33 protein-coding genes and 1 pseudogene are annotated in these 42,286 nt (G+C 73.2%); 13 read left to right on the top strand and 21 right to left on the bottom strand.

The features are described 5' to 3' along the window. The 3 genes from GD970_RS22325 to GD970_RS16855 all read left to right on the top strand — a co-directional run. Positions 1-186, top strand: a 186-nt coding sequence (locus GD970_RS22325; protein WP_226925414.1) for a hypothetical protein, incomplete at its 5' end; no start/stop codon positions are given. A gap of 1,797 nt (positions 187-1,983) precedes the next feature. Continuing rightward, entirely contained in the window at positions 1,984-5,412 is a 3,429-nt protein-coding gene (gene mobF / locus GD970_RS16860) for a MobF family relaxase (protein ID WP_226925413.1), read from the top strand. Positions 5,413-5,511: 99 nt separating this feature from the next. After that, on the top strand, positions 5,512-6,624 hold the full coding sequence (locus tag GD970_RS16855; RefSeq protein WP_152204069.1) for a hypothetical protein: 1,113 nt from the start codon (positions 5,512-5,514) through the stop codon (positions 6,622-6,624). 80 nt (positions 6,625-6,704) lie between these two features. On the opposite strand, the gene GD970_RS16850 is transcribed toward GD970_RS16855, so the two are convergent. The 3 genes from GD970_RS16850 to GD970_RS16840 form a co-directional block, all read right to left on the bottom strand. After that, a complete protein-coding gene (locus GD970_RS16850; RefSeq protein WP_152204068.1) occupies positions 6,705-7,226 on the bottom strand; it encodes a DUF3592 domain-containing protein in 522 nt (173 codons plus the stop codon). Positions 7,227-8,048: 822 nt separating this feature from the next. After that, positions 8,049-8,462, bottom strand: a complete 414-nt coding sequence (locus GD970_RS16845) for a GntR family transcriptional regulator (protein WP_152204067.1) — start codon at positions 8,460-8,462, stop codon at positions 8,049-8,051. Then, the gene (locus GD970_RS16840) at positions 8,459-9,220 is read right to left on the bottom strand and encodes a G protein-coupled receptor family protein (RefSeq protein WP_152204066.1); all 762 of its coding nucleotides are present in this window, start codon (positions 9,218-9,220) and stop codon (positions 8,459-8,461) included. The genes GD970_RS16845 and GD970_RS16840 overlap by 4 nt, the downstream gene beginning before the upstream one ends. Positions 9,221-9,450: 230 nt before the next feature. Here GD970_RS16840 and GD970_RS16835 point away from each other — a divergent pair, with 230 nt between their 5' ends. From GD970_RS16835 to GD970_RS16825, 3 genes are all read left to right on the top strand, one after another. Continuing rightward, positions 9,451-9,765: a hypothetical protein gene (locus GD970_RS16835; RefSeq protein ID WP_152204065.1), complete on the top strand. Its 315-nt coding sequence runs from the start codon at positions 9,451-9,453 to the stop codon at positions 9,763-9,765. 699 nt (positions 9,766-10,464) lie between these two features. Next, positions 10,465-11,274: an ABC transporter ATP-binding protein gene (locus GD970_RS16830; RefSeq protein ID WP_405002591.1), complete on the top strand. Its 810-nt coding sequence runs from the start codon at positions 10,465-10,467 to the stop codon at positions 11,272-11,274. Beyond that, on the top strand, positions 11,274-13,874 hold the full coding sequence (locus tag GD970_RS16825) for an ABC transporter permease (RefSeq protein WP_152204063.1): 2,601 nt from the start codon (positions 11,274-11,276) through the stop codon (positions 13,872-13,874). Before GD970_RS16830 ends, GD970_RS16825 begins: the two co-directional genes overlap by 1 nt. A gap of 60 nt (positions 13,875-13,934) precedes the next feature. On the opposite strand, the gene GD970_RS16820 is transcribed toward GD970_RS16825, so the two are convergent. Next, complete coding sequence (locus GD970_RS16820; protein WP_152204062.1) at positions 13,935-16,445, bottom strand: ExeM/NucH family extracellular endonuclease; 2,511 nt, start codon at positions 16,443-16,445, stop codon at positions 13,935-13,937. A 403-nt stretch (positions 16,446-16,848) separates the two neighbouring features. On the opposite strand from GD970_RS16820, the gene GD970_RS16815 reads away from it, so the two are divergent. Together GD970_RS16815 and GD970_RS16810 are read left to right on the top strand one after the other, a co-directional pair. Then, on the top strand, positions 16,849-17,292 hold the full coding sequence (locus tag GD970_RS16815; protein WP_226925412.1) for a phage holin family protein: 444 nt from the start codon (positions 16,849-16,851) through the stop codon (positions 17,290-17,292). Continuing rightward, positions 17,289-17,558 carry a DUF3618 domain-containing protein gene (locus tag GD970_RS16810; RefSeq protein WP_152204061.1) on the top strand — a complete coding sequence of 90 codons (270 nt, stop codon included), beginning with the start codon at positions 17,289-17,291 and terminating at the stop codon, positions 17,556-17,558. The genes GD970_RS16815 and GD970_RS16810 overlap by 4 nt, the downstream gene beginning before the upstream one ends. A gap of 115 nt (positions 17,559-17,673) precedes the next feature. On the opposite strand, the gene GD970_RS16805 is transcribed toward GD970_RS16810, so the two are convergent. Then, a complete protein-coding gene (locus GD970_RS16805) occupies positions 17,674-17,892 on the bottom strand; it encodes a BldC family transcriptional regulator (protein ID WP_152204060.1) in 219 nt (72 codons plus the stop codon). Between the two features lie 370 nt (positions 17,893-18,262). Between GD970_RS16805 and GD970_RS16800 the strand changes: the two genes are divergently transcribed. Beyond that, positions 18,263-18,466 (top strand): DUF3073 domain-containing protein, encoded by a 204-nt coding sequence (locus GD970_RS16800; protein ID WP_152204073.1) that lies wholly within the window; start codon positions 18,263-18,265, stop codon positions 18,464-18,466. Between the two features lie 231 nt (positions 18,467-18,697). On the opposite strand, the gene purM is transcribed toward GD970_RS16800, so the two are convergent. From purM to GD970_RS16740, 12 genes are all read right to left on the bottom strand, one after another. Beyond that, positions 18,698-19,819 carry a phosphoribosylformylglycinamidine cyclo-ligase gene (purM, locus tag GD970_RS16795; RefSeq protein WP_152204059.1) on the bottom strand — a complete coding sequence of 374 codons (1,122 nt, stop codon included), beginning with the start codon at positions 19,817-19,819 and terminating at the stop codon, positions 18,698-18,700. Continuing rightward, on the bottom strand, positions 19,816-21,384 hold the full coding sequence (purF, locus tag GD970_RS16790) for an amidophosphoribosyltransferase (RefSeq protein ID WP_152204058.1): 1,569 nt from the start codon (positions 21,382-21,384) through the stop codon (positions 19,816-19,818). Before purF ends, purM begins: the two co-directional genes overlap by 4 nt. Positions 21,385-21,444: 60 nt before the next feature. After that, entirely contained in the window at positions 21,445-22,248 is an 804-nt protein-coding gene (locus GD970_RS16785; RefSeq protein ID WP_211489770.1) for an MIP/aquaporin family protein, read from the bottom strand. Then, entirely contained in the window at positions 22,245-22,574 is a 330-nt protein-coding gene (locus tag GD970_RS16780) for a PRC-barrel domain-containing protein (RefSeq protein ID WP_152204057.1), read from the bottom strand. The genes GD970_RS16785 and GD970_RS16780 overlap by 4 nt, the downstream gene beginning before the upstream one ends. Beyond that, on the bottom strand, positions 22,561-22,971 hold the full coding sequence (locus tag GD970_RS16775) for a hypothetical protein (RefSeq protein WP_152204056.1): 411 nt from the start codon (positions 22,969-22,971) through the stop codon (positions 22,561-22,563). Before GD970_RS16775 ends, GD970_RS16780 begins: the two co-directional genes overlap by 14 nt. Then, positions 22,968-24,194, bottom strand: coding sequence for an Nramp family divalent metal transporter (locus GD970_RS16770; RefSeq protein ID WP_152204055.1), 1,227 nt, complete (start codon positions 24,192-24,194; stop codon positions 22,968-22,970). Before GD970_RS16770 ends, GD970_RS16775 begins: the two co-directional genes overlap by 4 nt. Beyond that, positions 24,191-24,730, bottom strand: coding sequence for a hypothetical protein (locus GD970_RS16765; protein ID WP_152204054.1), 540 nt, complete (start codon positions 24,728-24,730; stop codon positions 24,191-24,193). The genes GD970_RS16770 and GD970_RS16765 overlap by 4 nt, the downstream gene beginning before the upstream one ends. 64 nt (positions 24,731-24,794) lie before the next feature. Next, a complete protein-coding gene (locus tag GD970_RS16760) occupies positions 24,795-26,267 on the bottom strand; it encodes an RNB domain-containing ribonuclease (RefSeq protein ID WP_152204053.1) in 1,473 nt (490 codons plus the stop codon). A gap of 9 nt (positions 26,268-26,276) precedes the next feature. Continuing rightward, positions 26,277-27,011, bottom strand: coding sequence for a hypothetical protein (locus GD970_RS16755; protein WP_152204052.1), 735 nt, complete (start codon positions 27,009-27,011; stop codon positions 26,277-26,279). Then, entirely contained in the window at positions 27,008-27,409 is a 402-nt protein-coding gene (locus tag GD970_RS16750) for a sterol carrier family protein (RefSeq protein ID WP_152204051.1), read from the bottom strand. The genes GD970_RS16755 and GD970_RS16750 overlap by 4 nt, the downstream gene beginning before the upstream one ends. A gap of 66 nt (positions 27,410-27,475) precedes the next feature. Beyond that, positions 27,476-29,215 carry a bifunctional metallophosphatase/5'-nucleotidase gene (locus GD970_RS16745; protein WP_152204050.1) on the bottom strand — a complete coding sequence of 580 codons (1,740 nt, stop codon included), beginning with the start codon at positions 29,213-29,215 and terminating at the stop codon, positions 27,476-27,478. Between the two features lie 140 nt (positions 29,216-29,355). Then, positions 29,356-31,302 (bottom strand): bifunctional metallophosphatase/5'-nucleotidase, encoded by a 1,947-nt coding sequence (locus tag GD970_RS16740; RefSeq protein WP_152204049.1) that lies wholly within the window; start codon positions 31,300-31,302, stop codon positions 29,356-29,358. Between the two features lie 201 nt (positions 31,303-31,503). On the opposite strand from GD970_RS16740, the gene GD970_RS16735 reads away from it, so the two are divergent. Next, positions 31,504-32,979 carry an MFS transporter gene (locus GD970_RS16735; RefSeq protein ID WP_211489771.1) on the top strand — a complete coding sequence of 492 codons (1,476 nt, stop codon included), beginning with the start codon at positions 31,504-31,506 and terminating at the stop codon, positions 32,977-32,979. A gap of 3 nt (positions 32,980-32,982) precedes the next feature. Here the strand turns inward: GD970_RS16735 and GD970_RS16730 are convergent, their stop codons facing one another. The 3 genes from GD970_RS16730 to purL all read right to left on the bottom strand — a co-directional run bounded on the left by GD970_RS16730 (position 32,983) and on the right by purL (position 37,277). After that, complete coding sequence (locus GD970_RS16730; protein WP_152204048.1) at positions 32,983-33,285, bottom strand: thiamine-binding protein; 303 nt, start codon at positions 33,283-33,285, stop codon at positions 32,983-32,985. Positions 33,286-33,370: 85 nt separating this feature from the next. Next, complete coding sequence (gene gdhA, locus GD970_RS16725; protein WP_152204047.1) at positions 33,371-34,708, bottom strand: NADP-specific glutamate dehydrogenase; 1,338 nt, start codon at positions 34,706-34,708, stop codon at positions 33,371-33,373. 265 nt (positions 34,709-34,973) lie between these two features. Next, positions 34,974-37,277, bottom strand: coding sequence for a phosphoribosylformylglycinamidine synthase subunit PurL (purL, locus tag GD970_RS16720; protein ID WP_152204046.1), 2,304 nt, complete (start codon positions 37,275-37,277; stop codon positions 34,974-34,976). A 237-nt stretch (positions 37,278-37,514) separates the two neighbouring features. Here purL and GD970_RS16715 point away from each other — a divergent pair, with 237 nt between their 5' ends. Further along, positions 37,515-38,912 (top strand): glycosyltransferase, encoded by a 1,398-nt coding sequence (locus GD970_RS16715; protein ID WP_152204045.1) that lies wholly within the window; start codon positions 37,515-37,517, stop codon positions 38,910-38,912. A gap of 166 nt (positions 38,913-39,078) precedes the next feature. Beyond that, positions 39,079-39,411, top strand: a complete 333-nt coding sequence (locus GD970_RS16710; RefSeq protein ID WP_152204044.1) for a YnfA family protein — start codon at positions 39,079-39,081, stop codon at positions 39,409-39,411. Positions 39,412-39,514: 103 nt separating this feature from the next. Here the strand turns inward: GD970_RS16710 and GD970_RS16705 are convergent, their stop codons facing one another. After that, the gene (locus GD970_RS16705) at positions 39,515-41,176 is read right to left on the bottom strand and encodes a PTS sugar transporter (RefSeq protein WP_193314974.1); all 1,662 of its coding nucleotides are present in this window, start codon (positions 41,174-41,176) and stop codon (positions 39,515-39,517) included. A gap of 231 nt (positions 41,177-41,407) precedes the next feature. On the opposite strand from GD970_RS16705, the pseudogene GD970_RS16700 reads away from it, so the two are divergent. Next, positions 41,408-42,238, top strand: a pseudogene (locus tag GD970_RS16700) (IS481 family transposase); the annotation flags it as partial. Positions 42,239-42,286: the final 48 nt, after the last annotated feature.

Here is a 42,286-nt window from a genome sequence, read left to right as displayed (position 1 = left end):
CAGGTGCCCGACTTCTACGAACTCGTCGCACTACAACACGGCAAGCTCTCCGGCCAGGGTGACGACAATCCGTCAGCGACGATGGCGCAAGTCAATGGCGTCGCCCTCAGCACCGCACAGGGCTGGGTCGCGAAGGCCCGCAGCCGTGGGTTGCTCCCTCCGGGACGCCGCGGTCGCGCTGGGTAGCGCAGGGGCGTTGAACTGCTCGCCAGCCCCGCGCGGGCGGGATCACGAATCGGCGTTTTGCCGCGCAAACACTGGGGAATGGCCGGGTCGATCGCTGGATGACAACATCGTGATTCACCGATCTACAGGGCCGGTAACACACGAGTTAGCAAAAGGAGATGGCCGTCCCCCCGGATGGCCCCGTCCACGACTTCGCCCGGCCGGTGCTTTGCCCAAGCGGTCGGAGCAGTACCCGACCCGGCTCCCCCACGGCGAGGGCTCATGTCGCGCAGAAGTGCACTGGGGCAGCCGCCGCCGAGCCGGGCTCGGCGTAACCGGCTGGGCCGGGGGCGCCGCAAGCTCCCTCGTCACCGCTCTAACAGTCGCTGTGGTCGCGGTCGCCAAGGAGCTCACCGTCCATCCACCACTTCCTACCGTAGACGATCTAGTAGCACCGCAAATAGCGAAGAGATTAGAAAAAGCGACATGAATACGATTTCCCAAATACCTGCATCCTCCAGTCGCATCGTGACGAGCATCGCCAGTCCGGACGCAACCGATGTAGCACCAGCCGCCACTGCCCCAAACAACAATCTTCTGCCGCGCCGAGCGGAAGGAGAGTTATCTCGGTGCCGAGATGCCATGCAACCTCCGTCAATAGAGCCTGAACATTGGGGGCCCAAACGTCCGGGGTTCGGATCCACAACAAGCATTGGTTATTGCTGTCAATTTGTTCACAAGAACACCGGACGGAGCAGGGGGGTTAGACTCATCAGGAGCCATTGATACGCGAGCGCGCCTGCCACAGAGCTAGGGAATGCCGTATACCACCATTTCCGCAGCGACCTGCGTGGCCTTGCGTGTAGTGAGCTTGCCCCACCGCCCTCCAACCAGCGCTCGAACCGGTTGACGGCCGCGGCGGTCGCCCTACTTGGAAAGATGATCTGCAGGATCGAGTCACCGTAGGCGGTGATGGCATGCTCGCGGTTGTCACTGTCGATCACTGTAAGGCCGTTTCGGAACCCGAAGGCCGAGACGGCTGATCGAGGAACGTGCACATCAACAAAGACATTGTGGATGCGCAGGCAATCGAGGTCCGATGTGACACGCGCCGTCGCCGCAGCTCCGAGAAGCGCGGATACACATCCCAGCAATAGGCCAAACTCGAGATACTGGCTCCGTGACGATACTGGGACGACCGTACATACAAAAAGAACGATGAGCTCGGAACACACGCACAACGTAACGCTCGAAAGGCGGGGTCTCCCGAGTACCTGTTTCATGGTTCCTACCGCCGGATGTACCGCTTGTGTACTGTCGCTCTTGCCGCTGGCACCGTCAACGGCGCACACCGCCCAGGCACCCGAACCGATTCGTCACCGACCGGTCACCCGCCACCTGCGCGACGCACCGCTGATGAGCGTCCACCCCAGTTCCCCCAAAACTCGTACCCCGACACCAGCGTTGGGACCACCAAAGCCGGGACCTCCCAACGGGAACCCGGCCCTAGTCAGTTCGCGAGGACTCGTGCTTGTGCGTGGTGAAACTAGAACCTACACGTACGGCGGCGTCGGTTGACGGAACCAGACTAGGAGTTTTAGAAGTCACGCGTGGGAGCTCGGGCCTTCCTAGGCCTCGGCACGGTCGTCTCTGCAGCGGTATCGGGTTGCCGCTGCTCGCCCCTTGCCTACCCCCTCCCGACTTTCCTTCTCGGCCTCTCGTCACACCCGCCCCTCTCGTAGTGGGCGAATGAATGGACGTATGCTACCTTCGGTAGTTGCAAGTACACGCGACATGGGGGTCGGTGTGCGCGGTGGAGTGATCCTGTTCCGGGGGACGGGTACTGCCGCGCGTCGTTACCTCGAGGCGGACCGCTCGCGGGCTGACGAGTACTACCTGGAGGCCGGCACAGCGCGGGCGGAGTTCTCCGTGGTCGACGGCGCCGGGTGGGCGATGACCAATCGACGGCTGACATCCGTCGAGTACGCGGGCTGGGTCGACTGGGTCGACCCGGTCAGCGGGGAGGCGATGGGCAGGGCCCGCCAGGCCGGCGGCGGCCGACAAGGCTCCCCGCGGTTCGCGGAGATGGTGGTCAACACGCCGAAGTCCCTGTCGATCGCCGCGGCGCTGCATCCCGACGTCTCGGCGGCGCTGGATGCCGCGCAGCGCGACGCCGTCGTCGCAATCCGCTCGTGGCTCGGGCAGCACTCCGTCACCCGCGTCGGCCCGCGCGGGCGGCAGGAGGTCGTGCCGGTCGAGCGGCTGCACACGGTAGCCATCTCGCACCGGACCTCTCGCGCCGGTGACCCGCACCGGCACATCCACCTGCAGATCGGCACCCGGGTCTGGGCCCGGGGGGCGTGGCGCGGCCTGGACACCGCGGCCCTGTTCCGCCAGCAAGGCGCGATCCGCGCGCTGGGCACCGCGGTGCTGGCGGCCCACCCCCAGCTGGCCGCGGTGCTCGACGCCCACGACCTGACCCTCGATCCCGTCTCCGGCGAGGTGGCGGAGCTGGAGCCGTTCAACGCGGTGATGAGCAAGCGCGCCGGCCAGGTCGCGCGCAACCTCGCGGCGTTCACGGCCCAGTGGGAGGCCGCCCACCCCGGCCAGGAGCCCGGCCCGGGGGTCAGCGCCCGGCTGCAGGCGATGGCCTGGGACCACCAGCGACCGGCCAAGAAGCCGGCACGGCTCGGCAGCGAGGCCGGCTGGCGCCGGGAGCTGGACGCGGCCGGGTACACCCCGGACCTCCCGCGCGTGCCGTGCCGCCCGCCGCGGGAACTCGATGAGCTGCGAGTGCAGCAGGTCGCCAACCGCGCACTGGACCGGTGCGCGGCGGCGGCGTCGACGTGGACGCGGCACACGGTCCAGGGGCACGTCACCCGGCTCATCACCGAGGCCGGAGTGCGCGCGACCCCGGCGGCGCTGTCCGAGCTGATCACGATCACCACCCGGCTCGCCGTTCAGGATTGCCTGTCGGTGCTGCCGCCCGGCGCCGCGGCGCCGGACCATGTCGCGCACCTGACGAGCCTGCGGGTGGTCGCCGCCGAGGTGCGCCTGCGCGACCTGCTGGCCGCCCGCGCAGCCGCCGACCCGCACCAGGCGTCGGACCTGGCGAAGGTGGCGAACGAGCACGGGCTGGACGCGGAGCAGGCCCGCGCGGCCGCCGCGGTCGCCTCCGACGCTGCCCTGGTGGTCGTGGAGGGCGCCGCCGGCGCGGGCAAGACCACCATGCTCGGTGCCGCGATCCGCGCCGCCGCCGGCCAGGGCCGTCCTACCAGGATCGTGACGCCGACGAAGAAGGCCGCCCAGGTCGCCGCGCAGGAGCTCGGCGTCCCGGCCGACAGCGTGGCCAAGCTCGTACACGCCAACGGGTGGCGGTGGAACGCCGACGGCGTCTGGACCCGCCTCGGCGTCGGCGAGGTCGACCCCGAGACCGGTGGCGTCTACGGCGGCCCGCCACCGGCGGCGCGGCTGCGTAGGGGGGAGCGGATCGTGGTCGACGAGGCCGGGATGCTCGACCAGGACACCGCCCTGGCCCTGCTGACCGTCGCCCACGAGGCCGGCGCGAGGCTCGCCCTGGTCGGTGACCGCGCCCAGCTGCCCGCCGTCGGCCGCGGCGGCGTCCTCGACCTGGCCGCCCAGCTCGCCGGCACGCCCTACGACATGGCCACCGTGCACCGGTTCACCGACCCTGCCTACGCCGACCTCACGGTGCGCATGCGCGCCGACGAGCACCCCGCGGAGCTGTTCGACCGGTTGCATGCGCTCGGCCTCGTCCAGCTGCACGAGAGCACCGACGCCGTGCACGAGACCATCGCCGCCACGGCACAAGACGGCGCGGCGATCACGACCGCGACGAACGAGGAGGCACGCGAGCTCAACACGCACATCCGCGAGCTGCGCGTGCGCCAGGGCCTGGTGGATGACGCGCGCACCACGGTCGGGTCCGACGGGCTGCCGATCGGCAAGGGAGACGTGATCCAGACCCGCCGCAACGACAGCGTCCTGAGGGTCGCCAACCGACAGACCTGGACCGTCACCCAAGTCGAAAGCGACGGCGCGGCCTGGGTGACCGAGCGCGTGAGCGGGAGCGGGCACCGGCACTCGCGCGCCGTGCGGCTTCCGGCGGAGTATGTGGCCGAGCACGCCCACCTGGCCTACGCCGCCACCGCCTACGGCGTCCAGGGCGCGACCGTGGACACGTCGCACACGGTCCTGTCCGACGCCCTCGACGCCGCCGGGGTCTACGTCGGCATGACCCGCGCACGCACCCAGAACCTGCTCCACGTCGTCGCAGCGGACCTTAACGACGCTCGGCAGCAGTTCGCCGCCGCCCTCGAGCGCGACCGCGCCGACCGCGGCCTCACCGAGGCGACCCGGGCCGCGCAGGCCGCCGTCAACGGCCTGATCTCGGACGGCAAGCTCGCGTGGGTGAACACCGAAAAGACCCGCCTGCGCGAGTGGATCGAGACCGCCGACCGTCAGACGGCCCGGTGGGAACGCGTCGCGGCCGCCCTCGCCCGCCAGGCCGCCGCCCACCACACCGAGTACGCCCGGCTAAACCAGCTCGTCGCCACCGCCGACGCCCACGCCTCCGAGGTCTGGTACGAGGTAGCTACACCACTGATCGCCCAGGCCACCGCCGACGCCATCCACTACCAGACCACCCAACAGCGCATGTGGCATGCGAACCGCGCCCTGCAAGGCTCCGTTCGGTTCGGGCGGCGGGTCGCCGCCCGCACCGCACGGGCGGCCAACCAAGCACATGAAGCCGCCGAGGACGTCATGCGGCGACGCTGGGGGGCGGTGCCGCCCGCGATGGTCGACACCCGCTCCTGCGCCGAGGCCATCGCCGGGCGGCGAGCCGACGCCCACCCCCGAGTTATCCAAGCGCGCCAGGACGCCGCCCACGCACACCGACAGCTCCAGGACCTCACCGCCCGCCACGCGGCCGCACGGACGGCACTCTGGCGCAGCATCGGCGACGCCCAGCCGCCAAGCACGGTCGACGCCCGTGCACTCCAGTGGCGCCACCGCGCGGACGAAACACGCCGCCTACTTGCCGCGGCCGACGCCCTGCCCGTCACCGAGGCCGCGCACCTCCTCCTCCAGAACGCCAGAGCCTTCGCTTCCGAGCGGATGCCCGGGGCCACGCTGAAAGCACGAGCGCTCGAAGCCCACGTCCCGACATCGCCGCCTCCCACGCGGCGGCGCGGCCCCCGCCCCGACCTCGGGCCGCGCCTGTAGACAGCTCAGGGCGATCGTGCCGGACTGGATACTGAGGCCGTGTCCGTCCCGGTGGGTCAAGTCCGTGCGCACGGTGGTCGTGCTCTTAGGGTGAGGACGGTGAAGGTCGATCCGAGGGTGTTGTTGGTCGGACCACGGGGCCGCCGCTTGTGCCTTGACATCGCTGGGTCGGCGATCGAGGGCGATAGCTCGCACGCTGCCGAGGAGTACCGCCTCGCCGTCGGGTATGCCGCCTACGACCTCGATCCCGGGCGCGGTACCTCCCGGGTGATGTTTAGTTTCGGCGGCGGCGAGCTGGTCACGCCACACCCTTCGCCGGCAGACGTGGCGCGCCTGCTCGACCTCCTCCCGTTGGTCGAGCCGGACGAAGGCACGTTGCTACGAGGGTTGATGGCCGCCGTCGATTTCGCCCGCTACTGGCAGGAGCCGGACGGCGAAGACGTGCTCGCCGCGGCACCCGAGATGCGCGAAGCCCTCGCACGTGTTGCCGCCAGTGTCGCCCAGTGCCCCGTCGCGTCGTGGTGGACGACGCCGCTCGACCTGGCCGCGCAGTGGGCTGTGACATTGATGGAAGGGCCCTCGCCCCCAACGGCGGTCACAGGGACCACTCGCGAGCTTCTGGCGCACTGGCACTCGGCGACGGTGGAGGACGAGGCCAGGGCCCGCCGGGAACGACCTCGCGATCCACGGGCCTCGTTGAGCGGTACCTGGTGGTCGACACCGCCGGCCGAGCTGACTCGGACCACACGCAGCCTCGGCGAGCTCGGGCCGGTCGGACTTTGGCTGGTCGAGGATGCCTTCAACTGGGACCGGGCGACGGCGAGGCACGTCTCGGCCCCCCACGACGTCACCGTGTACGAGGTAGAGGGCCCCGAAGCCTGGGCCGAGCTGTGCCGGCGCTACCCGCTCGAGGTCACTGCATCACGCCGGCATGATTGGTACCGCACGACAGGAATTGACGCCAGGTGGGTCATCCCCGACTGGTCCCGAGTCGCGGAAGACTTCGACGCCGTACATGTCACGGCGCTCGGCTACCTGACGACGGCCGGACGCGCGGTCGCGGTCGCGGCCGCCGAGGACATGTACACCGTGCTCGCGGGCTGGAACCCAGATCAGACCTACTGGCTAACCGACAGCACCGCGCCCGCCTCGGTCGAACAGACCTGGCGCCGCAACGACCGCGATAGCGCCTGGAGCCAGTCGGCGTCTTAGTGCGTGTCTCCCAAATGCTCGAAAGTGCGTCGGGGCGCGTGGTCGGCCGCCCACGATGGGCGGTGCTGGGAGTCGAGACACTAATAGGTTGCGTTTCCTCGCCTCCGGCGTTCACGGACGAGGTCGAGGATGAAGAACTCGTACACCGCGAAGCCAGTTCCAACCACGGAGCCAACGCCGAGAATCAGCAGGAGCACGCCCCATAGCCAGTCGGTGGAGCCGTCAACGAGATAGACCTGGCCGGTGGTTTGCCCCTCGTAGAGGGTTGTGACACGGTCCCCGACTTGCCCTGGCGGGTCATTTGCGGCGAGGAATGCATCCTCCAGAATGACGGCCTGGTCACGACTTACGAAGCGCCCCCGCCAAACGCAGGTGTCGGGCGCGCGAAAGTTGTCCGCGCAGTCTCTCCGAGCCGCCGTGAACGTCCCGGGCACGCCTTCGCCGCGAGCCGCGGCGATGGTCTCGGGCAGATCACTGATCGCAACTACAAGAATGTAAAGCCCCACCAGGCCGAAGACGATCAACCCGGCGGTGGCGGTCAGCAGTGAACGTGTTCGCCGATGCAGCCGATCACCAGGTACCCGTCGATGGTCAGGGGGCATCCGCCAGCACCAACCCTTCGAGAAACCGGGCACCTGCAGATCTGCCGCGCCGCACTACCGACAACACACTACGGGTGTCGCCTGCTGTGACCATGGACAACGCCCAACCTAGATCCGGAAGCCCCCCGGTACAAAGGCATCGTTCGTGTCCGAGAACGTTCGTACTTGGGGGGCGGCTCCAATGCTGCAGGCCTGCTGCGCTTTCTCGAACGACGCGCGAGCAACCCAGAACGTGGACCGTCCGCCACAACGCTGAGTTCCCATGGGTGGCGCAGGGCTTGGTGTGATCCTTATGGACTGGCCGGGAATTGCCCTTATCCTCCTGGCGGTCGCCGCAGCGTTGAGCATTGCTCTGACCAAGCTCGCCGACCCTGGGTTCAGGAAATCGGTTGCCAGGAGTTCGGATGGAACCCTGTTGACGGCCGACCACCGTCGGCACCGCAGCCATCCACCGGGAAGCAACCGCGATGGCGCCGCTCTCCACCGCGGTCCGTAAGCGGGACGAGGTCAGGCAGCGTGAACCCGGAGCGGCGCTGCTTCACGACCTGATCTGGTGGGCCGGCGCCGGGCCTGGAAGCGGGCGCGTGGCGCGGAGCTGGACCGGTGGACGCCCCTATTCGCCGGTGCTGGGCGGCGGTAGCGGCGGTAGCCTCCGGCCCGCGTCGGCGAGTCGGTAAGCGAGGGCAGGGTCACGCGTGCGTGAAGCCCGCGCAGTACCCAGGTGTAAGAGCATCAGGGTGCGGCGTACCTGACGCTCCGAGTCATCGCCTTCAGCGTCACCGGAAGGCCGTGGAGTTTCGGTGACGCGTCTCTCGTTTGCGTTCACGAGGATGCCTGTCCCGAGTCCGGTGTCATCGCATGCCTCAGGGCGGAAACGGCGTCGTTGAGGCTGTAGCCGAGTCTGTGCGCAGTAATGGCGTATGTGGTCGCTGCGTCGGCCAGCGCCTGGTCGCGGTCGGCTTCGTGCCCTTCGGTGCGGGCGCGTGTGTCGAGAGGAGCGACCGTGGTGCCCTTCTTCCCAGCGGTGATGACCGTGCCTTCCCGCTCAAGTTCACGGTAAGCGCGGGCGACGGCGCCGTTGGACAGTCCGAGATGACCCGCCAGTCGGCGAATCGGGGGGAGCCTGGCCCCCTCGGGAAGCGCTCCGGTCAGCACCAGGCGAGTGACCTGCGAGCGGATCTGCTCGTAGTGCGGGACCGGACTGCGCGTGTCGACCTCGATCTCCACAGTGCTCACGCGTCCTCACTGGCCGCAAGGAGGGGCTGGTGCGCGGCCGCTGACCAGAACGGCAGCATTAGTGACGTTGCGGCAACCACGAGTCCCACAATGACCGCAACGAGTCCCAGGTCGGCGGCGGCGCTAACCAGTTGGGGGTTCATCTGCCAGGCGGTCCCTCCCGCCACTGGCGGGGTGGTTTCCTGCGTCAAGAGCGGCGTTGCGGCCACGGTCGTGCCCAGGAGGATGATTTGCCCGCTCAGGGCGCCGGCGCCGATGCGACGGGCGCTGACGCCGCGCAGAGCGTGATCTACGCTGGTGTCCACACCGTCCAGCGACCGGCGGCGCAGGACCCGTCGATACCCCAACCAGGCAACGCCCGTCAGCAACACGGACGCGGCGGCGACGATGGGGAGGGTGTAGTACTCCTCAGCCGGCATGACAGAGCCCCAATCCAGGAAGAGGGCGGAGTCGGGACTGCCCTGCCTGGCACGGACGAGGGGGATCGCGGCCGCCACGACGGAGACAACCGCCCCCAGGACCGTCGCGCCGGTGAGCAGCCCGTCCGCCCGCGCCTCAGTCACACCGAGGTCGCCAAGATCGGCGCGGCGCCGGCGGCCGCCGTCGACCCGCACGCTGGCCGCCGCGACGGCGCCGACAGCGAGTCCAACGGCGGCAGAGACCGCCTTGAACTCGGCCATCAGCCCGGCAACGGTGACCACAACGAAGACCGCTCCTCCGGCGTAGCACATGCGCATCAGCGCTCCCCGCACCGCCATGACGGTCTCGTCATCAGCGCTGAGAGTGTTAGCGCTTAGCCAGGCCCGCACGATCCGCTGCGGGGGTGGCACTAGCACGCGGGCGATCGCTTCTCTCTGGGACCCCTGGGAACCTCGGACCATGGCCCCTTGCCGGACGAGACACTCGAGGAGGCGGCGCGTGGCTTTCTCGCCAATATTGATCCCGAGACGGGGTACCTGAGCGACTCGTGAAGGGCTGGAGGTTCGGGATGACGGACGAGTGGCTCGAGCCTGCTCGTGACCTCCAGGAGGAGCAGCGGGAGGCACTTGAGGGGCTCCTCTCACTGACCAAGTCCGCACAGGCGGGTGGTGACTGGTCGACAGAGCGGGTCGTCAGCGCCGTGCAGGCCGCGCACAGTGCCGGTCTCTCGCCCGACCACATCGCGGTCGAAGCTCGCATGTCGATCAACGAGGTGCGCAGTTTCCTCAACCTGCCGCTGGGGCGTCGCGGGCCCGATGACTGGAGAATTTGCCTGTCCGATCAGCCAGAGGCGCCGGCGGCCGGGTCGCCGGACGGCAAGTAGCCACACAGTCGCTCAAGGCCGTGCGCCGCCACCGGCATCGAACCTCTCCGCAGAGGCTTCCAACCACGCCGACCCGCTCACCCAGGAATCACCCCGAGGGCGCACCGGACGGTCCGGCAGGCACCCTGCGGGCCCGTGGGACCAGCGGAAACACCCCACACGGCACGTTCACCACGAACCGCAAAGAGCCACGTTGTGATCGAAACTCGGGCGACCGGAGGCGCGGGTCGTCGTGTGCCATATTTGTGCCATAAAAATCGCGAAAAGCAACTGCAACTAACTGACACTCACCACCAGGAACCGCGTGATTCTGCGGATCCCACGCATACATACGGTACCGAAAAGCGCCTGAGCGAACTGAAAATCGAAAGGTCACCGGATCGACGCCGGTCGGAGCCACCGCCGCAAGGCCCCGCACGTGAGTGCGGGGCCTTGCTGGTTTCCCGGCAGGCCCCGGCCCCGTGGGCCCACCCGCCCACCGTGAGCGAGAATCGCGGCATGGGCAGGCACCGCGGCGCCGAGCCGCACGAGCAGCGTAGGAACCGCGCCCGCGCCCGCGTGGGCACCGGCGCCGTGGACGAGGTCGAGACGGCGGACGACGGCGGGCCGGCGGGCGCCGCCGACACGACGGCCACCCCGCACCCGAACGGGGGCGCCCCCGGCGCCGCGCGGACCACGCCGCGCACCGGACCGACGCCCGTGCACACCCCCGAGCGGCCCGGCCCGGACGCCATCGCCTCCGCCCGGGCGCTGACGAAGGTCTACGGCGCGGGCGAGACCCAGGTCCGGGCGCTGGACGGCGTCGACGTCGACCTGGCCCGCGGCTCCCTCACCGCCGTCATGGGCCCGTCCGGCTCGGGCAAGTCCACCCTCATGCACTGCCTGGCCGGGCTGGACTCCCCCACCTCCGGCTCCGTGATCGTCGACGGGGTGGAGATCTCGCGGATGAGCCAGCGGCAGCTGACCAAGCTCCGCCGCACCCGCATCGGGTTCGTCTTCCAGGCCTACAACCTCGTGCCCACCCTCACCGCGGCCGAGAACATCCGCCTGCCGCTCGACATCGCCCGCAAGCCGGTCGACAAGGCCCGCTTCGACGCCGTCGTGCGCGCCGTGGGCCTGGAGGACCGGCTGCACCACCGGCCCTCGGAGCTCTCCGGCGGGCAGCAGCAGCGTGTGGCCTGCGCCCGCGCGCTCGTCGCCGAGCCGTCGGTGGTCTTCGCCGACGAGCCCACCGGCAACCTCGACTCCCGCTCGGCCGCCGAGGTCCTCGGCTTCCTGCGCCGCAGCGTCGACGACCTGGGCCACTCGGTGGTCATGGTCACGCACGAGCCCTCCGCGGCGGCCTACGCCCACCGGGTGCTCTTCCTCGCCGACGGCCGGCTGGAGGCGGAGCTGCTCCACCCCGAGGAGGGCGACATCCTCGCCGCCATCGGCGAGCTCAGCGCCGCCCGCGAGCGCCGCCAGGCCGCCCCGGGTGCCACCGCCGCGGCCGGTGACGGGACCCGCTGATGCTGCGCGTCGCCCTGCGCGAGGTGCGCAACCACCTCGGCCGCTTCCTGCTCAGCGTCCTGGCCGTCATGCTGGGCATCGCGTTCGTCACCGGCACGTTCTCCCTGCGCGCGATGCTCGCGGACACCTTCGGCTCGATCATCGCCTCGACCACCCAGGGCGACCTGTACCTGCGCGGCAAGGCCCCGGCGTCCGGGCAGGGCGCCGGCCAGGCCTCCGGCACCGAGGAGAACCAGGGCGGCGCCGCGGGCGGCGGCGGGCCGGGCGGCACCCTCACCGCCGAGCGCACCCCGATCCCCGCCAGCCTCGCCGACGACGTCGCGAAGGTCGACGGCGTCCGCCAGGCCGTCGCGGACATGCTCGGCCCCGCCGTCCTCATCGGCGCGAACGGCCAGGCCGTGGTCAACGGGCAGGCCCCCTCCATCGGCAGCACGCTGCGCGACCACGACCCCTCGGGCCGGCTCCTGGCCGGCCGCGCCCCGCACGGCCCGGGCGAGATCGCGCTGGAGACCACCGCGCTGCAGACCTCGGGCCTCAAGGTCGGCGACACCACCCAGGTGCTGGTGGGCAACGGCCCCCTGCGCCCGGTCACGGTCGTCGGCGAGGTCACCTACGGCAACCCCATGGTGGGCACCACCCTCGTGCTCGTCGACCCGGCCACCGGGCAGGCCGCCTTCGCCCCGCAGGGCCTGGTGCCGCAGGTCGCGATCTTCGCCGACCCGGGCACCGACCTCACCGCGCTCGAGGCGCGGGTGGCCAAGGTGGTGCCGGGCGACGTCGAGGTCGTCACCGGCGATGAGATGCGGGCCGAGGCGACGAAGACGATCAACCAGCTGCTCGGCTTCCTCGGCACGTTCCTGCTCGTCTTCGCCCTGATCTCGCTGTTCGTGGGCGGCTTCATCATCGCCAACACCTTCGCGATGGCGGTGCGCCAGCGGCAGCGGGAGTTCGCCCTGCTGCGGGCCGTGGGGGCCTCCCCCGGGCAGGTCCTGACCACGGTGCTGGGCCAGGCCGCCGTCGTCGGGGCGGTGGGCTCGGCGGCCGGGATCGCCGGCGGCATCGGGCTCGTCGCGCTGCTGCGCACCTGGCTGGACGCCATGGACATGCAGCTCGCCTCGAACGTCGTCGTCTCCCCCGCCCAGGCGGCGGGCATCGTGGCGCTCGGCACCGGCATGTCGGTGCTCGCCGCCCTGGTCCCCGCCCGGCGCGCGGCGGGCACCCCGCCGGTGGAGGCCATGCGCGACGACGTCGTCGTGGTCGAGCGCTCGCTGCGGCTGCGCGCGGTGGTCGGGGCGGTGCTGCTCGCCGGCGGCGTCGCGGCCGCGCTGGTCTCGGTGCAGGAGGGCACCCGGCACGCCGGCACCTGGCTGGGGGTGGGGGCCGGGGCGGTGCTGGTCGGCACCCTCGCCGTCTCCCCCGTCATCGCCCGCGCCGTCATCGGCGTGCTCGCCGCCCCGTTCCTCGTCCTGGCCCGGCCGATGGGCCGGCTGGCGCGCGGCAACGTCACCCGCAGCCCGCGCCGCACGGCGAGCACCGCCGGGGCGCTGATGATCGGCATGGCGCTGGTCGGGGCCTGCGCGGTGCTGGCCGAGTCCGCCCAGGCCTCGACCGCCGCGATCGTGGCGACGGAGTCCCGGGCGGACTTCTGGGTCCAGTCCGCCACGCGCAACGTGCCGCCGCAGGTGGCCACGGACGTCGCGGGCCTCGACGTCGTCGGGCGGGCGGACACCGTCACGGTGGGCCGGGCGACGGCGACCGGCCCGGACGGCACCCGCAGCTACCGGGTCTCGGGGCTGCCGGCGGACGCGTTCGGCCGCACCATCCGGGTGACGGTGGACTCCGGCTCCCTCGCCGGGCTGGCCCGCGGGGAGGTCGCCGTGCAGCGCACCTCCGCCGTCGAGCACGGCTGGAAGGTCGGGGACGTTCTGACCCTCCCGACGGCGGCGGGCCCCCGGGAGGCGCGGGTGGGCGCCGTCGTGGAGTCCCAGCTCCTCGGCACCCCGCTGGTCATGGACGCGGGCCTGTTCCGCGACGTCGTGCCGACCGGGGAGACGACCGTGCTCGCGGTCCTCGTCGACGCCAAGCCGGGGGTGGACCAGGCGACCCTGCGGGCCGCGCTGGACCGGGTGGTCAAGCCCTACGTGGTCCTGACCGTCCAGGACGCCGCCGAGCTGACCAGCGCGCTGGCCAAGCAGGTGGACCAGGCCATGGTCATCCTCTACGCCCTGCTCGGGCTCAGCGTCGTCATCGCCGTGCTGGGCATCGTCAACACCCTGGCGCTGGCGGTGGTCGAGCGCACCCGCGAGATCGGGCTCATGCGCGCGGTGGGGCTGGGCCGGGCCCAGCTGGCCGCGACGATCGTGCTGGAGTCCGTGCTCACGGCGGTGTTCGGCACCCTGCTGGGGGTGGCCGTCGGCGTCTCGCTCGCCGCCGCCCTGCCGACGGTCTTCGCCGACCAGGGGCTGACCCGCCTCGCCGTGCCCTGGGACCTGCTCGCCGTGATGGTGGTGGTCTCTGGCGTCGTCGGCGTGGTGGCTGCCCTGCTCCCGGCCGCGCGGGCCACCGCGCTGCCGGTGCTCCAGGCCGTCGCCGACGAGTGAGGGGGTGCCCCGGACTGCAGGGCACCCCCTCCGAGCGCTGCTCTTCGCGCCGCCGGCGGCTCAGCGCCGGCCGCGCTCCCAGGCCCGGTCCGGCACCTCGCCGGGCAGCACGTCCAGGCCCACGACCACCGGGTCGTGGTCGCTGGAGCGGAACGGCGAGGCGTCGTAGAGGTTGGTGACGTTGTAGTTGTACCGGCTGTACTCCAGGCCGACGGACTCCCCGGAGTTGACGTTCCAGATGTCCGCGCCGGTGACCAGCCCGAGCGCGGCCGGGTTGGCGAAGACGTGGTCGAGCGAGCCGACCAGCCCGTCGAAGGAGTAGGTGTCCTTGGCCGTCATCGTCTGGCCGATGTTGGTGTAGCCGGCCTGCTCGAGGACGACCAGCGGGTCCTCGGCGGTGTAGGAGTTGAAGTCGCCGACGAGGAAGACCGGCACCTGCGGGCCGTAGAGGTCCGCGGCGAAGGCGACGAGGGCCTGCGCCTGGCGGACGCGGTCGGCGTTGGACAGGCCCTGCCCCTCGTCACGGTCGTTGCCGGGTCCCTCCCCCGAGCCCTTGGACTTGAAGTGGTTGCTGACGACGGCGAACTCCGGCCCCTTGGCCTGCCCGCCGGGGTTGAGCGCCCGGAAGGTCTGGGCCAGCGGCTCCCGGGCGTTGGCGAAGGCCGCCTCGCCGATGAGGATGTGCGACTCCCCCACCGGCACGACCCGGTCGGCGCGGTAGATGAACGCGGTGCGGATGACGTCCTCGTCCGCGGGCAGCGCCGCCGGTGACTTCACGTACGCCCAGGTCCCCGCGCCGGCAGCGGCGTTGAGGGCGGCGGTGAGGTCGGCCAGCGCCGCATCGCGGTCGGCGCCGAGCCGCGCGGAGTTCTCGATCTCCTCGAGGGAGACGACCTCGGCGCCCAGGGCGTTGATCGCCGCGACGATCTTGGCCTGCTGGCGCTCGAGGTTGGCGTCGTCGGCGGCCCCGCGGGCGTCGCAGCCGGTGCGCACCGAGATCGGGTTGCGGTGGCGGTCGGTGTAGTACTGGCAGCCGGCGAGCTCGTCACCGGTGGTGGTGAAGTAGTTGAGGACGTTGAACGAGGCGATCTGGAGGTCACCGCCGACCGGCGCCGGGGCCGCCTCGCGGGTGTTGGTGAACGTCGCCGGGGCCGCGCCGTTGTCGCCCGTCACCTGGGTGGTGGGCTGGAAGTTCCACTGGAACCGGTAGTCGAGGACGACCGGGTCGGTGATGGTCGCCGCGGCGCCCACCCGCAGCGGGTTCTCCAGGCTGAGGTAGGGCAGCGGGGTCTCGTGGTAGTCCCGGTTGAAGTTCGTGTAGTCCCAGCCGGCGCCGTCGTCCAGGGTGATGGCGCGCGCGGCGTTGTCGGCCACGACGGCGTCGTACCGGGCGCGGTCCGTGACCGGGTTGGCGACGTCGCTGGGCTGGACCAGCGGCGTGGTGCCGGCGGCCAGGCCCACCAGGCCGAAGCGGTTGGTGTCGTAGGTGTCGGTGACGGTGAAGTCGCCCTGCGGGGCGACCAGCATGCCCTCGAAGGCCTCCCGGTCGGCCTCCGTGGCCGGCAGCGCGATGGCGGCGGGCACCACCGGCTCGACCGCCTCGTCGAGCACGGTCCATTCCGTCGCGGTGACCTCGGTGAGGCCGAAGTACTCGGACACCTCGCCGGTGACCTCGAGGTACTGGCCGACCTGGGCGGCCCGGGCGAGCGCGCCGGAGAAGACGAAGACACCGTCGGAGGCCTCGTGCCCGGCGAGGTCGCCGCCGGTGCCCGGGGTCTGCAGGTACACGCCGTCGAAGCCGCCGGTCGGGTAGGCGGCCGTCACGACGCCGCGGGTCACCACGGTGCGCCCGACGAGCGGGGAGGCCGCACCGGTGCCCTGGATCTCGGCGATGGTCGCCTCGACGACCTCGTCGTCCCCGCGGGTGCCGGAGCTCTGCGGCGTGGGGGTGGCGGCGATGGTGAAGTCCGCGGCGTTGTCGTCGGTGTCGGCCCCGTTGGTGCGCGTCCACGACTGCGGCGTGGTGTTCCCGCCGGACACCGGGGCCCGCCCGCTGCCCTCGTAGGTGTTGGAGGTGCCGTAGCCGACGAGGTCCACGACGCCCGCCGCCCCGGCCACGTTGCCGGTGGGCAGCGTGACGGCCTGGGTGCCCTCGACCAGGGCGACGGTGCCGGTGGTGCCGGAGGGCTGGAACCCGCTGGACAGGTCCGGCTCGGGCAGCGGCTCGCCGGCGCCGCCGTTGGTGCCGCCCCCGACGAGGAAGTAGCCGTTGGCGGGAATGGTCCCGCTGAGCGGGACGACGCCGGTGGCCGCCCCGGTGCCGGTGGCGGAGCGGTACTGCAGGCTCAGGCCGGCGAGGCTGACCGGGGCGTCGGTGGGGTTGAACAGCTCGACGAACTTGTTGGTGTACGGCTGGTTGGCGCTGCCGCCGCGGGCGTAGACCTCGTTGATGACCACGCCGCTGCCGTCCGGCGCGGCGAACGCGGGGGCGGCGACCAGCGGGGCGAGGACGACGGCGCAGCCGGCCGCGACCGCACCCGCCCGTCTGACTGTCGAACGGTGAGGGCTCACGACCACTCCTTCGTGCCGGCGCGACCGGCGGTGCACGGACGGGGATCTCCCGCCTCGGGATTCCGACGCGGGCTTCCTTGACCGGCCGGATCGTCATCATCCAGACGGGTCACGTCCCGGTCAAGGACTTCCACACCCGGTCACCACCTGGTCATCCGCCCGTCACGCGCGCGACATGGAGCGGACGCTGATCGTCCACCGGAGGCGAGCCCTCCGGGCTCCGGGTGGGCGCCGCCGCCGTCCGGAACGGTGGGCCCGGCGGCACCGGCGGTCCCAAACGTGACACGCTGAGGCGGATGAGGGTGCAGCGAACGCCCAGGACCGCAATCATGGGGTTCCGGGCGCTCCGCGCCCGTCGCAGGAGCGATGTGCCGGCAGCGGCACGAACGAGGAGACGATCGCCGTGAGTACATCGGCAGAGCAGACCACCCCCGTGGTCGAGGCCACGAGGGTCGAGGGACCGGGCAGGGGACGCACGGTGGGCGAGCTGATCGCCACCGTCTCCGAGCAGTTCTCCCGCCTCGTGCGCGACGAGCTCCAGCTCGCGCAGGTCCAGCTCGCCGAGAAGGGCAAGCGGCTCGGCGCCGGAGCGGGCCTCCTGGGCGCGGCGGGCCTGGTCGCCTTCTACGCCGGGGGCGTGCTGCTCGCCGCGGCCGTGCTCGGGCTGGCCACCGTGCTGCCGGCGTGGCTGTCCGCGCTGATCGTCGGCGTGGTCCTGCTCATCATCGCCGGGATCGCCGCGATGCTCGGCAAGAACAGGATCGACGCCTCGAAGCAGTTCAATGCCAACCCGCAGGAGGGCTTCAAGGACGACCTCGACGCCGTGAAGAAGGGGATCCAGCAGTGAGCGAAGAGCGCAAGCGCACCGCGCAGGAGATCGAGGCCGACCTCGCCCGCACCCGGCTCGAGCTGACCCGCACGGTCAACGAGCTGTCCGACCGGCTCGACCCGCGCACCCAGGTGGAGGCGGCCCGCACCGCCGCCACCGAGAAGGCGCGCACCTTCGCCGACGACGTGCGCACCGGCGAGCCCAAGGCGGTCGCAGTCGCCGGCGGCGCCGTGGCGTTCCTCGGGCTGCTCATCGTGGCCGCGGCGCGCGGCCGGGGCCGCTGAGCGGGCGATCGCCCACGAGCAACTGACCGACCGCCGGCCCCGAGGGGCCGGCGGTCGGTCGTGCGGTGCCCGGTGCGGCACCGGCTGCCGCGGGGGCAGCCCTGCGGCGGCGTGCCTACGCCGCCGGGTGGCGGTGGTCCTCGGCCAGCCCGCTGGCGGCGAGGAGCTCCTCGACCTCGCTGCGGCGGAACCGCCGGTGCCCACCGAGGGTCCGGATGGAGGACAGCTTCCCGGCGTTCGCCCACCGCGTCACGGTCTTGGGGTCGACCCGGAACCGGGCCGCCACCTCCGACGGCGTGAGCAGCTGCTCGGCCGTGTCGTCGATCGTGGCCATGGAGTCCTCCCGCGTTGCTCGTGCGCGCCCTGCCGCGCGCTGCTGAGCGCCAGCCAATCACGCGGGCGGTGCCCCGACCCGGGCCCATGGTCCCGACAATCGGGACTTTTGACGCGTAGATTCCTCGTGCGCCGCGGCGGGGCCTCGTCGGCGGCGCAGGGGTCCGGACCTCGCCGGCGACCTCATCGTGAGACGTTCCCGCTCACCTGCCGGGCGGATGAGACTGGCTCCACAGCGCGACGCCCCCTTCAGGAATGGCTGTTGGGTGCCCCGACCATGTACCGTGGCACCACGACACACACATGACCACAAACACGGGGCCGCACCCTCGGGTGCCTGCCCCGGTTCTACGTTGGAGGGGGTCGACGCCATGGGGCGCGGCCGTCAAAAGGCCAAGCAGACGAAGGTCGCTCGCAAGCTGAAGTACTTCAGCCCCGAGACCGACTACCGAGCCCTCGAGAAGGAGCTCACGTCGCGTACTGACGACGTAGACGACGAGTACGGCCGGATCCCCCCCGCCACGGATGACTGGGACGAGGCCGAGAACGACTGGGACATCCGCTCCAGCCGTTGACCCTCCGCCGACCGGCCCCGGCCGGGCGGCAGGGATCTCGTCCGAGGTCGGTCAGCTCGCTCACCACCCGTGCCCCCGAGCGGGGCACGGGTGGTTCGCCGTGCGGATGCTCTCGCGCGTGCTGAACGCGTCGTGGTCGCGACCACGATGGCGCCACGGTCACAACCAGAATGGCGCCACGGTCGCAGCCAGAATGGCAGTGTGGCCGCGGCCGGGACGGCGCGGCCGCCGTCAGCTCGTGCGGTACTCGCCGCGCAGGCGCACCGCGCCGCCGTCGACGCCCTTGGTCCCGCGGACCACGTCCGGGCCCGTCGCGCCGTCGTCCTCGCCGACCTCGCCGAGCACCCAGGCCTCGATGCCCCGGGCGCGCACGGCGGCCAGCGCGGCGTCGGCGCTGCCCGGCGCCACCACGGCGACCATGCCCACGCCGAGGTTGAGGGTGTTCTGCAGGTCGGCCCAGGGCACGTTGCCCAGCCGGCGCACGAGGTCGAAGACCGGCGGGACCACCCAGCTGGCCACGTCCACCTCGGCGCGCAGGCCGCGGGGCAGCACCCGGGCGAGGTTGGCCGCGAGCCCGCCGCCGGTGACGTGGCTGAGGGCGTGCACGTCCACCGCCGGGTCGTCGACCAGGTCCAGGCACACCGGGGTGTACAGCCGGGTCGGCTCGAGGAGCTCCTCCCCCACGGTCCGGCCCAGCTCGGGCACCTCGCGCTCGTAGCCCCAGCCGGCGACGTCGAGAACCCGGCGCACCAGGGAGTAGCCGTTGGAGTGCAGGCCGGAGGCGGCCATGGCGACGAGCACGTCGCCCGGGCGCACGCGCTCGGCGCCCAGCACCGCGTCGGCCTCGACGATCCCGGTGGCCGCGCCGGCGACGTCGTACTCGTGCTCGCCGAGCAGGCCGGGGTGCTCGGCGGTCTCCCCGCCCAGCAGCGGGGTGCCGACGACGGCGCACGCCTCGGCGATGCCGCGGACGATGTCCGCGACGCGCTCGGGCACCACCTTGCCGGTGGCGATGTAGTCGGTCATGAGCAGCGGCCGCGCCCCGACCACCACGATGTCGTCGACCACCATGCCGACGAGGTCGTGGCCGATGGTGTGGTGGACGTCCATCGCCTGCGCGACGGCGACCTTGGTGCCCACCCCGTCGGTGGAGGTGGCGAGCAGCGGGCGGCGGTACCCGCGCAGCGCCGAGACGTCGACGAGGCCGGCGAAGCCGCCCACGCCGCCGACGACGGCCGGGGTGTGCGTGGCGCGCACGGCGTCCTTCATCAGCTCGACGGCCCGGTCGCCCGCCTCGGTGTCCACGCCGGCGGCGGCGTAGGTCAGCGGCACGTCGGGGGTCTGCTCGGTCACGGCTGCACTCCTGTGGTCACGGCGGGGGCGGCGTCCGCGCCGGCGGCCCGGCCCGGCACGCCGGGCGTCTCGGGGCCCGCGACCGGCGCGGCCGCGGGGATGGACGGGGCGTCGGCGCCGGAGACGGTGGCGCCGCCGCGGACGGGGATGGGGTAACCGCCGGTGAAGCAGGCGGTGCACAGCCGTTGCTGGGGCACCGTCGTCGCCTCGACCATGCCCTCGAGGGAGATGTAGCCCAGCGAGTCCGCGCCGAGGGACTCGCGGATCTCCTCGGTGCTCATGCCGTTGGCGATGAGCTCGGCGCGGGTGGCGAAGTCGATGCCGTAGAAGCACGGCCATTTCACCGGCGGGGCGGAGATGCGCACGTGCACCTCCGCGGCCCCCGCCTCGCGCAGCATGCGCACCAGCGCGCGCTGGGTGTTGCCGCGCACGATCGAGTCGTCGACGACGACGAGCCGCTTGCCGGCGATGACCTCGCGCAGCGGGTTGAGCTTGAGGCGGATGCCGAGCTGACGGATCGTGTCGGTGGGCTGGATGAAGGTGCGCCCCACGTAGGAGTTCTTCACCAGGCCCTGGGCGAAGGGGATGCCGGACGCCTGGGCGTAGCCGATCGCGGCGGGGGTGCCGGACTCGGGCGTGGGGATGACCAGGTCGGCGTCCACGGGGTGCTCGCGCGCCAGCACCCGGCCCATCTCGGTGCGCGCGGCGTTGACCGGCACCCCGGCGATCTTCGTGTCGGGGCGGGCGAGGTAGACGTACTCGAAGACGCACCCGTGCGGGGTGGGCTCGGCGAAGTGGCGCGAGCGCAGCCCGTCGGCGTCGATGACGAGCAGCTCGCCGGGCTCGACCTCGCGGACGAAGGTGGCGCCGACGATGTCCAGCGCGGCCGTCTCGGAGGCCACAGCCCAGCCGCGCGGCAGCCGGCCCAGCACCAGGGGCCGCACGCCGTGGGCGTCGCGGGCGGCGTAGAGGGTGTGCTCGTCCATGAAGACCAGGGAGAAGGCGCCCTCGAGCAGCGGCAGCACCTCCATGGCGACGTCCTCCAGGCTCTCCCCCGCCGCTGCGGTGCCGCCGAGCAGCGCGGTGACGACGGCGGTGTCGGTGGAGGAGCCGCGGCCGAGCTCGCCGTGCAGGTCCTTGCCGAAGCGCTCCTGGACCAGGTCCATGAGCAGCTTCGTGTTGGTGAGGTTGCCGTTGTGGCCCAGCGCCACGGTGCCCGCGGCGGTGGGACCGAGGGTGGGCTGGGCGTTCTCCCAGGAGGAGGACCCGGTGGTGGAGTAGCGCACGTGCCCGACGGCGATGTGCCCCTTGAGCGGCTCGAGCGCCCGGTCGTCGAAGACCTGGGAGACCAGGCCCATGTCCTTGTAGACGAGGATCTTCTCCCCGTCGGAGGTGGCGATGCCGGCCGACTCCTGCCCGCGGTGCTGCAGCGCGTAGATGCCGAAGAAGGTCAGCCGGGCGACGTCCTCACCGGGGGCCCAGACCCCGAAGACCCCGCACTCGTCCTGGGGGCCCTTCTCGCCGGGGAGCAGGTCGTGGGAAAGACGTCCGTCACCGCGTGCCACGTGGCTATGGTCGCACACGCCCCGGCCCGCCCCGCCGGGCGGTCCGCTGCCTGGCCGGGCCTACCGGGGCCGGCCCTGGGCGGCCGTCGACGCCGTCGGCCCGCCGCCCGGGCCGCGCAGCAGGTAGGCCGCCCCGACGGCGAGCACCGCGCCGAGCAGCGGCCCGGCGACGTAGAGCCACAGGTCCGTGAACCGCCCCGCGACCAGGGCCGGGCCGATGGACCGGGCGGGGTTCATCGACGCGTCGCTGACGGGGCTCGCCCACAACCCCGCGAGGACGATGTAGCCGCCGACGGCGATGGCGGAGAAGGTGCCGATGTTCTGGGCCCCGGAGGAGGCCCCGAGCACGGTGCTGACCAGGCCGAAGGTGAGCAAGGTCTCGGTGACCAGCGCCTGGGTCACGGTGAAACCGGCTCCCACCGCGGTCGTACCGACGTCGCCCGCCAGGCCGAAGGTCAGGCGCAGCACGCCCGCCGCCGCGACCGCCCCGACGAGCTGGGCGGCGAGGTACCCCGGCACGCGTCGCCAGGGGAAGTCCCTCCGCAGCGCGAACCCCAGCGTCACGGCGGGGTTGAGGTGGGCGCCGGAGGTGGCGCCCATGAACAGGATGACGACCATGACCATGAGCCCTGGCGCCGTGATGGCGGCGCTGCGCCCCACCGCGCCGCCCGAGGCGGCGCCGACCACCTTCCCGCCCGCGGCCACCAGGACGAGGAAGAAGGTGCCGAGCACCTCGGCGAACCACCGGCGCAGGGTGTGCCCGGGCTCGGTGAACTCCCGCGCCTGCTCCTGCTGCGCCTGGGAGAGGGACAGGTGGCGCAGCGCGTCGTCCCGGCCGCCGCGGCCGGCCGGATCACCGCTCACAGCACCGGGTCGTAGGGGTGGTAGCCGGCGGCCAGGTGGACGGCGTCGGGCGCGACCAGGCGCACCTCCGGCCACAGCACGAGCACGCTGCCGGCGTGCCGCCAGGTGAGGAACCTGTTGATGAGGGCCGGGGCGGCCACGGCCCGGCGCTCGTAGCCGAGGAAGGAGCCGCGGCGGCGGGGGCTGACGACCAGGCCGTGGAGCTGGGGGCGGGCGAGCACGCCCTCCGGCGGGCCGTCGAGGACGAAGCGCACGTCGTTGACGTAGCCGATCCGCTCGCCCGCCGCCGTGAGCACCGGCAGCTCGAGGAGGTCACTGAGGAGCATGGCCGCCCCCGGGGATCCGGCGGATGATGTGGTCGCGCACCCATCGCTCCCGCCACGTCGCCTCCAGGCCCTCGCCCGGCACGCCGAGGGAGATGGCGACGTCGACGGAGCTGACGTCCGACCAGGGCACCCGGATCCATCGGTTCTCCGGCGGCCGGCCGCCGAAGATGCGGGTGCCGAGCACGGGCCCGGTCACCAGCGCGGTGACGTGAGGGCGTTCGGCCTCCTTCTCCCGGGTGCGCTCGACGCCCTCGACCTCCAGGTCGTCGACAGTGGTCACCGGGACGTCGTCGACATCGAGCACCTGCCGGTCCAGCAGGTGCAGGCGCGCGTCGAGGACCCGGCCCGCCGGGCGGGGCGGGGCGGGAAGACGCCGCGCGCGCCGGCGCGGGCTCATGCGCCCGCCCCCGTGACGATCATGAGCGGGATGGCGGCGACCGAGGCGAGCACGATGAGGACGAGGAACACCAGACCGAGCGCGTTGGTGAACCGGCCGTTGACGTGGTCGCCCACGTACTGCGGGTCGTTCGCGATGATGAGGATGGGCAGGTAGGTCAGCGGCAGGGCGATGGCGGAGAACACCACGGAGTACTCCGTGACCTTGACCGGGTCGACGCCCGTCATGAGCACCCCGACGCCCACGAGCAGCGTGACGATGACGAGCAGGTGGAAGCGGGCGGCCTCGGTGGGACGGCGGAACTTGCCCCACGACCAGCCGAAGAACTGGGCGACGGTGTACCCGCCGGCCAGCGCAGTCTCGAGCGCGGCGCCGAACGTGGCCGCCACCATCCCGACGATGACGACGGCGAGCGCGAGCTTGCCGCCGGCGAGGGCCACCGGGGCGACCACCTCGGACAGGGAGGTCACCCGGATGCCCCGAGGCAGCAGGACGATGGCCGCGCACACGGCGATGGAGATGGACAGCAGCCCGCCGAGGGGGAAGCCGACGAAGACGTTGAGCCGCTCCTGGCCCAGGTCCCTGACCGACCACCGCTCCTCGACGGCGCCGGAGGAGAAGAAGAAGACCTCGTAGGGCGTCATCGCGGCCCCGAACAGCGCGACGGCGTAGTACCAGTAGGTCGGCACCGGCTCGCCGGCGGGCACGGACGGACGGAGCCCGCTCGCCAGCTCCGACCAGTTCGGGGCGAGCAGGAAGATCGCCACGGCGAAGACGATGAGGGTGAGACCGACGACCCCCGTGACGTTCTCGAGGACGGAGAACTTCACCCGCCAGACCACCAGCCAGACCGCGAAGGCAGCCACCGGGATCCACAGCCGAGGGTGGACGTCGCTGGCCAGCTGCAGGGCGAGCGCGATGCCGCCCACCTCCGCGGTGAGGGTGAGGAGGTTGATGAGGAACGAGGCGGTGAGGTTGGCCAGCGCCATCCGGGGGCTGAGCCGTTCGCGGATGATCTCGAAGGTGGCGCGGCCGCTGACGGCGGCCACCCGCCCCGACATCTCGGCGAAGAGGCAGATGCCGACGACCCCGACCACGACCACCCACACCAGCGAGAGCCCGAACCGCGAGCCGACGACGGCGTTGGTCACCAGGTCCCCGATGTCGACGAAGCCGCCGATCGCGGTGAGGATGCCGAGGGCGAGTCCGAGAAGGCGCTTCATCCGGCCGCCTTCTCGAGGCGGTCGGCGGTGTCCGACAGGGCGCCGGCCCGGGCCTGCAGGTCCGTGACGAGGGCCGGCCCCTCCTCGGCGGGCACGGCGCCGGCCACCAGGGCGCGGGCCTGGTCGATCTCGTCGCCCACCGCGGTGATGGCGCCCGTGACGTCGTCGCGCAGCTTCAGCTCGTCGCCGCCGGCGACCACCTGCTGGCTGGCGGCGTCCTGGGCCGTGGAGACCTGGCGGGCCATGTCGATGAGGGTGACGTCGGCGACGGTGGCCGTCGTGCGGCCGTCGAGGTACAGCTCCAGCCCGAGGGCGGAGCTGGCGGCCGAGGAGGAGGCCTGCGAGGCCGCCTGAGAGAGGTTCCCGGCCAGGCCGCCGGGGGTCGCGCAGCCGCCGAGCAGGCCCGCGGCCGCGAGCAGGGCGGCAGTCGGCCCCGCCGCCCGGGACCGACGGGGCCGCGCGGTGCTCGGGCCCAGGCGGGCCCTGCCCTCCCCGGGCGCCTCGCCCACCGGTACTGCCGCGCCGCAGCCCTCCACGGCGACAGTGTCGCGCCGCCGCCCCGTGCCCGCCCGTCGTGTGGGCTCAAGGATCCCGAGGTGCTCAGGGAACGGTGAAGCGCACGCGCCGGGCGGCGACGTCGGCCTCGGCCAGCCGGGCCTCGACCGGTTCGCCCAGCGGCAGGGTCTCGCCCTCGACCCGGGCGCGCACGGCCGGCTCGCGCAGCACCACGGTGCCGCGGCCGGTGCGCTCGCCGTCGAGATCGACGACGACACCGGCGAACCGCTCCCCCACCCGTCCCTCCAGGACGAGCGCCTCGAGGGCGTCCAGCGCCCCGCGTTCGAAGGCGTTCGCGCGGCGGGTGGTGCTCGTCATGGTCCCTGCGAGACGGGGCAGGGCGTCGAGCACCCAGGCGGGCACGGGCGCGCCGGTGCTGTGGGCGAGGCACACCTCCAGGCCGTAGCGGTCCACGAGCCGGCGCAGCGGCGCGGTCACGTGGGCGTACTCCGCGCCGATGGCGGCGTGGCGGGCCTCGCCCGCCGGGACGTCGGCCGCGTCGGGGGTGCCCGGCGCGCCGAAGGCGAGGTAGCCCGCGCCGCGGAAGAGCGTGGTGGCCTCGGTGAGGAACGCGGCATGCGCCGGCACGCCGGAGTCCAGGCGCCGCAGCAGCTCCCCGTAGGACGTCTCGGCCGGCCAGGGGATCTCCAGGGCGCGGGCGGTGCGGCGCAGCCGGGCGACGTCGCGGGGGTCGGCGGCCGGCAGCGTGCGCACGATGCCCACCCCCGCCGCACGCATCATCCGAGCCGCCGCGATGCCGGTCAGCAGGGAGATCTGGGCGTTCCATCCCTCCACCGGCAGCGTCGCCCGGAAGCGCAGCACGTAGCCGTGGTCGGCCCGGACCGCCTCCTGCTCGGGGATGTCCAGCGAGACCCCGCCGCGGGCCCGCTCGCGCTCCTGGCGCAACCGGCCCACGGTGCGCAGGAGGGCGGGCAGCTCGGCGGGCGCACCGTCTGGCAGGGCGGCCCCGCCGTCGACGGCCGCCTGGACCTCGGCGTAGGTCAGGCGGGCGCGCGAGCGGACCCGGGCGCGCACGACCTCGGCGCCGCGCAGCGCGCCGTCGGGTCCGACGAGCAGGGACCACACGTACGCCGGGCGCTCCTGCCCCTCGAGCAGGCTGGCGGCGCCGGCGCTCAGCGCCGGCGGGTGCAGCGGGTAGGAGCCGGCCGGGCCGTAGACGGTGACGCCGCGCTCGTGCGCCGCCCGGTCGACGGCACCGCCCGGGGCGACGAACGTGGCGAGGGAGGCGATGGCGTACCGGACCAGGAACCCGTCGCCGTCGGCGTCGATGTGGACCGCCTGGTCGAGGTCCCGCGAACCGGGTGGGTCGATGGTGACGAAGGGGACGTCGGTGGCGTCCGCCGACGGCGGCTCGGCCTCGGCCGCCGCCCGTTCGGCCTCGGCGAGCACGTCGGCGGGAAAGCCGGGCGCGATGCCCAGCTCCTCGCGCAGGCCGGTCAGGGCGTGGTGGACCTCGGACGGCGTGGCGGCGGGCAGGCGCAGCTGGCGGCAGGGCACGTCCGCACCCTAGGACCGGCGCGGTCGCCCCGCGTCCGGTGGGCCGGACCCGTCCGGCGTGCCGCCCTCCGTCGTGCCGCCCTCGGTCGTGTGGCTGTCGCTCCCGGGGCCCGCGGCGCCCGCGGCCTCCTCCGCCGCCGGGCCGGTGTCCACCGGGCCGGCCGCCGCGGGGCCGCCCGGTGCCACCGCACCCGGCACGGGCCCACCCGGTGCCGGGCGGGCGCCCGTGCGGGAGGCACGCTGCTCCCACGACCGGCGGTCCAGGAAGACCGCGACGCCGAGACCGGCCAGGGCGCCGGCGGCGCCGAGAGACAGGAAGAGCAGCCAGAACAGGTCCGAACGGGCCAGGTGGTCCGACGGGGAGAGGACGGCGAGGCCGGCCGAGACGACCGCGCCGACGAGGATCCCGGCCAGCACGAAGCGGCCGAAGCGCGGGGCGCGGCGCACGGTGGACCGGTCGACGAGATCGGCCACGCGGTACTCGGGCTCGGCGGCGGGCTCGGTGCCCGCCGACTCGGCGGCAGGAGGCGCGCCGGCCGGAGGCTCGGCGGCGGCGGGCTCGGCGCCGGAAGGCGCCCCGGGCGGAGGCGCGGCGGCGGAGGTCTCCGCCGGGACAGGCTGGTCGGCGGCGGGGGTCTCGCTGGGGACAGGCCGGCCGCCGGCGGGCGCGGCGTGGGCCGGCGGCTGGGCGGGCACCTCGGGCTCGCCGTCGCCCCGGCGGGGGTCGGGGGTGGAGCTGGTCACCGGGCGAACCTACCTGGGTGGCGCACGAGCGGGAGAACCGGGCTCAGGTCCGCGCGGATGCCCGAGGCGTGCACCCGCCCGGAGGCCACGGCCTCCTCCCACGTCAGCACGCCGGTGGCGAGCGCCAGCCAGGTCTCCTGGTCGGTCTCGATGACGTTGGGCGGGGTCCCGCGGGTGTGGCGCGGTCCGGCGATGGCCTGCACGGCACCGGCGGGCGGCACGCGCACCTCGACGCTGTTGCCCGGCGAGCTCACGGCGAGCTCCTCGAGGGTGAAGCGGACGGCGGTGCGCACGACGGTGGCCGGCAGGTCGCCGTCGGCGCCGCCGTCCCGACCGGCGGCCCAGCGGCCCAGGGCGGCCAGCCCGTCGGAGGGATCGATGCGGCGGCGTGGGGGCACGCCACCACGGTAACCCGCGCCGCGGGTGGGGCCGGGCCGGCACCGGCCCGGCCCCACCGAGGAGCGCTACGCCAGCTCGTTGACCCTGTCGGTCCCGGGCGGGGCGATCGGGCCCTGGGTGCGGAGGTAGGCGTTGAGGGCGTCGAGGTCGATGCCCGCGCCGACCCGCAGGGCCGGGTCGATCTCGCGGAAGACCGTGAAGCCGTCGCCGCCGTCGACGAGGAAGTTGTTCACCGTCACCATGTAGGTCGCGGCCGGGTCGATCGGCACCCCGTTGAGCCGCATGTTCGTCACCTCGATGCTGCCCGGGGTGCACACGCGCCCGTCGAGCTGCCGGCTCACGTCGTAGGTGAAGCCGGCGGACACCCCGAGGTGGAGGTAGCGCGGCTGGCACTGCTGGAGCAGGATCCGGTGGAGCTGGTCCCCCGTCATCGGGATGGTGCTCAGCAGGTTGCCGAACGGCTGGACGTTGAACGCCTCGGCGTAGGTGACCACGCCGTCGGTGGTCTCGGCACCGGAGCGGGCGTAGAGCAGGTCGGCGCGCAGGCCGCCAGGGTTCATGAGGGCGATCTGGGCGCCGTTGGCCTGGGTGGCCCGCAGCTGGGAGTCCGCGATCATGTTGCCGAGGTCGGACTCGGCACCGCGGTTGTCCGACCCGCCCGCCTCGTACTGGCGGCGGATGTCGGCGGTGATGCGGCCCACCTCGGAGCTGCCCACCGTGTCGGCCAGGCCCTTCCACTTGTCGATGATCCGGGTCTGCTCGGGCGCCCGCGCGACGTCCTGGGTGACGACGTGGTTGGTGGCCGTGACCGTGTCGCGGCGCACGTCGCCGGTGGTCCGGCTGATGGTGAGGTTGATCTCGGAGACGACCCGGCCGAAGGAGGCGGCGGAGGTGACGCGGCGCGGGACGCCGTCGGGGTCCGGGATGGAGCAGTTGTACGCCTGGTGGGTGTGCCCCGTCAGGAGCACGTCGATCTCGGGGTCGAGGTTCTTGGCGATGTCCACCACCGGCCCGGAGATGCCGGCGCACTGGTCGTAGGTGCCGGTCTGCGCGCCGCCCTCGTGCAGGAGCACGACGATCGCCTCGACGCCCTGCTTCTTGAGCTCGGGCACCAGCGCGTTGGCGGTCTCGACCTCGTCGCGGAACTTCCAGCCCTGGATGCCGGACTGGGCCACGAGGGCGTCGGTGCCCTCGAGGGTCATGCCGATGAAGCCGACCTTGGCGCCCTGGAACTTCTGCACCCAGTAGGGCGGGAGCGGGGTCTTGCCGGTCTGGTCGTTGCGGACGTTGGCCGCGAGCCACTGGAAGTCGGCGCCGGCGTAGGGGGCGTCGGGGAAGTAGCAGCCGTCCACCGGGTGGCACCCGCCGTTCTGCATGCGCAGCAGCTCGGTGACCCCCTCGTCGAACTCGTGGTTGCCGACGCCGGAGACGTCCAGGCCGAGGGCGTTGAGGGACTCCACCGACGGCTCGTCGTGGAAGAGCCCGGAGAGGAACGGCGAGCCGCCGATGAGGTCCCCGGCCGCCACGGTGACCGAGTTGCGGTGCCCCTCGCGCAGCTGGGCGAGGTGGGTGGCCAGGAACTCCGCGCCGCCGGCCGCGGTCGTGCCGATCGTGCCGGGAGTGCCCGACTCGAGATGGCCGTGGTAGTCGTTGAAGGCCAGCAGCTGGACCTCGACGTCGCCGGGGCGGGGCTTGTCGTTCGCCGGTGCGGCGGCCGCGCCGCCGGCGACCAGCGCAACCGAGGCGAGGGCGAGCCCCGCCGTCGCCGCCACCGTTCTCGCGCGCAGACCTCGTCGTCTGGACATGTCGTTCCTCTCGCTCGGGTGGGGCAGACCGTAGCGGCAACCACCCACGCGCGGAAGGAATTCGGGACGGGCAGCGGAGGCAGAGACGCCCCGGCCCCGGGCAGCGCGGTGCTGGCCGGGGCCGGGGCGGTCGTGCGAGGTCAGCGGGCGGCGCGCTCGGCCCACCGTGTCCGGACGTGGTCGGGCACGTTGCCCTGGCCCGGGTGCTCGACGCGGTGGCCGGGCGGGATCCGCCCGTCCACCGCGGCCGGGTAGGCGATCGCGGTGCCGGCGTCGGTGGTGATGACCAGGTCGTCGAACCCGGCCGCGAGCTTCTTCGGGAGCGTGAACGTCACGGTGGCGGTGCCGGTCTCGTCGGTGTTCGGCGTGACGGTCGCGTCCACCGGCGCGGTGGCGAGGACGGAGCCGTCGAGGGAGACGCTCACCGTTGGCGGTGCGGGCTCGGAGGCGGTGAAGGCCAGCGAGGACAGCTCCAGGGTGGCCGGCGCGTCGGCCGTCAGCGCGCCACGGCTGGTCACGCCGACCGAGCGCTGGGCCAGGTCGGGCACCAGGCCGGGGTGGGCCGCGAGGTAGTCGATGAGGCCCTGGACGTCGACGATGCCGGTCTCGGTGAGGTTGGTGCCCTCGGTGAAGACCTCGAACCCGTCCTGGCCGCCGAGGAGGAAGGTGTTGGACGCGACGGTGTAGGTCGCGGCCGGGTCGAGCGGGGCGCCGTCGACGTACACGGCGGTGATGTGCTCGCCGTGGGCGGCCGTGGGGTCGTAGACGTACTCCAGCTCGTCCGACAGGCCCAGGCGCAGCACCGGCCGGGACGCGCCGGGCTGGAACTGCTGCTCGAGCATCGTCACCACCTGGGCCCCGGTGAGGTCGATGGTGCCGATGGTGTTGCCGAAGGGCTGGACGTCGAAGGCCTCCTGATAGGTGACCGTGCCGTCGTCGTCGGCGTCGAGGTCGGCGCGGATGCCGCCGGGGTTGATGATGCCGAAGTCGGCCTCGAGGCCGATCGCGGCGGCGGTGGCCTGGGCGACCTCGCCGAGCAGGTTGCCCAGCGGCGACTCGGCGCCGCGGTTGGCGCCGGTGTCCGCGCCGCTGTTGGTCGCGCGGTCGAAGGCGCCGGCGACCGTGCCGACCGGCTGCCGGCCCAGGACGGCGGCGTCGGCGAGGGCGCGGTCGACGATCCCCTGGACCTCGGCATCGCGCACCGGGCTCTTGGCGTCGATGGCGATGTTGGCGCTCGAGGCGCCGACCACCGCGTCGGTGGTCGGGTCGTAGGTGAGGCTCACGCGCGAGAGGTTGGCGCCGGACGCTCCGCCCTGGATCACCGGGATGTCGCGGTCGTCGAGGTCCACGACGGCGTGGGTGTGCCCGGTGAACAACGCGTCCACGTCGCCGCCCAGCCCGGTGACGAGGGCGTCGGTGGCCCCCTCGTGGACGAGCGCGACGACGACGTCGGCCTCGCCGTTCGCCTCGTCGCCGTCGGAGAGGTCCGCGGCGGCGGCGTTGACGGCGGCCACCTCGTCGGTGAAGGAGATGCCCGCGATGCCGGCGGCGCTGACCAGCTCGGCGGTGGCGTCGGTGACGGCGCCGACGAAGCCGACGGTCACGCCCGAGGGCGAGGTCCACACGTGGGTGGGTGCGAGGTCGGGGCTCTCCCCCTCGACGTTCGCGCCGAGGTAGGCCCAGTGGGCCCGGTCGGCGACGCGCCCGGCGAGGTCGGCGTAGCCGCGGTCGAACTCGTGGTTGCCGACGGCGGAGGCCTCCAGACCCATGGCGTTGAGCACGTCGATGGTCGGGGTGTCCTGCTGGATGGCCGAGGCGTAGGTGGAGCCGCCGATGTTGTCCCCGACCGAGACCAGCACGGTGTCGGGGTTGGCGGCGCGCAGCGCGTCCACCTGGCCGGCCAGTGCCGGGGCCTGGGCGAGGGCGCCGTGGAAGTCGGTGATGCCGAGGATGTCGAGGGTGACGGAGCCGTCGGCGTGAGGGTTCGCGCCGGCGGGCAGGGCGCCGAGGCCGAGGGCGGCGACGGTGACGGCGCACGTCGCGGCGAGCGGGCGCAGGCGCGCCGGGCGGGAGGGATCGCGGGTCATGGGGTCCTCTTGCAGGATGCGGACGAGATCGTTCCGCAGCGTAGGTGCGCGCCGGCGCCGGGGAACGGGAGGACGCGCCCGCTCGCCGGTTGTTCACCCAACCGTGGCCGGGAGGACACCGGAACCGTCCGGTTCTCGTGCCTCACTGAGGCCTGTTACACCAGTGCGGTGACCTCGTTCCCCGGCCGGCACGCCGGACGCATGCCCAGCACCGACGTCACTGCCGAGCGTGCCCGGTGGCGTGCCTTCGCCGTCTGCCTCGGCGCCGGATTCATGACGCTGCTGGACGTCTCGATCGTCAACGTGGCCCTGCCCTCGGTGGAGCGCTCGCTGGCGGCCGGTCCGAGCGAGCTGCAGTGGATCGTGGCGGGCTACACCCTCGCCTTCGGCCTCACCCTGGTGCCGGCCGGCCGGATCGGGGACGTGCTGGGACGGCGCAGCGTCTTCGTCTTCGGGCTCGGCGCGTTCGTCATCGCCTCCGCCGCCTGCGGCCTGGCCGTCAGCCCCGAGATGCTCGCGCTCACCCGGATCGTGCAGGGACTCAGCGCCGGCGTCCTCAACCCCCAGGTCAGCGGCTTCATCCAGCAGCTGTTCAGCGGGCGGGACCGGGCGCGGGCGTTCGGCCTGTTCGGGGCCACCATCGGGGTGTCCACGGCCACGGGCCCGCTGCTCGGCGGCGGGCTGCTGGCGATCTTCGGCGAGGCGGAGGGGTGGCGCTCGGTCTTCCTCGTCAACGTGCCGATCGGGGTGGCGCTCATCGTCCTCGCGCTGCGGCACCTGCCCGGCCCGGCCGAGGCCCGGGCGCCGCGCGCCCGGCTCGGCATCGACGTCGTCGGCCTCGTGCTCGTCGCCGCCAGCGTGCTGTGCGTGATGCTGCCGTTCATCTCCCTCGCCGGCAGCCGCACGGGGGGCACGCCGTGGTGGCTGCTGGGCGTCGCCGTCGTCCTCCTCGCGGTGTTCTGGTGGTGGGAGCGGCGCACCGAGCGCGCCGGGCACAGCCCGGTGCTCTCCGCCGAGCTGACCCACGACCGCAGCTTCACCTTCGGCTCCGCGGTGGGCACCGCCTACTTCGCCGGGTTCACCGGCATCTTCCTCGTCGGCACCCTCTACCTCCAGCTCGGGCTGGGGCTCTCGCCGCTGCAGGCGGGCCTCGTCCAGACGCCGTTCGCGCTCGTCAGCGGCGCCTCGGCCGCGTTGAGCGGGCGTCTCGTGCAGCGCTTCCAGCGCTGGACCATCGTGGTGGGGATCGTGGTGATGTCGGCCGGCGTCGTCGCCGTCGACATCGCCGTGGGCAGCTTCGACGGGACCCGCGCCGCGCTGACGATGGGCGCCTGGCTGGCCCTCGCCGGCCTGGGCAACGGCGCCGTCATCTCCCCGAACCAGACACTCACGTTGCAGGACGTGCCGGTGCGCATGGGCGGCACCGCCGGCGGGGTGCTGCAGACCACCCAGCGCATCGGCGCCGCCGTCGGCATCGCCATCATCAGCTCGGTCTTCTTCGCCACGCTCGCCGCCGACGGCGGCCCGGGGTCGCTCGCGCACGGGTACGGCCCGGCGCTGAACGTCGGGCTGCGCTTCACCCTCGGGCTGTTCGCGATCGCGCTCGTCCTCGCCCTGGCGGACGCCGTGCGGCGCGCCCGGCACCGGCGCACGGCGGGGGTGCCGCCGGCGGCGTGAGGCTCAGCCGCCCAGGTGCTCCTCGACGCGCCGGACCTTCTCGGTGAGCTGGCCGGTGTGGCCGGGGCGGATGTCGGCCTTGATCACGAGGCTGACGCGGGGGCTGACGGCGGCGACGGCCTCGGTGGCGCGCTTGATCACCGCCAGGCACTCGTCCCACTCCCCCTCCACGGTGGTGAACATCGCGGTGGTCTCGTTGGGCAGGCCGGACTCGCGCACGATGCGCACCGCCTCGGCGACGGCGGCGCTCACCGAGCCGTCGGGGGTGTCGGAGACGGTCGGGGCGACGGAGAAGGCGAACAGCATGCGGCCAGCCTACGCACGGCCGCGGGCCCGGCAGCAGCGCTGCCGGGCCCGCGACGGGTGCCGCGCGCGGGCGCGGCCGGGTGGCTCAGAGGATGCCGTGGGCGATGACGGCGTCGGCCACCTTCCGGAAGCCGGCGATGTTGGCGCCCAGCACGTAGTTGCCCGGCTCGTCGTACTCCTCGGCGGTGCAGGCGCACTCGTCGTGGATGCGCTCCATGATGATCTCGAGCTTGGAGGCGACCTTGGCGAAGCTCCACGGGTCGCGGGCGGAGTTCTGCGCCATCTCCAGGGCCGACGTCGCCACGCCGCCGGCGTTGGCCGCCTTGCCCGGGCCGAAGAGCACCCCGGCGTGCTGGAACGCCTCCACGGCGTCGGGCGTGCAGGGCATGTTGGCGCCCTCGGCGACGGCGACCACGCCGTTCTTGATGAGCACCTCGGCCGCGTGGTGGTCGAGCTCGTTCTGGGTGGCGCAGGGCAGCGCGACGGTGCAGGGCACGTCCCAGACCCGGCCGCCCTGGACGAGCCGGGCGCCCGGCCGGCGGTCGACGTAGTCGGAGACGCGCCCGCGCTCGACCTCCTTGACCTGCTGGAGCAGCTCGAGGTCCACCCCGGCCTCGTCGACGACGTAGCCCGAGGAGTCCGAGAAGGTCACCACCTGCGCGCCGAGCTCCTGGGCCTTGGCGATCGCGTAGATCGCCACGTTGCCGGAGCCGGAGACGACCACGCGCTGGCCCTCCATCGCCTGCCCGCGGGTCGAGAGCATGCGGTCGGCGAAGATGACCGCCCCGTAGCCGGTGGCCTCGGTGCGCGCGAGCGAGCCGCCCCAGCCGATGCCCTTGCCGGTCAGCACCCCGCTCTCGTAGCGGTTGGTCAGCCGCTTGTACTGCCCGAAGAGGTAGCCGATCTCGCGGCCGCCGACGCCGATGTCCCCGGCCGGCACGTCGGTCTCGGCGCCGATGTGCCGGAAGAGCTCGGTCATGAACGACTGGCAGAACCGCATGATCTCGCGGTCGCTGCGCCCGTGCGGGTCGAAGTCCGAGCCGCCCTTGCCGCCGCCGATGTCGAGGCCGGTCAGGGCGTTCTTGAAGATCTGCTCGAAGCCGAGGAACTTCACGATGCCCAGGTTGACGCTGGGGTGGAAGCGCAGGCCGCCCTTGTAGGGGCCGAGCGCCGAGCTGAACTGCACCCGGAACCCGCGGTTGACCTGCACGGCGCCCTGGTCGTCGACCCACGGCACCCGGAAGATGATCTGGCGGTCCGGCTCGCAGATGCGCTGGAGCACGGACAGCTCGCGGTACTCCGGGTGCTTGCGCACGACGGGGCCAAGCGTCTCCAGCACCTCGCGGACGGCCTGGTGGAACTCTGGCTCGCCGGGGTTGCGGCGCAGCACCTTGTCGTAGACGTCCTGGAGATCGTCGTGCACGGTGGGGCCTTCCTAAGTCTGGGGTCGGGTGAAGATGTTACGGCCCGTCGGTGGCGGCGTCGTCACGCCCGCAGGGGCGACGGCATGCCGCGCAGCCGGGCGCATCCGCGCCGGTCAGCCATTTCGTCGCGCCGCGGACCCGGGCCGGACGCACGTCCGGTGACGAACGCGACACGTCGCGCCGCAGCTGCCGTCTCGGGACGAGGGTGACGCCTCGCGCAGCACCTGACGTGCGGCGCCACGCGTGACGTCGCGCCCGCGACGGTCAACCGAAGTGCCGAGGCAGGGTCGCTGCCGAGGCCTCCGCCAGCTCCGTCAGGGGCAGGGTGAACGCCCCGGTGACGGTGAGCGCGTCGCCGCCCGTCGTACCGATCCTGGCGACCGGGACCCCGTGCGCGGCGCACAGGTCCACCATCTGGGCCTCGCGGTCGGGCGCCACCGCCACGAGCGCCCGGGCTCCGGTCTCGGCGAACAGCAGCGTGGCGCGGTCGACGCCGTCGCGGCCGGCGACGTCGTCGAGGTCCACGGTCGCGCCCACCCCGTACCGCAGCACGGCGTCGGCGAGGGCCTGGGCCAGGCCGCCGGTGGACAGGTCGTGCGCGGCGCGGGCGAGCCGCTCGGTGCCGGCGGCGACCAGCACCTCGGCCAGGGCCCGCTCGGCGCCCAGGTCCACCCGCGGCGGCCGGCCGCCCAGGTGCTGGTGGACCGTGTCGGCCCAGGCGGACCCGTCCAGCTCGGCGGCGGTGGCGCCGAGCAGGAGCACGGCCTCGCCCTCGCTCGTCCAGCCCGACGGCGTGGCGCGGCGCACGTCGTCGAGCACCCCGAGCACGCCCACGACCGGGGTGGGGTTGATCGAGGAGTCGACGCGGCCGGGCTCGCCGGTGCTGTTGTAGAGGGAGACGTTGCCGCCGGTGACCGGCACGCCGAGCTCCTGGCAGGCGTCGGCCAGGCCGGTGGTGGCCTGGACCAGCTGCCACATGGCGTCCGGGTCCTCCGGGGAGCCGAAGTTGAGGCAGTCGGTGACCGCGAGCGGGCGGGCCCCGACCGTGGCCACGTTGCGGTAGGCCTCCGCGAGGGCCTGCTGGGCGCCGGCGTAGGGGTCGAGCTTGGTGAAGCGGCCGTTGGCGTCGGTGGCCAGGGCCACGCCGAGGTTCGTGGACTCGTCCACCCGGACCACGCCGGCGTCGTCGGGCTGGGCCAGGGCGGTGTTGCCCTGCACGTACCGGTCGTACTGGTCGGTCACCCAGGCCTTGGAGGCCAGGTTCGGGGAGGCGACCAGCGCCAGCACCTGCGCGCGCAGCTCCTCGCCGGTGCCCGGGCGCGGCAGCGCGGCGGCGGTGTCGGCGTTGAGGGCGTCCTGCCAGGCGGGGCGGGCGTAGGGCCGGTCGTACACCGGGCCCTCGTGGGCGACGGTGCGCGGGTCGACGTCGACGATCCGGTGCCCGTGGTGGTCGATGGTCAGCCGGCCGGTGCCGGTAACCTCGCCGATGACGGCGGTCTCGACGTCCCACTTGGCGGTGATGGCGAGGAACTCCTCGAGCTGGTCCGGCCGGACGACGGCCATCATGCGCTCCTGGGACTCGCTCATGAGGATCTCGCCGGCGGTGAGCGTGGGGTCGCGCAGCAGCACCTTCTCGAGGTCGACGTGCATGCCGCCGTCGCCGTTGGAGGCCAGCTCGGAGGTGGCGCAGGAGATGCCGGCGGCCCCCAGGTCCTGGATGCCCTCGACCACCCCGGCGGCGAAGAGCTCCAGGCAGCACTCGATGAGCACCTTCTCCATGAAGGGGTCGCCCACCTGCACGCTGGGCCGCTTGGCCGGCACGCCGTCCTCGAAGGTCTCCGAGGCGAGGATGGAGGCGCCGCCGATGCCGTCGCCGCCGGTGCGGGCGCCGAAGAGGACCACCTTGTTCCCGGCGCCGGAGGCGTTGGCCAGGTGGATGTCCTCGTGGCGCAGCACGCCCAGGCACAGCGCGTTGACCAGCGGGTTGCCCTGGTAGGACGGGTCGAAGTCGACCTCGCCGCCGATGTTGGGCAGCCCCAGGCAGTTGCCGTAGCCGGCCACGCCGGCGACCACGCCGTGGACCACGCGGGCGGTGTCGGGGTGGTCGACGGCGCCGAAGCGCAGCTGGTCCATCACGGCGACCGGGCGGGCGCCCATGGAGATGATGTCGCGCACGATGCCGCCAACGCCGGTGGCCGCGCCCTGGTAGGGCTCGACGAAGCTCGGGTGGTTGTGCGACTCGACCTTGAAGGTCACGGCCCAGCCCTGGCCGATGTCGACGACGCCGGCGTTCTCGCCGATGCCCACCAGCAGGTGCTCGCGCATCGCCTCGGTGGTCTTCTCGCCGAACTGGCGCAGGTGCCGCTTGGAGGACTTGTAGGAGCAGTGCTCGGACCACATCACCGAGTACATGGCGAGCTCGGCGGCGGTGGGGCGCCGGCCGAGGATCTCCACGATGCGGTCGTACTCGTCGGGCTTGAGGCCCAGCTCCCGGTAGGGCAGCTCCACGTCGGGCGTCGCCGCCGCGTGCTCGACGGTGTCCGGCAGGTGCTCGGCCACGCTGGTCATGATTCCTCCGTGCGTCGGGGCCCGTGCTCGCGCCAGGGTAACCCGCGCGAGACCGGGGCTCCGGGGGCGTCCGGCGCAGCGGTGACGTGCGTCATGGGCCCCGCTGCCACGCGGTGCCACGCCCGTCGGTGACAGCCCTGCGCGGCGCCCCTCGGCGGGCCGTTGCGCCGCGCCCCTCCTCGGCGGCGCCCTCCGAATCTTTCGCGCGATCCGCTCTCCGGGGGTTGGATCGGGGGCATGAGGACCGTGGAGGTCTCGGCGGCGCCGCTGGCGGCGCTCGCCGCCGAGCTCGACGAGGTCGCCGCCCGCCGGCTCACCGCCGGGGAGGAGCGCGCGCGGCGGCTCCTGGCCGGGCGCACGGTGTGGAACGTCAGCGCCGCCGAGGGCGGCGGGGTGGGCGAGCTGCTCCGCACGATGCTGCCCTATGCGCGCGACGGCGGGGTGGACGCCCGCTGGCTCGTGCTCGACGGCGACGCGGAGTTCTTCCGGATCGCCGCCCGGCTGCACGCGGTCATGCACGCCGACCCCGGGGACGGCGGCGAGCTGGGGCCCGAGGAGATGGCGCACTACGACCGGGTCCTGGGCGCCAACCTCGAGGAGGTGCGCGAGTCGGTCGCCTCCGGCGACGTCGTCCTCCTGCACGACCCGGCCACCGCCGGGCTGGCGCCGGGGATGCGCCGTCGCGGCGCCCGGGTGATCTGGCGCTGCCACCTCGGCACCGACGCCCCCGACGGGATCCTCGACCGGGCCTGGGCGTTCCTCGAGCCGGCCGTCGCCCAGGCCGACCGGGTGGTGCTCTCCCGGCCGACCTACCGGCCCGGGTTCCTCGAGGCGGACGCCGTGCGGGTCATCGCCCCGTCGGTGGACCCGCTCTCGCCCAAGAACCGCCGGCTCGACCCCACCGCGGTCTCCCGCCTGCTCGCCGACGCCGGCCTGGTGGGCGGCGCAGCCGTGGCGGAGCAGGGCGCGGACGGCGCGGACCGGCCCGCGGAGCCCGCCGACGGCGCCATGCGGGCCGGCGGCCCGGTCCCGCCCGGAGCCCGCACCGTGCTGCAGGTCTCGCGGTGGGACCGGCTCAAGGACATGAGCGGGGTGCTCATCGCCTTCGCCGAGGGGTTCGACGAGCTGCCCGAGGATGTCCACCTGCTGCTGGCCGGTGCCGCCGTCGCCCCGCACGACAGCGCCGCGGCGGACGTGCTCGACGGGTGCCTGGAGATCTGGCAGGGCCTCGAGCCGCAGGTACGGGCCCGCGCGCACGTGGCGTGCCTGCCCACCGGCGACCGGGAGCACAACGCGCTGCTCGTCAACGCCCTGCAGCGCCACGCCGCCGTCGTGGTGCAGAAGAGCCTGGCCGAGGGCTTCGGGCTGACGGTGACCGAGGCGCTGTGGAAGGGCCGGCCGGTGGTGGCCACGGCGGTGGGCGGGATCCAGGACCAGATCACCGACGGCACGAACGGGCTGCTCGTGCCCGACCCCACGGACCTGCACGGGGTGATGACGTGCGTGGCGCGGCTGCTCGCCGAGCCGGCGTTCGCCGAGCGGCTCGGGCAGGCCGCCCACGACCGGGTCCGCCGCGAGTTCCTCAGCGACCGCCACCTGCTGCAGTACGTCGACCTCGTCGACGAGCTCCTCTGACTCCCCCTCCCCGACCACCCGCGAGACGTCAAGTCGGGCGCGAGACGTCAAGTCGGGCGCGAGACGTCAAGTCGGGCGCGAGGCGTCAAGTCGGGCGCGAGACGTCAGAGGCGTCCTCGCCGGCCGGCGCCCGATAGCGTCGCCGCAAACGAACAAGGAGACCCCCGTGCCGCTGCGTTCCATCCTGCTCTTCGCCATCGCCGCCCTCTTCGAGATCGGCGGCGCCTGGCAGGTCTGGCAACGCGTGCGCGAGCACAAGGGGTGGATCTGGGTCGGTGCCGGCGCGATCGCCCTGGGCCTCTACGGGTTCGTCGCCACCCTGCAGCCCGAGGCGAACTTCGGCCGCATCCTCGCCGCCTACGGCGGGGTGTTCGTCGCCGGTTCCCTCGCGTGGGGCGTGCTCGTCGACGGCTTCCGCCCCGACCGGTGGGACGTCATCGGCGCCCTCGTCTGCCTCGCGGGGGTCGCGGTGATCATGTACGCCCCGCGACCGGCCTGAGGCCCGTCGCGAGGTGCTCGCCGGTGGGGGACGGCGATGGCCCCCTAGCCGAAAGCCCAGTACGGCATATCCGTACGCAGTTTTCGGCTAGGGGCCCTCGCGGCTACGCCCCCTGACGAACGGAGTCAGCCGCGGCCACGCTCGCGGTCGACGCGTCCGCCGTGCGGACACGGCGGTTGTGACGCACGTTGAGCATCAGCACCGCGACGAACGGCACCACGGCGCCGACGAGCATCGAGAGCACCATGCCCACCGTGTTCGTGGCGACGAACGGCGCGACCACGGCGGGCAGGTACGCCGTCGCCTCGGCGCCCGTCGCCCCGACGACGAGCCCGCCCAGGGTGGCCGAGCCGAGCGCGACCGCCAGCACCTTGCGGTCGGCGAACATGAACGGGTAGGACGCCTCGACGAAGGTGCCGAAGCCGAAGTTCACCGCGGCGCCGGACGCCGCCAGCGCCCGCTCCCCGGAGCTGCGCGGCCGCACCGCGTTGGCCAGGGTGATGCCCAGGGAGACCATGACCAGGCTGACCATGTCGACGGCGCCGAAGAAGCTGTGCCCCTTCTCGCCCATCTCCAGCAGCACCAGCGGCAGGATCGCGGCGTGGTAGACCCCGCCCATGATCGCCGGCCAGATGACGAGGCCGGCGACGGCGCCGGCGAGCAGCGGGTTGAGGTCGACGAGGAAGCCGATGGCGTCCTTGACGCCCTCCCCCAGCGCCGCCGTCACCGGGGCGAGCGCGAGGAACACCAGCAGCCCGGCCACCAGGCCGGACAGGCCGCCGGCGACGATGTTCGCCGTCGTCACCGGGAAGCGGTGGCCCAGCGTCCAGCGCAGCAGGTAGGACACCCCGGCACCCGCGAGGATGCCGCCGACCAGGCCGCCGATGATGCCGCCGTCGGTGGACAGCACGCCGGCGACGACGCCGGCGACCAGGCCGACCTCGCCGAGCCCGGAGACCCGGCGGGCGGCGACGGCGGCGACGACGACCGGCAGCCCGGCGATCAGGGCGTCGAAGACGGGGGTGAGCGCGCCGAGGCCGGGGACCTTCGACACGGCGAGGACGAGCGCGAGGGCGATGAACGCCGGCAGCGAGCCGACCATGATCCCGCGCACGGAGATGCGCCGCCACGGCGAGCCGGCGGCGGCCGGGGTCTCCGCCGAGCCGAGGGCCGGGCGGTAGCGGTGGCCGAAGTGCCGGGCGAGGCCGGCGATGTAGGAGACGGCCCGGGTGGTGCTCGTCGAGCCGGTCGTGCCCGACGCCGCGACCAGCTGCAGCCCCAGCGCCTGCGCGGCCGCGATCGAGGACCCGCCGGTGCCGGCCGCCGGCAGCTGCGCCGCGACGGCGGCGCCCACCGCGGCGGCGTTGACGCCGGAGGGGTCGGCGCTGACCAGCACGAGGGCGTCGACCTCGCCGCGCCCGACCGCCTCGGCCAGTGCGGCGTCCACCGCGGCGGCCGCCGCGTTGACCTCGGCCAGCGTGCCGCGGGCGGTGACCGTCACCGCGCCGTCGCGCAGCTCGAGCAGCTCGGCCGGGGTGTCCTCGCCGGCGCCGTCCATGGAGGCCCGGGCCGCGACGAGCTGAAGCGTGGTCACCTCGAAGCCGCCCGCGCGGGCCTGGCGGCGGATCTCCTCGACCAGGCGCAGCGGCTCATCCCCGCCGTGGCTGTACAGGTTGCCCCCGCTGCTGCCGACGACGGCGAGTCGCCGGACGGGGGTGCGGAGGTCGGGGGTGGACGCCGGTGCGGGCCGGGGGGCGTCAGGCATGGAGGTGCTCCAGTGAGAAAAGGGGGACCCCTGCAGGGTAAACGGCCCGCGGGTGCCCGCACGGGGCCGGTCCCGAGGGGTGAGCAGCCACGCCGCCCGGCGGCCGGGCGCCCCGGCTAGGTGTACTGACCCGGGACGTTGTGGACACGCCGGGACGGTTTCCCTGAACGGGTGAGGACCTCCGGGTAGGTGTGGAGCTGTCTAGGCATCTGCACCACCACGGAGGTCCTCGTGTCCCACGCTAACGCCCCGCTGACCCCACTGGGCCGTCTGCGCCTAGCCCGGTGCGTCGTGGAGGACGGCTGGCCGCTGCGGCGGGCGGCGGAGCGGTTCAACGTCTCGGTCACCTGCGCCCAGCGGTGGGCCAGGCGCTACCGCGAGGAGGGCGAGGCGGGCCTGGCCGACCGCTCCAGCCGGCCCCGGTCCTGCCCGCACCGCACCCCGGGGCGCACCGAGCGGCGGGTGGTGAACCTGCGGGTGTCCCGGCGCTGGGGACCGCAGCACATCGCCTACCACCTGGGCCTGAACGTCTCCACGGTCCAGCGGATCCTGACCCGCTACGGCTGCCCACCGCTGCGCTGGGTCGACCCGGCCACCGGCGCCCCGATCCGCGCCAGGCGCCGCAAGGTCGTGCGCTACGAGCGCGAGAAGCCCGGGGAGCTGATCCACGTCGACATCAAGAAGCTCGGCCGCATCCCCGACGGCGGCGGGCACCGCGTGCTCGGCCGTGCCGCCGGCGGACGCAACAGCTCCGCGCACCGTGACCAGGGCCGGCCCCGGAAAGTCCCCGGCCGGCCGAACCTGGGCTACGCCTACCTCCACCACGCCCAGGACGACCACTCCCGCCTGGTCTACTCCGAGATCCTGACCGACGAGACCAAGGAGACCGCGGCGGCGTTCATGACCCGGGCCCTGGACCACTTCGCCGCCCGCGGCATCCGCGTCGAGCGGGTCCTGACCGACAACGGCTCGTGCTACCGCTCCAAGATCTTCAACGCCGTCCTGACCGACGCCGACGTCAAGCACAAGTACACGAGGCCCTACCGGCCTCTCTTAACCGGCTAATCCCGGTAGGAGCAGCGGTAGAAACGCCGGATTTCCCGGAGTGTT

This window comes from Georgenia thermotolerans (assembly GCF_009193185.1).
Classification (GTDB): domain Bacteria; phylum Actinomycetota; class Actinomycetes; order Actinomycetales; family Actinomycetaceae; genus Georgenia; species Georgenia thermotolerans.
The sequence above is the reverse complement of the archived record's forward strand: the minus strand, read 5'-3'. Positions and strand labels throughout refer to the sequence as shown.

What these genes read in the sequence shown, in the direction of transcription:
- GD970_RS16850 (WP_152204068.1), bottom strand. Translation starts at nt 7,226, where the DNA reads ATGCCCCCTGACCATCGACGGGTACCTGGTGATCGGCTGCATCGGCGA.
- GD970_RS16840 (WP_152204066.1), bottom strand. Translation starts at nt 9,220, where the DNA reads ATGGCGGTGCGGGGAGCGCTGATGCGCATGTGCTACGCCGGAGGAGCG.
- GD970_RS16835 (WP_152204065.1), top strand. Translation starts at nt 9,451, where the DNA reads ATGACGGACGAGTGGCTCGAGCCTGCTCGTGACCTCCAGGAGGAGCAG.
- GD970_RS16825 (WP_152204063.1), top strand. Translation starts at nt 11,274, where the DNA reads ATGCTGCGCGTCGCCCTGCGCGAGGTGCGCAACCACCTCGGCCGCTTC.
- GD970_RS16805 (WP_152204060.1), bottom strand. Translation starts at nt 17,892, where the DNA reads ATGGCCACGATCGACGACACGGCCGAGCAGCTGCTCACGCCGTCGGAG.
- GD970_RS16800 (WP_152204073.1), top strand. Translation starts at nt 18,263, where the DNA reads ATGGGGCGCGGCCGTCAAAAGGCCAAGCAGACGAAGGTCGCTCGCAAG.
- GD970_RS16780 (WP_152204057.1), bottom strand. Translation starts at nt 22,574, where the DNA reads ATGCTCCTCAGTGACCTCCTCGAGCTGCCGGTGCTCACGGCGGCGGGC.
- GD970_RS16775 (WP_152204056.1), bottom strand. Translation starts at nt 22,971, where the DNA reads ATGAGCCCGCGCCGGCGCGCGCGGCGTCTTCCCGCCCCGCCCCGCCCG.
- GD970_RS16770 (WP_152204055.1), bottom strand. Translation starts at nt 24,194, where the DNA reads ATGAAGCGCCTTCTCGGACTCGCCCTCGGCATCCTCACCGCGATCGGC.
- GD970_RS16745 (WP_152204050.1), bottom strand. Translation starts at nt 29,215, where the DNA reads ATGTCCAGACGACGAGGTCTGCGCGCGAGAACGGTGGCGGCGACGGCG.
- GD970_RS16740 (WP_152204049.1), bottom strand. Translation starts at nt 31,302, where the DNA reads ATGACCCGCGATCCCTCCCGCCCGGCGCGCCTGCGCCCGCTCGCCGCG.
- GD970_RS16735 (WP_211489771.1), top strand. Translation starts at nt 31,504, where the DNA reads ATGCCCAGCACCGACGTCACTGCCGAGCGTGCCCGGTGGCGTGCCTTC.
- GD970_RS16730 (WP_152204048.1), bottom strand. Translation starts at nt 33,285, where the DNA reads ATGCTGTTCGCCTTCTCCGTCGCCCCGACCGTCTCCGACACCCCCGAC.
- purL (WP_152204046.1), bottom strand. Translation starts at nt 37,277, where the DNA reads ATGACCAGCGTGGCCGAGCACCTGCCGGACACCGTCGAGCACGCGGCG.
- GD970_RS16715 (WP_152204045.1), top strand. Translation starts at nt 37,515, where the DNA reads ATGAGGACCGTGGAGGTCTCGGCGGCGCCGCTGGCGGCGCTCGCCGCC.
- GD970_RS16705 (WP_193314974.1), bottom strand. Translation starts at nt 41,176, where the DNA reads ATGCCTGACGCCCCCCGGCCCGCACCGGCGTCCACCCCCGACCTCCGC.